Below are 48,213 nucleotides of genomic sequence, written 5' to 3'. Positions count from 1 at the left end.
GATGAGCCGGCCGGTCACGTCAACACCCCCACCACCATCGTAGTCTCCATTGACGCGCATATCGCCAAGTATCTCACCACCACCTCGTTCTGTTAGTCCATCTCCGACGTAGACACTCCCCGAATCTCCTTTCGTATCTGCGTATGACCCTTTCGAAGAGTCATAGCTGTCGACGGCTCCAGACCCTTTCACGGATAAGGGCTGTCCATCGGTTGCGATGCCGTCGGCAATTTCTCGACCTTTGTTTGGAATCGTGAGCACTGCAGTAACGGTCTGGGCGTCTTCATCGACATCGACGGTCTCAGCACTGGTCCGGTCTCTGAAGTAGGTCTCCCAGCCTTGGTAGAATACACTCTCGATAGTGACCTTGATGCTCCCTGATGACAGGGGGTTTCGCAGGTTTGCTGCCTCGTTGGGGAACAGCGATGTCGAACTCCCCTTGGTCAATTGGGCCTGCCCCGAGATATCCTCCGAGCCACTGACTGTGACAACGGGGAATGTCAGCGTTGGATTTGTCGAGGGGTCTTTGCCCCACGTGTAGTGAAACTCAGGGGGCGATGTCATCGTCGTGTGGTCACCGTTCGTTCGCCAGACTCCACCACCTTGGAAAGCGACAGTTGTCGACCCGGTAGTGTACCGGACTTCGCCGAGAGACGTCTGAAGGATTTCATTCGGGCATGACCCACAGCCGATTTGGCTGATTGTGATCGTGCCTGCCGTCTCATCGACGGATGCGGTTCCCTCGCCACTGAACTGAAACTGCTTACGCTCGGAGTTGCCCAGTGAGACTTCACTCACTTCGGAATCGAACTGTGACATCAGTATCTCGGCGTTCTCAGCGTTACTTGCTTCTGTGAGACTATCCAGTGCCCCACCGCCGACGATGAGTAATGTCGTCACCGAGAGCACGACCATCCCGATGAGCAAGACGAACCCGAGAACCTCGCTTTGACCGCGGGAAGGGGGACCAATAAATCGCATTGCCTATTTGTTCACAACTTCGGGTAAATCAATGTTTCTGGTGGGTTCGGAATCTGGTTTTGCGACCGGCCTTCACTGAATGACCTCCACTTTCGCCCGAAAGTTCGGGGATTCGATCGCAGCATGTGTCATTCTATGGTTAGATTGGCTGTCGACTGTTACTGATTTGTGCGTCTGTGACTACTGGTTCTGCGGAGCGTCGTAGATGTTTTTGGCGTTGTTCGATGATGCCGCGAGCAGAACGGAAGCATTCGATGCGAGGCGGCCTCAGTGCACTGCAGTGTGCAACTGTTCTCGGATCGCGGTTTCGAGTTCGTCTGGGCGCTCACTGCCGACCAGGATATCACGGTCGCCGTCTCTCGAGACGAAGACGCCACGCGAGCCACTGACGCTGTACGCGACCGTGCCCGGTCGCCAGCGAATTCCCCACCCGCCGTACTCACGGAGCGGCCGATAGCGCACTGCTTCGGCCGATTCGATAGCTGTCCACGGAACTCGCTGGAACGACCGCTGAAGCGGCCAGAGCTGGATGTAGAGCCCGTCGTTCCGGACCTCGGTCGTCAGACTCAGCGACCAGACGAAGACGACGATACCCCCGGCGACGAGGATACCGATAGGGCCGCCCGAGACGACCGAGACCAGACCGACGACGCCGAGAATCGCCCAGAGCCACCACTGTCGGAATCGTTGTACCTCCCGGAAGTGAGTGGTGGACGCCACGGTAGTTCACTCTCGGAGACACGCGCGGATGGCAGTTACGCACGACTGCTGGCGTGACACCGCTGTGAACCTCTGTCGGTCACTCGGTCCGATTGCCCATCATCGCTGGTGGTGGCTCACCTGTTTACTCGGTCATCTCGAACCGATAACCGATCGCTCTCTCCCCGAGGCCCCAGTAGACGAAACGGTACGTTCCGGTGGCGAGGGGCTCACAGACGGCGTACGGGACGTTGAACTGTGTCGCGTGGGCCAGTCCGTCTCGTGTTGCGGTGAACGACCACTCGAACCACGTGAGTGGTGGGGTCTCGTCCGATTGAGCGATGTGTGCGAGACTGGTCCAGCCCGCGTCCGGTGGGTCTCGGATACTGTATATCGACTGCCAGCCGTCATCGGTCCGCCGGTCGATAGTGAACAGCTCCTCGTTGCCCGTCTCCGGAGCTTCGCCAGTCGATTCGACCCACCTGAGCGCGAACGTGATGTCCGCGCCGTGAGCCACCGTCTCTGCACTCGCCGTCAGTTCGAATTCGTCGACCGGGTCGTACGATACTGGTTCAGTCGGGCGATTCAGCCGAACGAGGTCCTCATCACACGCAGGCGGTGATATCACCGAGACCTCCTCGGCGGTGGGCGAGGACGTGGCCGTCGGAGTCCGCGTCGGTGAGGTGGAAGGAGGTGTCGTCGACGTCGTCTGCGGAGGTGTAGAGTCGGTGCTGGAGAGGGTCTCGTGCGGTTGGTCACCGGCACAACCTGTGAGAACCGCAACTCCCATCCCACTGAGTCGGAGGACGTCACGCCGGGACCACGGTTTCGCCATCTTTCAGCACAACTGAGAGGTTTTCGTATAAGCTTTCGGTTCACGTCGATGGAGGCGGCACGATACGCATGCGACACGTCGCTTCCTGCCGAACCACACTGTATCGGGGCGGAAGAGAGCCGTGGTACGAACCGCCGATGTCGGCAGGCAGAGCGCGTGAGTCGCCCAGCCCGATTCTACGGTGGATTGCGTCTCAGAGACGGTCGAAGACCACGACTGCACGCCGCAACATGATGGGTCAGAGGTGGGACTCGACCGAGTAGAAGGCGAATCGATAGCCGACGCTTCCGTAGGGACGGATCTAATCGTTGCCGGGAGAAGCCGTCTCTCGGACTATCACCCACCAAGAGCGTCCGACGAGTGAGAGCCCACCAGCGACGGCACCACCGAAGAACGTGTGTACCAACACCCACTGCGTCAGAAACGTCCGATTCCAGTCGGCAACGAACCCTGCAGAGGCGTGTGCGATAGTCGAGAGGGGGAGACTTCCAATCCATCCAAGCACGCCGAGTGTCGTCGGCACCACCACGACCAGAGCGAAGCTGCTCGCCAGCGGAACTACGACACAGTAGAGGAGTCCCGTGAGGGCGGTCGTCGACGATAGTAGCGGGTGATCTTCGAACGTGTGCTGACGACGCTGTGCCCACAGTAGCACGACCACGAGGACGACGACTGGGAGAAGTCCCGCATCGGATTCTTCCCAGTACAGGAATGTGAGATAGGAGAGAGTGAGCAGAAACGACTCGACGAACACGACGAAAGAGAGGAGGCCTGGAGACAGTGCGGAGACCATCGTCCATCGAGTAGTGATAGTGTGCATAAATTTTTCTGAATTTATGACACCAAGGCTGTTAGAGGCACATCAGGTGCCTATCAGCCGAGCCTCCGGTATTGATAGATAGTGGGCGTGAGTCTATCACAGAGTGTTGTCTAGCACTGAACCATTTTACAGCAGACCTCACAGACGCGATTCCGTTTGAACAAGAGTCGCCATCGGACAGCGTCGATGGACTGTCAGAGGCACCACGCCTGCTGCCCGATGACCGGACACACTCGCAGGACGTGCCGGAACTCTTCCACCTTCACGGCATTCATCAATTTCGAAGTAGGTAGGTCGACCACACTTCGCACACAAGGTGAGTGCGTCCATCACCGTCTGCGCCACTATGAAGTGTTAACCACCTGCCTTGTGTGCCATGTAGATGGACCCGGACATTTCTTGCCTCGTGATAGACTCATGATACGGGCCAATTATCTCCGGGAATCCGTAGACAGACAGCCTCTGCCTCGCATTCGTGGTTCTTATTCGTCTCTCTCGGGCGGGAGCTGCCAACGCCCGTGGTTCAGCACCTTCGCCATCGCGCGTCGGAGGTGTTCGGTAACCTCACGGTCGGAGACGCCGACCTCTTCGGCGAGCGCGACTATCGAGATGCGGCGCGGCACCTCGAAGTACCCTCGATCGAGTGCTGTCAGCAACACCTCACGCTCGTGGGGAGTCAGCGGTACCCCATTCAACTGGTCGTCTTTTCCCATCGTAGTTGGTTTGAATGACAGCTTTTTTTTATCTATGGGCGACATCGGTCACAATCCGTTTAACAGGTGAGTCACTAGGAGATGGCTGTCACTGAGGGATGAGAACAAACGGTATACCTCTGGCACTCGTGAGTTGATGTGAACGATTGACTCACGGTTCCTGTCGACCGTGGCATTCCCCTGTGGAGACCGACTTCTCTGTGAACTGCCCCTGAATCCTGGTTTGCTCGTTCACAGAGAGTTCTATGTCCGAAATACCAGTCACCATCGAAACCAGAGGCCAGTTCCACGACCGACTCAGCGACCTCGTCGACGCTGCCGAAGCGGGCGACATCGACATCCGAGGCGGATACGTCATCGAGACCACTCGCGACCACAACCACTACGACGTCGAAGTGATCGCTGTCGACCCCGACCACGTTTGAGACACACGCGGCACAACACTACCAGCCGAATCAGCGTCCTCCCAGTGTGAAACGAACTCGCCCACTGGTCGCTGCTTTCGATGGACGGAGAGCGTGAGACTGTGATTCACTTGTCGTTTCGGCTGGCGAATACTCCCAAGTTGTCGGTACTCGAAACCTGCCACGACGACCTCCCAGAATCCGTGATGACGCCTTCGAGGACGTTTCCGTGGTCCCTGTCGGGCGGTGCTGGATGGTACGCCGTCCGTCCGTTTTCGGTCGAGCCATCGAACGAGAACTCGACGTCGTACCACACCGGCTCGCTGAAGATGGTCTCGAAGGGTGTCGTTTCACCGGGGCCGACAGTCGTCGTTGTCGTGGCGCCCACTCGCTGCGTCCTGCCAGAGACATCTCCCGTGACTCGCGTGCCGTTCTCGTACGCACCCGACGACGCGAGAGACGAGCCAGCATCGAGAACGGTGAGCGAAACGAGATGCGGGAGGTCGTGCCGGTTGATGAACCGGAGACTACCAGCCGGGAGCCCCTCCTCGCTGGTCGATGAACAGCCTGCAAGGGTGGTCGCCCCGAGAGCGCCGAGCGACGAGAGGAGGGTTCGCCGATACATACACGCAACCAGTTCATGTCTGATAAATATCTTTTGTCGCTGGACACTCTGGTATTTAAGGAACCACTCGCGGCACGGGTCCAGGGTGTGTCGTTGAGAACCGGCGTGAAAGCCACTATTCGCTTCGATAGCCGGATTTGGTAGACAGAGAGTGTGGGTCTGTTAGCAGGGGCATGTGTCTCCGACAAAATATTTTAGAGTAAATCCATGACTATCTGGTATGAATCGACGGTCCGCGCTGGCGACTGGCAGTGCGATGCTCTCTACTGCGCTTGCTGGATGTGCGGCACTCGGGAGCGACACCAACTCTGGCCCAGCGCCGTTCCGGCTGGGGCACATTCAACTCGAAAACACGCTTCAGACTGCCCAGAGTATCGGTCTGCGGGTAACTCGTGGCGACGAGCGGGTTCACGAACAGACGTATCAGCTTGAGGCGGCACCAGACGATGGAGTCACAACGATGTACGCCCCAACTGACGATTTCGGCTGTCAACAGGGCTCATATACGGTATCTACTCGTCTCAACGAGGGTAATAGGACACAGGTAGAGATTCCAGCCCAATATCACGGCCATCTAATCGAGTTGGCCGTCGAAGAGCATGGAGACGGGCCAGCACTGTCGCACAAAGTCGAGACGAAGGAACCTCGTCAGCGTTGCGAGGAGCCGACCGCACAGAGCTGATTCAGTACCCGCTCTGTTAGACTCGCGGCACGCGTCCGACAGCTGAGTCGTTCCGAACTGACTCCGAAGTGAACTTGTTCGTCGATTCTCAGCGATGGAAGACGGAGAGCGTGAGTCGACTAGTGGGTCGTTTTCGATCGTCGAATCGGTGTCTTCCGGCTGCTCGTGAGCCGTGTGCGTGATTAGACTGGGGGACCTCCAGGCATCGTGCGTCAGAATACGGCCTCCGTGTGTTCGATGAGTCCGTCGCGGTCGATACACTGGTCGCGTTCAGTCGTCGCCGACGGAGAACTCCGCGACCGTCGAGTCCGGGCTGGAGGACGTGGACTTGGCCGGAAACAGCCGTTCGCGGATGCCCGAGCGGAGGTAGGCGAGCAGCGCCCACATCAGACAGCCCAGGCTCGCGCCGACTGCCGGCGACGTCATCCCCATCGACCCGAACATCAGCGTCTTCACGAAGAGCCCCACCGTCGTCAACCCGGACGTCGCGAGTGGGACGTGTGCGTTCTGGTCACGAATCGTCGGGATAACCGAGACCGTCAAGACGAGCGTCACTGCCGTTATGATGTACTCTTGCCACATTGATGTCGAACCTCGCCGAAACCCAGAGACCACCGTACCGAGAGGAAGCGAAACCGGGCCGCGATATCTTTGCTCGGCATCGAATGAATATAACGCTTAACTTATACAACCGTGAACGATAGCCCGTCTCACGAGAGACTGAGGCACGGGCCACGCGAATCTGACGGAGACACTTCGTGAGAGGGTATGGGCCTACCAGCCGATTCAGAACGTGGTGACACGAGAGCGGTGGTCACACCGGCAGTCGGCGTAGTGAGAGCGCGCGAGGCTCCCACTGTCCCTCACTGTCGGGCGGGGTCGAACGCGACCTGCTGCATCCGATTGCAGCCACCGAGGACTGCGACCTGGGACATCTCACGGCGCGGGAGGCGAGGACAGTCGATGCCCGAAACCACGAAACGGACCGTACACGAGTCGGACCGTGCTATCCGAGACCCTCCGTGGAGGGCCTCACTCCGGTTGGGCGACGGTCACGACCGGGACGGGAGCAGAGCGGACCGTCTTCTCGGCGACACTGCCGAGCAGGATGCGGTCCGTGCCGCGTTTCCCCGTCGTCCCCATCCCGACTGCGTGGACGTCGTTCGATTCGATGCTCTCGAGGATTACCTCCACGGGCGAACCGTGTTCGACGTGACGGACGGTGTTCGACACCCCGTGGTCCTCGGCCATCGTGGCGACGGTCTCGACGGCGTCGGTGGCGGCCCGTTCGTTCTCCTCACGGGCGGCCGTCGACCCGACGTCGAGTCCGAGTGTCGTGTCGTCGACGACCGACAGGACGTGAACGGTCGCGTCGAGCGACGCCGCGAGTTCGACGAGTCGTTCGGCGGCGTTCATCGCGGCGTCGCTTCCGTCGGTCGGGACGAGGATGTTCTCGTAGGGAAACTCGAGCGTCTCGTCGGGCTGCATGCGGACGGTGAGCACCGGCACCGAAGAGAGCCGGACGACCTTCTCCGAGACGCTCCCCACGAGGTATCGCGAGATGCCATCGCGGCCGTGGGTCGGCATGACGACGAGGTCTTGCTCGTACCGCTCGGCGTACTCGACGATCGTCGGGGCGGGATTTCCCTGGACGACGTCGGTGTCGTACGAGACGCCTAGCGTGTCGAGCGTCTCTGCGGCTTCCTCGACGACGTCCTCTCCCTGCTCTGCGAGCGCGTCGACCGTGTGGCCCTCGACGACGGTGACGCTGTCACGCGACGTGTCGGCGACGTAGAGCACCTGGATGGTCGCATCGGCCCAGTGAGCGATTTCGCTGGCGTGATGGAGGACCGCTGCTGCGCCATCGCTACCGTCGTACGGGAGGAGGATGTTGTCGTACATCGTTCGAAGACACCGAGCATCTTCTCTGGCCTCCCTAATGGATTTCACCCATCCCTCGAAGCCGAGGTGTCCCACTCCGGGAGGCCGCTCCCGACCACACGCCCTCGTGGTCGTGCAGGCCGGGAGCGAGGTGCCCGCTAAGCAGTCAGTCGGTTCCGGCCCCGTCGGCCGGTGGGTCTCCTCCGGCCGGGCCGGTGGGGCCGCGGTCGACGGTCACTCGTACCTTCTGGATGCGGGTGTCGTCTACCCGCTCGGCTTGCAGCGTCACGTCCTCGTAGTCGAACTGTTCGCCCTGTTCGACGAGGCGGCCCGCGCGGTTGAAGATGAACCCGGCGATGGTCTCGAACTCCTCGCCCTCCGGGAGGTCGATGCCGAGTTCTTCGTTGACCGCATCGACGTTGACGTCGCCGTGGACCACCACCTCCGTCTCGTCGACGGTCTCGATGGGGTGGTCCTCGTCTCCGACCAAGATTTCACCGACGATCTCTTCGAGCACGTCCTCCATCGTGATGAGCCCCTCGGTGGCTCCGAACTCGTCGATGACGAGGACCATGTGCAGCCGCTCTTCGCGCATCTCCGTGAGGAGTTCGTCGACGTTCTTCGACTCGGGGACGTGGAGCGTCGGACTGACCACGTCCTCGACGTCGATGTCCGAGGAGCTGTCGTAGTCGGTGCCCCGAAGGTCTCGGATGTCGAAGACGCCGACGACGTTGTCCAGCGAGTTCTCGTAGACCGGCAGGCGGGCGTGCCCCGACTGGATACACGCGTCGATGGCCTCCTCGACGGTCGCGTCGGTGGCAATCGCCTCCATGTCGAGGCGAGGGGTCATCACCTCCTTCGCGGTCGCGTCGGTGAACCGCAGCGCACGCTGGAGCATCCGACGCTCCTCCTCTTCGAGGATGCCTTCGCGCTCGCCCGTCTTGATCATGTTCCGAAGCTCGTCGCGAGTGACGTACGACGACTCGATGGAGGCGTTACCGCCCGTGAGTTTGTTGATGAACGTCGTCAGATAGTAGAACAGGGTGATGAGCGGCCACATCACCTTCCCGAACAGTTTCAGACCCGGAGCGACGGTCCGTGCCCAGGAGTCTGTGTTCTCGACGGCGTAGGACTTGGGCGCGCTCTCACCGAACAACAGGACCATCGACGTGATGCCCAGCGAGGAGACGATGACGGCCGTCCCCGCGTCGAAGTAGATGCCGACGATGGTCGTCGAGATGGAGGACATCGTGATGTTGACCATGTTGTTTCCGACGAGAATCGTCACGAGCAAGCGGTGTGGGTCGTCTTTGAGCGACTTGACGAGATGTGCACCGCGCTTGCCCTCCTCGACCATCGCGTCGACCCGGTGGGTCGGCAGGGAGAACAGGGCGATCTCAGACGACGAGAAGAACCCCGACCCCATGATGAGAAACAGAATCAGGACGAGACCGACGATGGTTACTCCCCGATCCCCCAGTTCGATGCCAACGAACAGCACGGAGTGCAGCGTGTCGCTGGCCTCGAACGCCGCCGCAAGCGCGGGTGACCACATTGTACGGGGCTTTCTCGGGGTGGAAAAGTAGTCCTTGTGGAACGACGCGGCGATTTCTCACCGTGGCTCCTGCATCTCGCCGTCGGCACTGTGCTATCGTCCAACTCGTCTACGAAAGGCTGCCCAATTTTCAAATTCTGACGGGTCGGTCCGGACCGTCAGTCGCTACGACTCGGAGGCGAACCCCCCAATACGGGCGCACCAACGTGAACGGACTCTCGACTGGGCGTCCGACCTCTCCAAGTTGGAGACGAATCCGATACAGTCTGTTCGACAGTTCATCGATTCGAGTAGTGCGTTCGCCGAATGGACCAGAACCCGTAATCGAGCACTCTCTGTACCGACAGTCGCAACATGGCCCGAGATACGTCGTCGAACCCGGAACCGTCCAGTTCGTCCAGCCTCGACCGCCGTCGATTCCTCGGCAGAGCGGCGGGGGTTGGTGCAGGAATCGTCGCTATCCCCGCCCTCAGCGGCGTTGCAGCGGCGCACTTCCCGGTCGAGTTGGACATCGACGTTCATACCGGGAAACGAGGAGAACTTCGTCGAGGTCGACGAACACGACCAGGTCTCCGTCGCGGTACGTCCTTCGGAGTTCCTGAACTCGGACGGTGAACGAGAGACGTTCGACCCCACCGAGCGCGACGTGCGGTATCGTCTCGGCTCTTGAACCGCGCTCGACGACGGTGCGGGGGCCCGCCCCACTGACGACGGTGAGATCACGGAGGAGACGACGGGCCACGGAGACCACGAGCGCACGACGGAGGTACTCACACTGACGTTCCCCGTCGAACAGACGGGTCTCGAACGAGGGGACGACACGGTCTGGCTCTACTGGGAGCGCGACGACTCCGGCGAGCATGGCTACTCGGGTGTCGATACGGTCTCTGTGTACGGTGGGGCACCCTCGTCTCGAGACCTCAGACAGCTCATTCGATGGTTGTTGAGCCGCGGACGCGGCTACTGAACGGCGAGGTGACGCCACCGCTCACCAGAGTCACAGTACGCGGCTGACAGCCCCGCCACTCCTGGGTGACGCGGAGCTCCTCGGTAGGTGGTCTGTCGAGGTTCGGATAGAGTGTGGACCTCCTTGGCCCTCTTCGAGTGCCGGTTCGACACGAGAACGAGCGACAGCGTGCCCACGGCGAGGAGCACGATTCGGAGGGCGTCGTTCGTCGACTGACGGTCTGATACGGTCATAGCGTAGCCTGGCATCTCTCTGCTGAACCGTTGCAGAGTGCCACGCGAGGTCGCTCGGTGTTTCGCCGAACCCGTGGTATCGGAGGGACTGCTTCGGTCCGCACGTCACGATGCACCCCTCGAAGGGACTTCCCAGGTGGTCCCCTTCCGTACCAGAAACGCGTCTCTCTCGGTCTCGAGATGTGGACAAGACACCCCATGAGGTCCCTCCGCCAGCGTACGATTAATAGATTGACAAGAAAGGCCCCTTGTATCGTGAGTGGCCGAACTACCAAGTCGCTCTGGCAGTCACCGGTGAGTCGCGGCCCACTCACGATTGTCTACATCGTCTCACACGCAGTACGGGACTGGCAGGTGCGTCGGTGCGAATCGAAGTGGCCGTCCCCCCGTTGATTGCCACTTCCACGAGTTGGAAAGCGTGCATCTGGCAACCACATCGCTCTAAACCCCGAAGACCCCACAGAGACAGTTCGGCGAACGGCGTTCGGTGGTTCGGGGTCGTTTCGTTCGAACTGGCAGTCTCGGCACGTTGAATTGTTCTTACGGTAGAATATCGGCCGATTTGCATCCCGATTGGAAGCGTTAGTTGTAGAAAGATATTTCCGGACATTCAATGAAGCGGGGGTATGTCAGGGGTTAGTCAGCGGCGGGCTGTCGACTGGTTGAAACGCTTCGGCCTGTACGGTGCGGCGACGTCCGTCTTGAGACTCCGCGGTCAACTCCAGTTCCGTCTCGCCGACGACGTCGGGACCATCACTATCGGGGACGCACACGCCGATTTCCACATGACGACGCCGAACGAGTTCAGCGCGGTGCGGGACTCACCCGAAGAGGTCGTCCTCGCGGACGTCCTCGCGGCACTGCGACCCGGAGACGTGTTCTACGACGTCGGTGCCAACATCGGTGTCTTCTCGTGTCTCGCGGCGTCGGCCGTCGACTCGGAGGTCGTCGCGTTCGAGCCGGAACCGAAGAACGCCGCTCGACTCCGCGAGAACGCACAGCTCAACGACGCCGACGTCGGCGTCCACGGGGTCGCGCTCTCCGACACGAACGAGACCCGTGAGCTGGGAATCACCCACTTCAACGGGACGCACCAGACCGGTCCGGCGGGACACTCCTTCGTCGAGGACGGGGACGCTGTCGACGCCACCATCAGCGTCGACTCCGTCGTCGGTGACGAGTACGTCGAACAACAGGAGTTGCCGATCCCGAATGTCGTCAAGATCGACGTGGAGGGGGCGGAGGGGGCTGTCCTGTCGGGTCTCGAATCGACGCTGTCGCACCCGGATTGTCGGACGGTCTACTGTGAGGTCCACGAGGACCGACTCCAAGCACAGGGCAGTTCGGTGGCGGACATCGAGGACGAACTGGCCAGTATGGGGTTCGCCGTCGACGTCCCGTTCGAGCCGTACGGGGAACCGTTCCTCCGGGGGCGAAAGTCGGGAGGCGACGCGTCTTCGTGAGGAGGACGATGGCCGGCGCTCAACAACACGGGTCCGCGTCGGTCTCCGGTGGGGATGCCGACCCACCGTAGACCTGGTCGGTCATTCGGGCCCAGAGAGCGTAGTGGTCGTCTCTGTAGGCGAGATACGATTCGTCTCCCGCTAATCGATTGGAGAACGACCACATGGCGCTGGTCGCTTCGTCCTCGTCGTCCAAGCACGCCCGGACGACGCCGTCCTCGACTCCCGTCCGAAGAATCGACTGCTCGGAGGCGGGTAACTGGGAGAATCGGATGATCGTCGCTCGTTCGGGCACGGAGTCGGTGCGTTCGACCGCGATTGCTCCGTCGTGTGGCATCGAGGTGCCGAACAGTCCCTGACTGCAACTTCCCGAACAGCCAGCGAGCATCGAGACAGGGGCGAGACTGAGAGACGCGAGGAGGGACCGGCGGTTCACGTTCGGTTCTCGACATCGACTCGGCAAGTGTCTTCTGTTGAATCGAAAGTCAGCGGTATATCCGCGACACTGGTCGGCTCCGCGAGCACCTCGAATCACGGGGCGACAGACTCTCGCCCGCCGTAGAAATGCTAAGCTCCTCGCCCCCCTACGTGGCACATGACCGTCGATATCACCACGATTCAGTTCCTCGCCCTGTCGGCCCACCGCGTCGGGGTCCTCGAAGCGTTGGCCGACGGGACGACCGACCGTCGAGCGCTCTGTGAGGCCACCGGTGCCTCCTCGCCGACCGTCGGGCGGGTGTTGGCCGACTTCCAGGAGCGAAAGTGGCTCGTCAGGGATGGCCCCACCTACGGGCTGACTCACCTCGGCGAGTACGTCGCCGACCAGTTCCTCGCCTTTCGGGACGCGATGGAGATCGAGGAGAAGCTTCGAGACGTCTGGTTGTGGCTGCCACGCGAGATGCCGGGGTTCTCCGTCGACCTCTTCGCCGACGCGGTGGTGTCGTACCCCGGCCCCGCCTACCCCTACGAACCGGTCGAGCGCCTCGGTCGACTCATCGCGTCGACCTCGTCGTTACGCGGGTTCGACAACATCGTCTTCAAGTCGAGTAACCTCGAGACGGCCTGTGGCGCGGTCCTCGAGGGGATGGCGTTCGAGTACGTGTTCACGCCCGAGGCACTCGAGGGGACGTTCGCCTGGAATCCGGAGCGCATCATCGAGGTCGCTGGCTGTGAGAACGCAACCGTACTCGTCCACGAGAACTTACCCGACGGTAACCGGTGTGGCCTCGGCATCGTCGACGACCGCGTCGGCATCTGCTGTCACGACGCGTCGACGGGAGCGCTGGTGGCGGTCGTCGACACGGACGCGCCGGAGGCCCGCGAGTGGGCCGTCTCGGTCTTCGAGCAGGTCCGCGAGGGGGCGACGCCGGTCGACCCCACCGCCTTCGAGTCCCGAGCACCGTCGTGACGTGCCACAAACGACCGTCGTCGTGAGAGTGGCCCCCCGGTCGACCGAAGTCACGGACAGAGCGAGACTCGGGCCATCCCCGAGATTTCACCCCCTGAAATCCTGCACGCGACATCATCACTTCCCGTCGGTGCCTACACTCGCCGAGGAGTCAGGGTATGACCGAACGACACGACACCATCGTCATCGGCGGCGGGCAGGCTGGATTGGTGACCGGGTACTACCTCAAGCAGCACGACGACGACTTCGTCATCCTCGACGCGGGCGACCGCGTCGGCGACCCGTGGCGGTCCCGCTGGGACTCCCTCCGGGTGTTCACACCAGCACGCTACTCGTGCCTGCCGGGGATGGACTTCCCCGGGTCGCCCGACGCCTTCCCCACGAAAGACGAGGTGGCCGACTACCTGGAGACGTACGCCGACCGGTTCGACCTCCCCGTCGAACTCGGCGTCCGGGTGGACCGGTTGGAACGGACCGGCGACGGGTTCCTCGTGCGTGCCGGCGACCGCCGATTCGAAGCGGACAACGTCGTCGTGGCGATGGCGAGCTACCAGGTCCCGACGATTCCAGCGTTCGCGTCCGAACTCTCCGAGGACGTCGTTCAATTGCATTCGAGTGACTACCGCAACCCCGAGCAGCTACGAGACGGCCCCGTACTCGTCGTCGGAGCGGGGAACTCGGGAGCGGAGATCGCCCTCGACGTCGCCGACGGACACGAGACGTTGCTGTCGGGCCGGGACGTTGGTCACGTGCCGTTCCACATCGACTCCTGGGTCGGCCGACACCTCGGAGTCCCGTTCGTGATGCGCGTGCTCTTCCACCGGATACTCACGACGAGTACACCGGTGGGCCGCCGGGTCCGCCCGACGATACTGTCACAGGGTGGCCTGCTGGTCCGGGTCAAGCCGAGTGATATCGACGCGGCTGGCGTCGAGCGGGTGCCTCGCACGACCGGCGTCCGCGACGGTCGCCCGGTCGTCGGTGAAGACAACGTTCGCGACGTCGCGAACGTCGTCTGGTGTACTGGCTTCCGTCCCGAGTTCTCGTGGATCGACCTCCCGATCTTCGGTGGAGAGGAGAAGCCGAAAGAGCCCGTCCACAGGCGCGGTCTGGTCCCGGACCAGCCAGGCCTGTACTTCGTCGGGCTGTTCTTCCAGTACGCGATGACGTCGGGGCTGTTCACCGGTGTCAGCAGGGACGCGAACTACGTCGTCGACCACCTCTCAGCGAGGACACGCCACCAGCCCCGTCCGAACGACACGACGGCAGTGGACGGCGTTCCACAGCAGCCGTAGTCGAAGACGAGCCACTCGCGGGACGACGCTGCCGACCGAGTCGGTCGGGGGTGTGGTCGTCGACGACTCGACGCCGGTGTATCGAGGAGTCACAGGGCTGGGGTTCTTCTACCGTGGTCACGTCTGCTGGCCCAGCCACGCGGGCTGTGGCGACCGCGCCGAGTGCTCCAATGAATCGACACGACATCGACTTCGACAGAACCGTTCACGCGACAGAGGACCTCGGCTGGGACGCAGACGGCGAGAAGCCCATCGACGTCCCGACCGACGACGGTCTGCTCGTCGAGGTCCCACCTGGCGAGTACGCCTTCCCGCTCGACGACGGCGACGAACCGGCGTGCGTTCGAGGCGACCTCACCGACTGGGGTATCCGAGGCCTCGGCGAGAAACCACAGGACGTCACCTTCCGCACTGTCAGCGGCGAGTCGGGCTACTTCGTCCGCGGCGGGTACAACTCGGAGGGGATACTCCTGGAGAACCTCGCGTTCGACAACACCGACGCCCGCGAGGGCGGCGACGTCGGCAACTGGCTACGCGCGAAGGACAACGTCGAGGTCCACGACGTCGACCACGTCGGCTTCTCCGGGCGCGAACCGTACTGCCGGTGGTCCATTCTCCCGGCCATCACTTCCGAACACGGCGAGGCGACCATCGTCCGCTATCGCAAGACCGGCCCGTCGGTGTTCGCCGGCCACGGCGCGAGCGACGGCGGTGGTGGCGTGTTCGACCACGAGGGCCACGCCACGTTTCGGGACTGTGAAATCGCGAACCAGGGCGGCGACGGTGGCCTCTACACCGGCAAGCACGACGGCTCGGTCCGCTTCGAGGACTGCGTCTTCCGGAACAACGACATGGCCGCGATTCGGATGGGTGCGGGCTCGGAACTCCGCAACTGCGAGATCGTCGTCGACTGGGAGAACGCCCACCCCGAGAACGTCGTCGACGACGCCGAACCGCCGACGGGGACCGCAGGTGTCTACGTCTCCAGCGCACAGTACGGCAAGTCCGGCGGCGGCATCTACGGCTGTACGATTCGCCTGCGTTCGACGTACGGCCGTGGGATGGCGGGTATCCTCGTCAACCCCTCCGACGGAGCCATCGACCTCCACGACACCACCGTCGAGTGTGCGTTCGACATGCGCCCGGTCTGGTTCATGGACCCACGCGAGCAACGCTTCGACGGCCACACGACGCCCGACGAGCCGTGGGGAGTCGACATCCGGAACCTGACCGTGACGGGGTCGAGTCCCTGTCGCGGGCAGGCGGCGGTCGTCCTCGAGGGCCGCCACGGTTCGACCATCGACGGACTGACCATCGACGTGCCGAACGCCCCCGCCGGACTCGACGTCCGCGAGAGCGAGGGCGTCCGGTTGGGCGCACACGACGTCCGCGTCGACGGCCCGACCGTCCGAGGCGAGGTCCACGTCGACGGTGGCGGCGATAGCGATGCCCGTCCCGATAGCGCCGTGGAAGGTGGCGAGACGGTCGGTGGGGAGCGTCGCTCGCTGCGTGACCGTCTCACGTCGTTGTTCGGACGATAGTCACGAGTTTTCAGGCGAAACGCGGTGTGGGTCCACCCGAGTAGTCGATGAGTCTCCACGGAGGGAGTGGTCGAACCTCGCCATCACGGACCGGTCTCGGGGGCAGCTCGCGGTCCCTGCCTGCTCGTGGGGCGTGCTACTGAACAGTTATCGTGAATCTCTCGACAGTAGTCGTATGGCCCAGCCCACAGCAGAAGACGGTTCGTCGACCACGCGTGGTGCCGGCATCGGCGTCGGCATCGCGATCGGCGTCGCGACCGACAACATCGCCACGGGAATCGCCCTCGGTGTGGTACTCGGGGTCGGGGTGGACCACTACTCGGAACACGGCTCTGTGAATTGGGAGAAACAGCGCCGTGTTGTGGCCGAGCGGCACGCCGACCTGAAGCAGAAGCGTCGTGACTTCTTGCACAAACTCTCGAACTACTACGCCCGAGAATACGACCTCGTAGCCGTGGAGGATTTGGACGCGAAGGGCTTGGTGGAACTACCGGGCAACTCGCGGAACCGCGCAGGAGCGGCGTGGGGAACGTTCCTGCGGATGCTCGAATACAAGTGCAAGCGGGGGGACGCACTTCGTGGCGGTCAATCCAAGAGGGACGACCAAGGAGTGTGCGTCGTGCGGCGTTTCGACGGAGAAGCCATTGTGGGTCCGTGAACACGCCTGTCCGGCGTGTGGGTTTGAGGCGGAGAGAGACGCGAACGCGGCGTGGAACATTCTGTCTCGTTGTATCGAGAGGCGGTTAGGAGCGGGACACTCCGAAGCAATGCCTGTGGAGACCGCGCTCCCTGTGGACACTGTTGTGTCTGCAAAGCGCGTCGTGGAAACAGGAAGCCCCACCCTCAAGCGCGAGCCGTCAGGCGAGCGCTTGAGGGTGGGGTAGTTCACAGAGGGAGACAGGAATCTAGGCGACACAGACGTTTCTGGCGTTCGGGTGCGGTACAGTTCGGCACCTCCCTGGAGTTCAGTTGCGTGGCCAGATTGAAAGAACTCCCCGTAGGGCGGTTCGAGAGAGTACGTTTCGTCTGTTCGTTCTGGACAGTGGAGGTTGTGAGAGCGGGAATTCGGGACATCTCGGTGTTCAGAACAAGCGGTATCGAGAGTCGACGAACTCGTTCGTCTCAGCGAAGTGCGTTCGTGTCGACGAGTGCATCGAGGGTGGTGCGGTCGACCGACAGAAAGCGACCGCCACTGAATCCTGCGTTGTGCATTCTGAGCACTACCGCATCGTCGTCCCCATCGATCGATGGGCCAGCTGTTGTGAGTCCACGACAGCGAGCTGCATCTGTTCGGGAATCAAACACTTCGACGTCTGTTGCAGACCGCATCGCACCAGGAATCGTTTCGGACACCTTCTGTGGATTGGCGATAGAATGGGTTTCGAAGGCCATACGAGGCAGTTTGACTGATTCATAATAATGGTTCTAGACTCGGCCGAGTACATGTCAGAATCAATTGAATGACGACGCACACTGTAAGCGAGTGGGGCAGTGAGAGAGTACGTTTCGTCTGTTCATCTCCTACACTGCGGGGGCCAATCAGTCGCCGACTATACTTCGAACCTACAGTCCTTGACATCGGGAATGTGGACGAGGAGGTGTTGATTACCGGGTCGACCGTTCAGAAGCAGAAAAATGTTCGTCGCTTTTCAATCCCACTGTCGAAGAGAGAGAGTACGTTTCGTCTGTTCGATCCAACAGTGAACACTGGATGAGCGCCGAGTGGTTCGTTCTTCATCGACAGTTCACTCTATTGACTAACAGACGAAACAGACGAAGGAATGAATTATATACCTGCCTACTGGACTCGGAGATAGAATTGATGTCCGGCCCATTCAGTGATATTACGGACACAGTCTTCGCCGATAAGAGCGTTCTGCGAGAGGAACACCAACCCAACGAGATACTCGAACGGGATGAGGAAATCGACGAGTACCGCCACGCACTTCGTGACGTCCTGTTCGGCAACGACCCCGAGAACGTGATGATATACGGGAAGGCCGGACTCGGGAAGACCGCGGTGACGATGTACATGATGGATGCACTCCTCGCGGAAGTCGAAACGCGCGAGGCCGCAGACGACCTTTCGGTCCACACCGTCAACTGCAACGGCAAGTCGCTGTTCATCGTCGTCCGGACGCTCGTGAACGAACTGCTCCCAGCAGATGCGAGTCCGTTCCCGCGCCGAGGACTCGGGACGGGTGACGCGTTCGAGACGCTGTACGACCAACTCGACCGCATCGGTGGGACACACCTGTTCGTCTTCGACGAAATCGACCACATCGACGACGCGAACACCCTGCTGTACGAACTTCCACGTGCGCGTTCGAACGGGCACATCGAGAAAGCACGACTCGGACTCATCGGCATCAGCAACAACTACACGTTCCGGAAGTCGCTCTCACCGAAGGTCAAAGACACGCTGATGGAAGTCGAAATCGCCTTCAGCCCCTACAACGCGACGGAGCTCCAGACTATCCTTCAGGACCGGGCTGAAGACGCATTTGTCGAGGGGGGATACGACCAGTCTGCGATTCGTGCGGCCGCTGCAATCGCTGCCCAAGACGTCGGCAACGCAAGACAGTCCATCGACCTGCTCCGGGTCGGTGCAGAGGTCGCAGAGAAAAACGGTGACTCGAAGGTCACCGATACACACGTCTCGCGAGCGCGGTCGCTTGTTCAGCGCGGACGGTTGCGCAATCGAATCAGCGACCAGACCAAACACGCACAGTACGTGCTCGAAGCGGTCGCCCGCCTCGAACGCGACGGTCAGACACCTGCCCGGTCGAAGCAGATCATGACGACCTACGAAGGGGTCGCCCGCTCGTGGGGCACGGACCCGTTGACCACGCTCAAGAGTATCCAGGGCCACCTATCAGAGCTTCACATGCTCGGCTTTTTCAGTCAACACGAGCGAAACGAAGGCCGCAGCGGTGGACACTACTTCGAGTACGAACTCGACCTCGATGCTGCAATCGTTCTCGAAACACGCGAGTCACTCGAGCTAGGTGAAGACCCAACAGCGAAGCCACTCGAGTGATCAGTGGCAATCGTTCTGGTCGGCACTCGTCACCACTTATGTGGGGTTCACTGGGATGAATCCGTCCTGAAAGCAGTGCGACCGTTCTCAGCAGTCACCCACGCTCAGGAACCGAATAACAGACGAAACGTACTCTCACTCACGGCCCCGCTCGAGACGCGCTGTTCGACGTGCCTTCTCCACGAAGTCCGAGCGACCGCCAAGCGAGTCGGCCACTTCAGCCCACTCTACCAGTAGTCACCTATCCACGGGCCCAACCTCCTCTCCTCGCCACGAACAGACGAAACGTACTCTCTCCCACTGGGAATTGGGGGTGACCGAGGAAGAGTACATTTCGTCTGTTTACCGCCACCACACCCTTCAGACTGCCCTAATGGACTGTCTCGAGAATCTCAAACAGGAGCCAACGGAGGCAGCCGTGTGCGACGGCGTCGTGGCCGCGAAGGCGACTCCGGACTGTGGCTGTGGCTTCGTCGTCAGTCTCCCACCCCCGACCGCTCACGGGGCTTCCGTCGTGGATGGACTCGTCGGTGGCGCGTCCGTCGGTGGCGGGGTTTCGGTCGGCGTCGGTGATGGTGTGGGGGTCGGCGTCGGCGTATCGGTCGTGGGCGACGGGGTGTCGGTCGTGGTCGCCGTCTCGGTGGTACCCGGCGTTTCCGTGTCGGTCCCGGGGTCGGTCGGCGTCTCTGTCGTCTCGTCGTCGGGAGCGTCAACACCGCTGCCACCGCCACCGCCAGGACCGGCGACCGGTTGGCCGTCGTCGATGCTCCACAGCCCCAGTGCGAACGCTGCGACGACGAGAATCAGCAGTACGAGCAGTGTCGCGAGGACGCCCTCCCAGAATCGAGCCATCGTCTCACCGGTCGCCCTCGACCGTCCGCGCGGTTAGTTAGTCGCAGTTGTCACGAGTAAAGCTGGGCGTCGGCTGAGAGTCCGCTCGGTGGAGTCGACGGTCGCCGAGACTGCCGGGGCGGTGCTCCCACGATGCATCAGTTGACCGGAACGACACCGGTATCTCCTGAGCGCGCGTCTCTACGTGTGGCTTGGTGTGACGGGTGAGGAGACGTCGCACACGGAGGTCGAGAGCAATGAGAGCGGTGCGATTCCATCCACGGGGGGTCCGGCGGCCGGTGGTCCGACCACCGGCGGTGTACGGCGACAGCGACAGCCCACGACACGCGACGTGGCTCGAACTGTTCTTCGACCTCGTCTTCGTCGTCGCGCTCGCGGAGCTGGGGCTGTTCCTCCACCACCACTTGACGCCGATGGGGTTGGTCCAGTTCGCGGGACTGTTCGCCATCGTCTGGTGGGTGTGGCTCGCCATCAGCTACTACTGTGACACCTACGACACCGACGACGGCCTCTCGAACGTCGTGCTGGTCGTCGCGATGTTCGCCGTCATCTTCCTCTCGGCGACCATCGAGGACTCGCTCAGCGGCGGGTCGTTCGCGTTCGCCGCCGCGGTGTTGGCACTCCGGGGTATCACCACGGGCCTCCACCTCCGCGCGCAGTATCTCGACACCGAGGCTCGGCCGTTCGTGCTCTCGTGGATCGGCCTGGAAGTGCTGGTGACCTCGGTCTGGGCGCTGTCGTTACTGGTGCCCGAACCCGGACGGTTCGGCCTCTGGATCGCTTCGTACGTCATCAGCCTCGCGGGTATCTCGGTGGTGTACCTCGGGTTCGAGACCATCGTCGTCCAGATATCGCACTTCCCCGAGCGACTGGGGCTGTTCACTATCCTCGTCCTCGGCGAGACCATCCTGGCGGTCGCCGTCGGCACCTCCGTCCCCGAGTGGGGGCCGCGCATCCTCGTGCTCTGTGCGAGCGGGTTCGCCATCGCCGTCGCCGTCTGGTGGCTCTACTTCGAACACTTCGACGACGAGGTCATCGACCGGGTGCTCACCGACGACGGCGACTGGCGACTGGCGAGACAGGAGGGCCTGTCGTACATCTTCGCGCACTACCCCGTCCACGCGGGCATCATCGCCATCGGCGTCGGCGTCGAGGCGGCCATCGAAGCCACACTCGGCGGGACGACGATGGGCCTCAGCGAGCGCGTCGCCATCTGTGCGGGCGTCGGTGCGTTCTTGCTCGGGAGCAGTGTCGCCCAGCGGGTCATCGAACCGCCGCTGGGACTCGACGACCGGTCGCTCGCGGCACGACTGGGCGTCGTCGTCTTCCTCGTCTTGCTCGGCGTCCTCGGCGAGGGACTGGTGTCGCTCGTCGTCGTCGGTCTCGTTGCTGCCTCACTGGCCGGCCTGATGACCCTCGAACGCACCGGCGGCCGCGCCGAGCAGTCGCCCGCTCGGGTGGAGATATGAACGCGACGAGAGCCGTACGAATGTCGAGCGCGGTGCGGGCCACGAGAGCGGTACGAGCGCCCGGAACGGTGCGAGCGACGGGAGCGACGCGGGAGGCGGAGCGATGAGAGAGGTCGTCGCGATGTGGCGGAACGCCCAGATGGTCGCCATCACCGTCGTCATCGCGGCGCTGTACATGACGGCGCTCATCCCGTCGAGCGGGCTGGTCATCGTCCCGGGGTTCACGACGGTCCGTCCAGCGACGGCCCTGCCCATCGTGTTCAGCCTCATCGTCGGCCCGGCGGCGGCGTGGGGAGCGGCGTTCGGTAACCTGCTGAGCGACGCGTTCAGCGGCCAACTCACCAGCGGCAGCGTGTTCGGGTTCGTCGGGAACTTCTTCCTGGGGTTCGCCGCGTACAAACTCTGGGGCAACCTCGGCCCGCTGTCGAGCGGCGAGGAACCCGACATGCGCTCGCCGCACCAACTCCTCGAGTACCTCGTCGCCGCCTTCGTCGCCGCCGCGGGCACTGCCGCCATCATCGCGTGGGGCCTCGACGTGCTCGGCCTGTTCGCGTTCTCGGTGTTCGCGACCGTCATCACGGTCAACGACTTCGTCGCCGCCGCATTCCTCGGCCCGCCCATCCTCTATCTCGTCTACCCGCGGGTCGCCCGCGCCGGCTTTCGCTACACCGACATCATGGACCGGGGCCACCTCCCGCGGCGTTCGCGGCGTCACCAGCGACTCGCCGCGTTCGGTATCGCTACCGTGACCGTGACGTGGCTCGTCGTCGGCGTCGCGTTCGATGTCGTCGTCGAGGGCGTCGCGTTCGGCGAGATTCCGACGGGCCCGAACGCCGCGACCGGCGGGTCGCTCGTTCAGGCCGTGCTGGGGACGGTCGCCTTCGTCGCACTGTGCGGGCTGGCGGCGATGGCCGGCGAGCACCTCTCCTCGCTGTGCGAGGAGCGCTCGCGGTGGGCCGAACGACACGACGCCGGCGGCGAGGGACTCGAACTCTGACCGCGGCCTCTGACCGACCGCGCCTGACCGGCCGCCTCACGCCTCCGGCAGCGCCTCGAGACTCCGAATCACCTTGTCGATTCCGTCGAGTTCGTCGTGACGCTCGCCCACCGCCGTCGACAGCGCGCGGAGTTCGTCCCGGGGGTCGCCCTCGGGGTCGAACCGGTAGAACCCGAACGGTGGCCCGGCGTGCTTGCCGGTCCCATCACCGAGTGGCTGTCGGGTCAGGTAGCGTGCGAGCGGTCGGAGCACCTGTGCCATCACGCCGTACAGTGACCAGACGAGGCCGTCACGGGTGGCCTGGTCGAGCGGCGAGTAGATGGCGTCCATGAGGACGAACAGGTAGCTGTAACTCGCGTCGAACAGGTCGGCGACGGGCCGGAGCGACGGCGGGAACGACGCCGGGTCCGGGTTCGTCACGACGGGCCGGGTCGCTCCGAGGTCGTACGTGCCGTCGACCAGCCGCTTGAACTTGTAGTAGTGGGTCATCTCCTCGTGGGCCGGGTCGGCGTACATGTGGTCCGGCCGGAACCCCTCGCCCTGGTCGATGATGATGTCGATAGCCTCGCAGGCGGAGTCGACGTCGACGACCGGGAACAGCCCACCGCTGTCTTCGGCGTCGTACTCGACGGGTGCGTAGTACCGCGGGTCGGCGAGCTGCCGGGTCGCACTCTCGGGGTCGAATCTCGCTGGTCCGCCCGGGCGTTCGATGGCCTCCTCGATGGCGAGGTAGAACTGCTCGATGGTCGCGTAGCCGTCGTCCTGGGGCAGCGCTTCGGCCGACTTCGGCTTCTCGATCTCGACGAACACCCGCTCGACGACGTCGGTCGTACACTCCTCGAGTTGGAGGACGATTTCGGGCTCGTGGTGAGGCAATGCCATCGGATACGACGGAACCACCGACTCGTCGTAGAACCGCGGGCGACCACCGACGGCGGTCAGGACGTTCGCCACCAGCGCAGCGTGGAGCATCTCCTCGACGGCGACGCTCCGGACGAGACCGTAGGGCACACCGTGGGCGTCCTCGATGGAGTACATCGAGTACAGGTACGTCGGAATCGTCGCGAGTTCGACCTGGATGGCCCACTGGAGGTGCTCGCGGAGGTCCTCGATACTGTCGATGGTCATGTGACACACAGCCGCCACGACGGCTTAGCTGTAGTCGCCGTCACGGCGTGCGGACCGTCCGCTCGGGAGGAGAGACGTCGAGAGAGAACTACAGCGGAGCGTTCAGCCGAACCTCGAAAGCCACAGTGGAGCAGTCTGTGTGATACGGTGGGTCGCGAGTGGAGGGGACGGTGTGGTACCAAACGACGAACCTGACATATGGGGCAGGGGAACTATTGTGTCGTGTGTCCTACCTGTTACTGCGAGGCAAAAGGCTGTCAGAGGCCGTCTCCGACTTGGGCACGGGAACCAACGTCGACCGGTGGCTTCCACCTGTTTTGCGTCATCGTTCGGGACGACGTCGCGGTGTTCACGACGACCAGCGCACGCTACCGATAGTCCTGTCGGCCTTTCTCTCCCGCCTACTCGCGGGTTCGGTCGTTCCACCTCGAACGATTTCGCTCTCGTAGAGACGTCGTATCCACGCCGTTCTCCCTAACCGTTATACCGGCTGCCTCAAATCTCACCTATTGATGTCGGGTGAAGTCAACTCCGGAGGTCCCGTAATCGTCGAGTACACGTTCCAGCAGCCGACGTTGATGACCGCAGTGCAGCAGTTCCCCGACGTACGCATCGAGTGGGAGGCGTCGAGCACCACCCCCAACAACGAACTCTTGATGTTGTTCTGGGTCACCGCCGACGACTTCGACGCCTTCGAAGCGGCGATGCACGACGATTCGACGGTCACCGCACCGAGTTGCCTCACCGAGTTCGCAGACCGCAGGCTGTACCAGGTCGAGCAGATCGAAGAGGGACGAGCGAAGTCGATCTACGACACCCTCGTCGCCGTCGGTGGTATCGTCGACGAGTGTGTCGGGACCCACCGTGGCTGGAGGATGGAGGTCGAGTTCCCGAGCAACGATGCCCTCCAGCACTTCCACGAGACGTGTCGCGAGTTGGACCTCGAGTTCGACCTCATCAGGAAGTACGAACCGGCACCGGACAACGAGGTCTCGAACCACTACGGCCTGACGCCGAAACAACGCGACGCCCTGGTCTACGCCGCGGAGATGGGCTACTTCGAAGTGCCACGCGCGGTCGACCTGGACACCATCAGCGAGAAGATGAACATCTCCCACCAGGCTGCGTCGGAGCGTATTCGCCGGGCGATGGACATCCTCATCGACCACACCGTTGCCCCTGCACGGACGGACGACGGCTGAGTGCTCGGTGACGTGCTCCTATCGCTCACACAGCGTCGACCGCGGAGACGAGGACCTCGAAGTCGTAGCGGTCGACGTCAAGCCGACACGACCATGCCCCCTCCACGTCGACGCCGTTGCTGCGAGCCGAGGCGACGAGTTCGTCAAGCTGGTCTTTGAACTGTTCTTCGCTCGTTACCGCAGAGCCTTGTCGTGACATACGATTACACCCTCAGCAGCAGGTATCCGACTGCTACCGCACGGCTGTTACGGGGTCGCTGTGGGTATCGTCACGGCCTGCTCACTCATGTATCGTGTTCGTCAATCGGGACTCTCGCGAGTCCGTCGGTGACACTCCTGATCTCCTCGGTCGTATCGGGCTTCTGCGAGGACGGACGCCAGTGGGTCGGAGGGCCACTCCTCGTCTCCCTCGAAGGCGGTCGGTTCGCCCGCACGACTATCTCGTCGTTCGGGAGAAATCCTTCGTCTCCGGGCGTGATTCGACGGGGTAAGAAGAGCCGGTGGGGGGCATAGAACCTCGGGTGCAAATCCTTGAACTTATAGTATATACGTGAGTGGCAAACCCATGGCTGCCCCAAGCGAGGCGATTGAGCGACTCCGAGAACGTGCTGAAACCAGCGCGGATCTCGTCGAGGCCGACCGCGACGTCCTGATTCGGTTCTCCGATGAGCTGTTCGTTCGGTCCGTAAATTACTCTGACCATCGACATGAGAAGTTGCTTCGACACTGTGTCCGCATCGCCGAGGAGACCGACGGACTGGCTGCCGTCCTCGAAGATGAGGCTGCGGCCAAGCGCGTCGTCACCTGGATCAACCGGACGTACGACAACGAGGAGACGAATCGCGACTATCGCGTCGCGCTGCGCGTGTTCGCCAAGCACGTCACCGACGGCGAGGACGTCCCCGAGTCCGTCGCGTGGGTGAGCGGCCAGACCTCGCGGAACTACGACCCGAAGCCCGACCCCAGAGAGATGCTCCACTGGGAGGAACACGTCCTCCCGATGATCGAGACCTGCCACAACAACCGCGACAAGGCGATGCTCGCCGTCGCGTGGGACGCCGGTACGCGCTCGGGGGAGTTCCGCGACTTGCAGGTCCGTGACGTCACCGACCACACGCATGGCCTGCAGATCACCGTCGACGGCAAGACCGGCCAGCGGTCGGTGACGCTCATCCCGAGCGTTCCGTTCCTCCAGCGTTGGCTCGCCGACCACCCCGGTGACGAGTCCTCGGACCTCTGGTCGAAACTCCACCAGGACGACGACCTCAGCTACAACGCCGTCAAGAAGGTCTTCGTCAGCGCCGCCGAGCGTGCGGGCGTGACCCGACCGGTGACGCTGACGAACTTCCGGAAGAGCAGTGCGAGCCACCTCGCCAGTCAGGGAATGAACCAGGCCCATATCGAGGACCATCACGGCTGGACGCGTGGCTCGACAGTCGCAGCTCGCTACGTGGCCGTCTTCTCCGGGGACTCCGACCGCGAGCTCGCGAAGGTCCACGGTCTCGACGTCGAGGAAGACGAGCCCGACCCCATCGCACCGGTCGCGTGTCCGCGCTGTGATCGGGACAACCCCCACGACGTCGACGCGTGCGTCTGGTGTGGCCAGGCGCTCGAAGCCGGCGCGGTCGAACGTATCCGTCGCGAAGAGCGGGAGGTCCGCCGGGACACCCTGAAACTCGCCAAGGAGAATCCCGAACTTCTGGAAGACGTCGACACCCGCCAGGAGATCATCGGAATGCTCGAGGACAACCCCGAACTCCTCCAGCACGCAAAACGCTTTGCCGACGCCCTCGAAGCCGAGGACTGAGGCAGCGCACGGCGTGGGGGCAGCCACTTCCATCGTCACGCGACTGCCTCACCTGCCTTGATGCGGCGGAGTTCCTCTTCGATCTGTTCGAACGCGACGTCATCACAGTACTCGTCGAGTAGCGTCCACGCGCAGGCGCGGGCAAACTCGTCACTTCCGTGACGGAGAACCCGCACCAGCTTCTCACGGTTCTCGCGGACGTATCGTTCTGGATTGGTGGTCGAGTCGTAGACGTTCATGACGTGAGAGTGGCAACAATCTCCCCGGTCTCCTCCGGGGTAGTTAGCGGGTGAGACTCCTCACGACCGAACAACCGAATGCCCTGACGACGGAGGTCGTCACCGGTCGGTCGGTGTCGGGTCGGCTCGTCACAGTGGGGACAACCGATGCGGATGACCTGGCCGACGAACTTGTAGGCAAGCGGGAGCGAGCGGAGGGCTCGACAGCCCATACACTCCAGTTGGAACGCGACGTCAACGAGGTCTCCCGACCGCCGGGTCGGAAATCGGATTTGGTGAGACGTGTCGGTGAGGTCGTGGCCGCAGTCGTCGCAGCGCCAGGTGCATCGCGAGTCCCGGCCGCAGGCACGGCAGTAGCGGACGCGGGTCACTGGTTGACCCCTGGTCGGTCGAACTGGTCGCGAACGATGCGGTGGACCGTCGCGTTCAGGTTCTCGTCGACGGCGAGTGCGCCGGTGACGGTGAGCCCCCGACGGACGAACACGACATCCGCACCGACGTGGTAGCGGACCTCGTCAGCACAGAGTTCGCGTTCGAGCGCGGTGACGCGACAGGCGCTTTGCCATCCGACCTGTGGTGAGCAGGACACGGCTGAGCGCTCCCACCATCGCACCTTGGCGTGGGGTGCGATACGAGGGGCGTTGACGGGGGAGGTGCTCACTGGACAACGCCCTCGCCCCAGCGGCGGTCGTCGCGTGCGCTCGCGAAGCGCTCCTCGACGTCACCGAACAGCTGCCACTCAGACTCGTGGCGTTCGAACAGCGCCTTGACGCCGAAGCGACCGTGGTTCGTCCGGGCGTACTCACCGTCGTCGTCTGGCGCGAGGAGTTCGAACCCGGAGTGCGGTGGACAGCGACGGATGAACACAGGCTGGTCATCGACGTCGAAGCTGGCGACGAGCCAGCCGTCGGTGTGGGTGATCGTCGAGAGGTGGTCGCTCGCGGTCGGGACTGCCCGCATCCCCATCGCCTCGCGGGCGACGCGTTCGATGCTTGGGTGTTCGGTCTCGTGAGCGAGTTGGGCGAGTCGGTCGGCGAGTGGGTCGTCACTGCTCGGGGGCAGGCGGACACCAGTACTCATCGGAGGTCCTCCACGTCGACGATGACGTTCGTCGCGATGCCCTCCAACAGCGGAATCTGGAGGTCAGTGACGTTGTCGTTCGCGCGGAGTTGTTCGACCGCATCGGCGCGTTCCTGTGAGAGGAAGACGACCGAGCCGTCGTCACAGTTGACGGTGACGTACTCGACGTCGTTGGTGGTCGCAGGGGCACGCCCACGCGTGGTCATCTGTGGTCGGAGGGTGTTCACAGCGCGGGCTGCTCGGCGCTCGATATCACGCATCGGCGGCCTCCGTCTGCTGGTGGTCTGAGTCGATACTGCTAACTGCTGTGTTGGTGTTTTGCGTCATGGCTCTCGGTTTCATCAAACTGCGAGAGAGCCCGCGACCGAGCGCCGGACGCACTTTGGCGAGTGAGGGTCCGGCGCTGCAGTCGCGAGGTGTTCTGCGGGCGATTCCTTGGTGAGCGCCGCGAGGGTCCAGTCGAAGTCAGGGGGTCGAAACGTCGGGTTTCGGTCGAATCCCAGTCTATTCGGGCCGTGAAACTATGCCCGCAAGGGCCAACCATCGAACCGAGCGTCGTGGACATCATGACTACGAACCACCACGGCGCTCCACTCCTGCCACGATAGCACGAGCGAGCACCTGCTCAATTCTCTGTGCTCACCTCCAGCTCCTGAACGAGTTCTTCCCACTCGTCAGAATCTTCGAGGTAGAGACGCGCTTCGACAGCCTCCCTAATCCACTCACTACGAGGTTTCGTGCTAGAGCGGCGCTGGTCGATAACCTCGACCATCTCGGGAGGCATCGTCACGCCGAGGTTCTGAGTCCCTACCATCATTGGTATCATACCAATAGCATCTACTTAATATTGCTGGTACCATACCAGCACTGGCAGCTTGTCAACCTCACAGCTTCCTAGACACTTATGATACCAGCATACCAGCATACCAACATGGCCAACACGAGCATCGTCATTCCCGACGAACTTCTCGATAAGTTCGAGGACAAGATGATTCAGATGAAGGCTCGTGGCGAACTGGACCGGGATATTACCCGCAGCGAGATGATTCGTCGCCTCATGCGAGATTGGGCCGAGGAACCAATCGACAGCGCTGATGAGGGAAACCCGAGTCCGGCGGTTCAAGCGGCTGACTGAATCGCCGATAGCCCTCCACCCAGCCATCTCTAATCCCACTGCTCCTCGATATCCACGTATCTCAGCACCGCCCGGAGCCAGCAGCGGGTCCGTTCGGACGAGCGCTCACAATCTCGTTCAGATAGTTCGGCCACGCCGTCCTCGACGCTGAATCGGAACACCTCGACTGCTGAGCGAATCTGGAGGTTTACCTCGAACGGACCGCGCCGGAGGTCGACAGAGACGCGATCTGGCGCGAATCGGTCGGTGACGCCGAGTTCGGTGAGTGGCACTTCGAACGTGGTACCCCCACGAAGTGGCGTGCCGGCGAATCGACCTCCTGCGATGTATCGACGCTGCGCCATCCCTGTTTCGTAACGCATACTCTGACAATCGAATCACCGTGTAATGGGGCTGGAGGGGTGGTGTCCGAGATGTCCGAGAGAGCTAATTGTTTGGAAATTGCCTCAGAACACAACGGAAGAACCGAAATATCTCGGACATAGTTGTTTCCGAGAGCTAATCTGGATGTGCTCACTGAATCTTTAGCAGGAAATACTATTAGACGTGAGATTACTATTAACATACTAAGATGAGTGACGAGAAAGAGTGCTTCTTTATTGCACCAATTGGCGATGAAGGAAGCGAAGTCCGTGAACGGTCAAATAAGGTTAAAGAGTTCATCGTAGAGGAGGCCGTTTCTGAATTCGGATACTCTGTTACAAGAGCCGACGAACTGGAAGAGCCAGGAAGTATCACTAATCAAATTATCGATAAAACTGTTGAGAGCGAACTGGTAGTTGCGGACCTGACAGACCACAATCCAAACGTCTTCTATGAACTCGCGGTGAGACACGCTACAGGAGAACCGTATATTTCTCTAATCACATCAGGTGAATCAATCCCATTTGATATTTCCGACTTTCGAGCTATCTATTATGGGTTGGATGTCGCAGATGCCGCTCGTGCAAGAGATGAGATCAAAGGCCATCTGTTGTCAATAAAGGAGGGGGATTCAATATCTGAAAACCCAATATCTCAATCGGCCGAATTGAAATCACTGCGGGAAAGTGGAGATCCGACAGACAAGGGGCTTGCAGAGATGCTTGAGTCTGTCGGAAGGCTAACCACGAAGGTAGACCGATTGGAGCAGAGCATAGAACACATAAAGGAAAATACAGGCATTGACGAACGTAATAGCACTGAAGCAAGGACCCCAGAGGATAGTGAGAATATCAAAATTTCTCGGGGGTTTGGAGATGAAGACTATGAGGGAATTCTAGAAAAGGTAAAACTCATCAAAAAGAGTAACGGCAGAGATTCAGAACATGACGGCAAACTGGTGAAAGCACAATATGACGGTTAGAGGCGTATTCAAAACGGATACATCTGTACAAGGAGCCAACGCTCACTCTTTCACCTGGTAGGTCCGCCAACGGTTTTCTCCCCCAGACTCGATAAATCCGTACTCTTCGAGCTTCTGCATGTACCGCCGTACCTGTCGATTGCTCATGGGCTCGTTCACCCGTGCTTCGTAGCGCTCATAGACGTCGGTCGCTGCGACCTCCGTCCCGGCGTTCACGACGATGTCGAACAACACTCGGTGGTGACCAGACAACCGATCCATCGCTCGCTCGCGCAACTCACCATCCACGTCACGCAGCGCTGCGTCGATGTCTTCGTCATGGATCGAGGCGTGGTCGTGCAGGTTCGCCTGTGAGAACGCCATCGCGAGCGTCCCGATGGCCGACCGCGCGTTTCCATCTGCCGCGCGAGCGACACGTTCGATCTGCTCAACGCTCACCGAGCCGGGGACGAACCCCTGGTTGACCCGTGCGTCAAGGATGTCCACCAGTTGCTCTGTGGAGTAGCGAGACAACTGCACCTCTTCGTAGGGCGTGAGTCGCGACTGGATGCGGTCGGGGAGATCGGCGAGAATGTCCTGGCGGTGGTTGCCCACCAGCGACAGCCCGATGCCCGGCATCTCATACAGCACCTGTAGGAGGATGTCGTCAGGGACTTGGTCGGCCTCGTCGATGATGACCAGGTGCGGATGGTCACGGTCGACGCGGTCCCGGATGAATCGCTCTAAGTCCCCAGCCGACCGCGACGTCGTCTCGACGGCGGGAGCGAGTGACCGACAGATCTGCTGGAGGACTTCTCGACGAGATTCCCATCCCATCACCCGAGTGAAAAACGGGTGGTCGACCTGCTCGCCAGCCCGCTCAGCGACGAACAGCGAGAGACACGTCTTGCCCGCTCCAGAGGGACCGGTGACGAGACTCGCCGGTGCGCGCTGGCCGTGGAGGACCGGCCGGACAGCGTGGGAGAGCTTCTCGAGCTCGTCGTGACGATGGGCGATCTCGGAGGGAACGAAGTCCTCTTCGAGGACGCGAGGGTCCGTAATCATGTCACAGCGGATGGCTGGTTCACTGATAGCTCTCAGGGGGTCGCTTCCGAAACCACCAGAAGCAGTCACACGATCCCGCGGAGAGACGCGCTTGACAGTGTGATTCGTAGCGAGAGCCGGTTTCCGATTCCGTTTCCGATTCTTCCGGGTTAGTTCCTAACCAATCAATTAGATTTCTAACCTGCATCCTTGGTTAGCACGAGAGTGATTAAGGAGAGGGTGTGCCCACAGAACTTATTACAGACAATTAAATTCAATATAGTATGCCAATCGACACCGGTTCCGAGGAATGGAGGAATGCTCGCCTGGAAGACTGGACCGAAGTGTTCCTTCTCCAGTTCTTCGACCAAAATCCAGACTGTGCGTTCACCGTCAAAGAAATCGCCGAGCGACTGGCAGAAGAGACCCCCGAGGTGTTCCCGCAGACCATCCGCGGCGACGAGAGCCTACAAATCTCGTACATCGCCGCTGGCTTAGATCGGATGGACTGGAAGAGCCAGGTTGAGATGAGGACAATCGAAAAGGAGGGCATGGTGGAGTCGTACTACTCAAAGAAAGAAGGTGCGAGCTACCCGATGGCCCAAATTGAGGACGAATTCCCCAGAAGGCTCGATAGTCTTGAAGAGAAATTGGAGGACGAAGGTGAGGGACTAGAAGATCGTGTCGACAGTCTCGAGTACCGTGTCTACGAACTTGAGAACGACTGGTAGCTAGGTCCACCACGGACAATTTTCCACGAATCCAGTCTCATGGTAGTGCCGACTATTAGCGTACAGATGAGTCGGTCTTCGTTTGCCTCCGGCTCTTGAAGGGTTTCGACATCCGTCAGTCGAAATCCCCGAAACCCAACTGATCTGAGTCGAACTCATCAACAGCCCGCTGGAATGCTAGTTCGCCCATCTCTTGGGGAGCTTTTGATTTGAAAAATTTCCTCTTCACCATCTTCTTGATGTCTCCTGCTTCGTCAGATTCCCATTGTATGCGGTATTCTCTCTCTTTCAGGTCATCAGGATTGTCCGTGACAATCCCATACTCAAGCGCAGTGTCAAGGAGGTTGCCTGTCTTCGTGTCGATTATATCGTCCAGCCCGTCCCGGTCCTCTCCAAAGTACACGTGCTCTCGATATTCCTCTTCGAACGCACCCTCAAAGAATTCCTTCGGTTCTTCTTTGCCCGTGTTGTCCAGATATATGCCTAGACAAACCTCACCAATTGGAATTATGGGATGAGTGTTCAAGCAATACTTGAGGTCGTAATTTACAGCACCCATTGTATCAATCCCCTCACGACCTATGTCTGCTAAGTCTGAGTGTTCAATGTGGCCTTCTCTGTGCCGAATTGTACGCTCAACTTCTTCATCAGACCCCTCATCTCCAACCTCTGGTGGGACGACAGATTCAATTAGCTCCCAAATTGCATAGAAGTTCGGCGTACCAGTTCTCATTACATCCATGTCAATGTCAAAGACGTCCTCTGCTCTCGTCAATGTCAAATGCTGAACTGTACGAATTCTTAGGTCAGAACATTCGATTTGCCGTTTGAGCTCTTCTCTGTGGTCATCCGGTTGGATGAGGGCTTCGGTTCTGGCCACCTCCTGTCGCCACTCTTCGTATCGCTCACCGCTGACTCTACATGAAACAAAGCAGAGGTGAACTCCAGTAGGCGCACTCATCGCCAGTAAGACATCCGCCCCACTGTCTCCAAACTCTGCTAAGGGGTTAGCGATTGTAGCTTCGAAACCAGAATTGCTACCGTGTGCAGACTGGTTTGGCGAGAATGCGTTTACAACGTCGCGAAAGAGCCTGTACTGCTGTTCGGATGTCGACTCCCAATTTGTCTTATAGCTGTTTATTGCAAACTCCTCGTCGATAGCTCGATATTTCTCAGCGAACAGTTTATCAAACTTTTTTCGCTGATTTTTCGCGATCTGGTCAAGGACGCCGTCCTTATCAAAGGGCTCCAGATCTCTCATACAATCTTAACAGGGGTACAGTCCGATTCAAAGTGATCGCTCACGAAATTGAAGAGTCGAATAGACTGGTCGATGTCTGTGAGTTCACGGGGGAAAATTCTAATCTGGTTCCCACGAGTCTTCATCGTCGTTCGTTCTCTTGTGGTATCATCAATCAACTCGGCATCAAAAATATCACTCTCTGGATTGACATAGTATTCAGAAAGGCTGAATTCCCAGAAGTCATCTTCAAGTTGCTCTGGGAGCGTCTCGATGTGACTGGCGTCGATTCCCTTTTCGACTTGTATTCCCCATGGTGTGCTAATAGAGAATCCTTCCTCACGGAATCGAGAGGTCTGGTTTGCAGTGAACCCTCCTGTGTTTGCACACTCTTTCATCGCATTGACTCTCTCAATTTGATTTTGGAAAGCATCCCACACTTGGTGGAATGTTCCGTGCTGGTGGACAAAGGTCCCATCTGATTTGACCCTGAATTTAAACATCCCGGGGAGTTTAAACGTCATTATCTGAGGGAGAATGCCGTAGTTGTACCGCATTTCTCGATAAGTTGCCAATCCATCAATTGCACGGTACTGAATTGAGCGATCAACGTTTGGCCGGCGCTGAGCACCAATCAGTGAATCTCTGGATCGTCGAGCGCTGAAATATGGGACTACCAGATTATCAAACCTACTCGACAGCGATTTCCGTATTCCATCCACTTCACGCTTCGAAAGCATGAGGCGTCCAACCCCGTGTTTAGTGTGGAGAAATCGCTGGATTGTCTGAGGAATCTGATCTGTCTTGTTTGCAGTCGTTAGGAAGATCGGGGCGTCCGAATCTGCCCAGACGTAGCTGTACATTGGGTCATCATCAACGGTTGTGAATATCCGGTATAAATCGCCAGACGAGTGGAGCATCTGGAACTCATCCGCAAGCAAGTCCATGAAATGTTGCTTGCTGTCTTCTACCCCATCGGTATGTCCGAGGTTGTTGATCGCACCGATGATATTAAACTCGCCTTTTATGGAACCACTAGTGTACTTCTGATTAATGTGATTTGCCAACTGTTGGTGGTTCTCAAAGTGCTTTTCACCAACTTCGAGGAAGTCAGATACATCGTCAACCATTTTCTACCCCCTCAATACGACACGGGGATGTTCGCTACGATGCGGACGAGGGACTATCATAGTGATTGTCCGACGCTACTTCCAATAATTCTTACGTCTACATTATACCAGTACAGAGTTGCGGCGCTATAATGCTACTCGCCATCCTCCTCCGAATCATCATCGGAGTCGTGGTCAATTAATGGGGCTTCAAACTCTTCGTTTTCGACGATTCTATAGCGGACTTCTGAAATAGTCTCGATATGATCGTACAAATCCTCCTGGTTGGTGTTAGATACTTCTTCCCCCTCGCCAATACGCTGAATGATGGACTTGTATCTTAAGACTTCAGAGTAGAACGAGACAACATCCGAGAGTTCAGCAGGATTACGCCAGGTCTTAAGTAGGCCAACGTTCCCCGCATTGTTTTCGTAGATGACTGTTGGGATCGTCCCCGTAGCCGGCATATCTTCTGGTTTCAAATCGCGCGATGCAGGTTCCGAAACCCGGTTCATCTGGTTAGCGCACTGCTTGAGGCCATCCATCTGACTGACTTCAGTAACAAGGGCTTCATGCAGCTTTGCTGCCTCCCAATATTGCCTTGCGGTATAGACGATGATAGCTGAAAATGCTGAAACGATAACTCCAGTGACTGTTGAGTCAGGTAACGTTGATGAACTAGGCTCAGGCGTTGGAGTCCACCACGTTGGTGTTCCCGCCTGGGCGCACAGATTGGCAAGTGTCTGCAGCAAGGGGTCTACAACGTGAGCGAATAGCATCAAGTCAATAGGTAGATGAAATCATTTCCCCAGACTTGTTAGTATCGTTTTTGGTGAATGAGATACACCGAAGACTCCAGCTCAACCCAGCCGATCATTAAGTAGTTCTCCGCCTTCAATGATTGAGAAACTCAGGGCAGTCGTGCTCTTCGATGCGTTCAGGAGTGCCTATTGCTTGACAGACAGGACGAATTCTAAACTCTGGCCATAGTCTTCACCCATCTATCAGAGCCACCCGCGCTCGTGAGCGACGTAGGCGTCCCACTCCGCGACGGTTCGTCCCTGGGCAGCGAGTTCCTCGACACGCTCAACCGAGCCATCCATCGCGACGACGGTGACCGTCTTCGTGTGCGCGTCAAAGTGGTGAGTCGAACCCTCGATGTCGATGCCGAGCGTCCGCGAGAGCGAGTTCTCGAACGCCTCGGCGGCGTCCTCGTAGATGACCGTGTGGCGGGTCGTGCGGAGGTTGCGCTGCTGTACTTCCGAAAGGCTTTCTGGGTTGGTGACTTTCGTTGCCATTGGTTCTTGCTCCAATGAGAACCACGAGGTTCGGTGCTCCAACACCGCCCTCACTTCCTGCGAGGCGTCCCGTGTTCCTCATCAGTAGTTACTACCTATAGTCACATAAGTGTTACTGGGTGCAGTAACTACTTGGTAGATGCGACTGAATACAGTCATGTATGAGCCACGGGAAAGCCAATTCAGGAATGGTCGATGACCAGTACCGAGGTATTCTCACTGAGCGCGAACGCGAAATCCTCTCAGGGGATGCGGACGTGTCGGATAACTACCGCTACCGAGTCGTGAGTCGAGTCCGAAACAAGATCGAAGCGCTGGAATCTGACCTCGAGCTTCTCGACGACGTCCACTCTGGGCTTGCGGATGAACTACGAGACGCAGTCTGCGAGACCGATGAGTAGTCTGGAGTAGCCCGCTGGATTCAAGCGGACACCCGCTGGTGAGCGCGAGCGCAACAACAAGTTCCAGACGACACTCGGACAGACAACCAGCGATCTCGAAACCGAACTGGACCGCCTCGAACCCGACGAGTGGCGGTCAAGCATCGGTAACCAGCACACCAAGTCGAGGGGCCTCCCACTTCACAACGCGAATCCCGACGACCCAGGCTTCGTCCTTCGGTGGAGCAAGGACGGCGAGCAGTTCGCTGTCGCGTGTGACCGCTACGACCGACTCCACGACAACGTCCGGACGGTCTATCTCTGGGTCCACGAGACTCGGATGCGTAGCCAACGGCCAGTCGTCACTGGTGACTCAAAGTTTGCGGCTGCCCGCCTCCCGAGTGGGAACGAGGACGTCGTCGTTGCTGGATCGGGTGGACAACGCGCTCCGCACGAAGTCCTCGGTGTCGCACCGGACGCGAACGACGGCGTAGTCCGTGCCGCTGCTCGCGGACTGAAAAAGCAACGACACCCCGATTCCGGTGGAACTACTGCTGAGTTCCAGCAAGTAGTCAAAGCCGAAAATGCGTTATTGAGATGACTTGAGCTACAGAATATCGTCGATAACGATATCTACGAGAATCAACATCCCCATGACGATGAGGGCATATCCAGCGGTCCCAAAGACTAGCAGTGCGAGTACTGTTGATACTGCGATTTTGCCGGTCGGTCCGAGTCCCATGAAAGTATCGAGAGCTTTCATATCCGCCCTCGCTGCTGCCCGATAATAAAAGCTTGTCAGACGAACCATAGGTTGGGATTCAGTGGGTATTGTTGGGATTCAGTGGGAAATATATGGAAATACTGATTGCCACACTGGTAGACTGACCAACACACTCATGTGCCAATAGGTCTCGGTCGTTGATAGATGAGCGAGGTTCACGACGACAGTGATCGCCCGCAGCAGTATCGGACTGAGTGTCCGGAGTGTGGTCGACCCGCGAGCGACCAACTTCGGATGCATTCGCACCTCCAAACACGCCACCTCCAACTCCTCGGGTGGGACGAGGGAGAGATCGAGGGCGTCTCCTCGAAGACGATGGTCCAGTGCAACCAGTGTGGCAACGTCAAGGAGTTCCCCGGATGATTGACGAGTCGACGAAGCTTGTCTGTCTGTTCAGTAGCGTCGCAACGTTGGCGGCGACAGTCGCAGTCGCGACTGGTGGCCACACACCAATCCGAACTGGTTTCGCGGCTATCGCTGTTGGTCTCTTCTCAATATGGGTGGTTTCCACAGCAATCCGAGTGGAACAGCGCCCATCCAAAGGCCGGTAGACCGCGGCGCTACCACGAAACGGCTTCGCCAACCGAATCCGCAATGGGCCCCAGGGAATCTGCAGGGATATCACCTTGAGCAACAAGTAAAATCGCTACCAGCAGTACGAACAGACCGAAAAATTTCACTGCACTTTTCACCGTCTCTTTGTCGGGTCCGTCATTCCCCATAGCGCCCTTCGTAACTGCATATTGAAAAGTCTCTCGCTGACGTATATTTTCATAATTATTAATGGCACTATCTGGACTCATTTGGTGCTGTTCAGTGTCGGAGATGCCCGTTGATTACGACCATTCTGGCTCAATACGGACGCCACGGTTGGCAAATCGACTTCGCGTCATTTGCACACCCTTCTTCGCGTTGAACCCTACGTTGTCCAGATGCTTCCAGGGATGTCGACGCCGCGATCGCTCCCAGTGTGCATACACGTCGACACCACCCTCGCCGCTGTAGAGCGTGAGGTGAAGTTGCCACGAAGCAAAGAACGACTCGCGGAGCGCCCACGATTCCTCCGAGATATCTCCATTCGCACGGCTCTTCAACGCCGCTACGATGTTCCGCTCGAAGCCCATCGCGACTAACTCTCGCTCCAGTGCTTCCTCGTCGAGGTCGACCGTTCCGACGTACTGGTCCTCCCCGGTGAACGCACACCCGTACCCACCGACCAGTTCGAGATACGGATGCAGCCGAGGCTACCAGGTACGACGGAGCGATTCTATCCAATCATCGTCTGCGTCGCGAAGCTCACGTCGCCACAGGATGATGCCAATAGCGGTGAGCAGCAGCGGAGCGATGTGAATGAGCGATGCGACTCGGGGGATAGTGATGGCGAACATAGGTAGACGTCCAGTGGAACAGCGTGTTCTATGCGCGAGACGACGGAGTCACTGCTCAGGAGACGCAGTGTTCACTCAGTCAACGGTGAGACAGCCCGCTATATCAATCGCAGGAACACTTTCCAGAAGAGGTGGGTTGGCAATTTGAGGGAGTCCCACCTCATTCAATACGAGAATTTACTCTGCCATATATATTGTGGTATGTACAATTGATTTATATATTTCTAGAGATTTTCAAACAAGAATGGTAGTATCTGCCCAATCAGTTTATTTCTACAGCTTCGCCTTGGTTGATTGCGAATCTCTAGAAATTCAGACGGAATAGCCTCGATATCCTGAACGAATGGTCAGTCTCCAGTCCCATCAGAGAATTTGTTCTGGGCTGTCATGAGTGTAACAGTGCGACCTTCAGGTTGGTTGGCCTTAACTCTCGAAGTGATTGGCGAGTGGAACCCCGGCGCAATCATAACAGTTATTCACACTTACTCAAAGAAAACGACTGAGGGCGAGGCTGGTAAGCACACTGCAGGGAGTCCTCGCCCTCATTCTGATTACAGACTCACCACGGTGAGTCCCCACCACCGCTCAGACCCGGCGAGAATTCGTCTGGATGCGGTCACGGAGCTGCTGAACCGCTTCGGAGACCGTTCGGCGTGTCCCGAGCGTCAGCGACGTCTGGCCTGGCACCAACCGAGCCTGGCGAAGATGCAAAGACTCGCCGATGGGCACACCCGGAATCGAGAGCTCGTCGATGACCGACCACCCCGTCGAAGACACGGGCAGCGTCACCTCAGCTTCGACCTGCGGCACAGACAAATCCTCAACGAGGCGTTCGGCCAATTGCTCACACATCCGGTCGTTGGTCGCACCGGGGACGTCCCGAACGATCTCTCGGCCCGTGACACCCTCGGCGGTGTAGCTGCCGCGCGGCTTATAGCTGTAGTCGGCCAATACTAGCTGACCGTCAGCGAGGGTTCCCTCCCCGTGAGCGGTCACGATTCCTTCGCGATACCCGACCGAGTAGTCCAGACCCTCCTCAAACACCTCGTCTGTGTCGGGGTCGTAGACGTTCACCGAGCCCTCCTGGACGAGACCGTGGTCGAGCGCGACCGCCTGACCGACGGCTGCCGTGATTGGCTCGCGGACGATGGCTTGGGCAGCACCATGCACCTCGGCGCTCGCGATGAGGTTCTCGCGACTCCGTTGGACGTCGTAGTTGCTCGGGTCAACGTCCACAGTAGAGGAGCGCTGGCCGATGCGGGTCCAGTGGACCGCCGGGCCGTCATCCCACCGGAACTCGAACGCCGACGAGGAGACGTCGGCGATGTCCCGGAGCGCGTCGAGTAACGAGCCATCGTAGGAACGTTCGACGACAAGCGGCGTCTCGTCGATATCGCCTCGCAGCTCGAAGCCCGCGAGGTGGTTGCCCTGGTAGTTCTCCGTCGGTGTCTGCCCGCCGTTCGTGCCGGTCGCCGTCAACGTTGTGCGGAGTCGCACCTGATTCGACAGCGAGCCGTTCGTCGCTGTGTGGGTCGGCGCTCCACCCGAGGACCACGACACGCCATCGTCAAACGAGAGTTCAAGCGTCTGGCCGGTATCGTCGCCGAGGTCGAGCGTCGCGGTCGCCTCGTCGATGGCCTTCGTGACGACGGCGTCCTCGAACTCCAGTTTCCAGTCGGTTGCGAACAGCGGCGGATCGGCCATGTAGTTGCCGTCCCGGGTGTTGTCGAGGCCGCTGGCGTTCCCGACGTACCGAGCATCGACGATGCCGAGAACGTCGGAGTACCACTCCTGGCCCGAGGAGTAGTCATCGACGAACACCTCAACGGTGTGCTCACCGGGCTGGAGGTCACCACCGGTCCACCCTGGCCCGGAGATGTCTGAAGCGTACCCCCAGTTCAGGTTCTTCCCAATGCCGTCGGCGAACGTGATGTTACCGACCTCCTGACCGTCGAGTCGCCACGAGACGTTCAGCGCGTCGGAGTCAGCTGACCCGGACCGAAACAGCACCCGGACGTGCTCTTCGGGGATGGTGTACTCTGTGGTGAACGTGTGGCGAATCCGTCCGTCGATGCTGTTGAGCCGAGCCGCCCCGTTCGCGCTCCAGTCCTGTGTCTCGTCGATGACCGCACTCGAGGAGTCCAGCGTGTCCGCGTTCTCGGTCTCGACGATGTACGAGACGGGGAGCTGTTCGAGCCGGTCGTTCTGGTACGCGAGCGGGTCGGTCTCGCCAATCGCGTCGACGAGCAGGTCGCGGATGCCGGCTTCGCCGTTGGCGTCCTGAAGAATCTCGTCCTCGCGAACGCCAAGCGCTGGATCGTCGACGACGACGTCGACGTCTGCCCCAACGGTGTCAGTCAGCAGCGACTCGGCGGCGACGTGTGCCTCCTCGACGTCGAACTCGGCGGTGACTCGTTCCAGGAGGTCGAGCCCGCCGCGCCCTTCCAGCACTACTGACTCGGGAGTGATCAACGTCGCCTCCAGGCGCTCGATGGGCTGGCGCTCACCGTCGTACCAGACGCGGAGTTCGGCATCGTCCCACTCGTCGGCGAGCCATTTTTCGTCGCGAGGGACGGGAATGCGGATACGGGGAAGGTCATTGACCGCCGGTTCCCGTTCGGGCTCGCCGACGACGCTCGGCCGGATGATACGGCCCGTCGACGGATGGACAACCTCGACGTGCCACCCCCGCCGGGGCGCTCGGCGCTGCCCCTGGGTTGTCGATGGTGTCGTCGTCTCGGCCCACGTGCTCGTCGATGACCGGTGTTCAGTTTGAGCTTGAACCCGGTACTGATACGTGGTAGAGGGACGGGAGCTGTTGTCTACGTAACTCGTCGTGCCTTGGCCGAGTGTCTCGACGTCTTCCACCAGTCCATAGCTGCCGGCGACCTGTTCGGCTCGCTGGATGACGTAGTGGTCTTCGTTGTCCACACGGTCCGACCAGGACAGCGAGACGCTCGCCTCTTCGGCTGCATCGATAGCGATATTTCCGACGGACGGCATCGCGGTGATGTCGTTGAGCGTCGTCCACGGCCCGGTGACGTGTTCAGTCTCGACCCGGGAGCGAACGTCGTATTTCTCACCGTCTACGAGCCTCCCGAGTGTCACGCTCGTCCCGTTGGTCACCGCGTTGAGCGGCTCAGACACCATCACCGAGGGGTTTGCAATTCGTGTGGTGAACCCGGTCGTCTTGTCGGCGTAGTACAGCCGAAAGAACTCATCACGGGCGTTCTGCGCGTCGTTCCGGAGGACGTAGCGCTGATAGCGGTCGGAGTCCGGCTCGGGGTCGACGACCCACTCCCCCTCTGCCCCCCACTTCGGACGCTGGGGCCACTTCGCGTAGAAGGTCATATACACCGTTGTATCGGCGGGGAGGTTCAGCGAGTCCGTCGTGAACTGACTGGTGAATATGTCGTTGTACGTGCCGCTGGTGGTTGTTATCTCGCCGACGGCGGCGAACCCGTCGGCCGCCCCCAACTCGGTCACGTCGTTGTTCCACCTCCCGCCGAACCGGTTTTCGGTGACGGGGATGAACGTCTGCTCGCCGCTGACGCGGTACTGCACCCGGACGTCGCCGTAGTCCAGCCCCGTCGGAACGTCCCAGCTGTGGCTCAGCTGGTCCTCGGTCGACGAGTCCAGCGTTCGGTCGGTGATATCTCGAAGCTCTGTGGTTGCTGTGATTGGCATTAGTCGCGTCCCTCCTGTCCGTCTGCCGAGTACGTTTCAGCGGTGAACGTGTACCGCTCGCCGTCCAACAGCGGCGGGGTGCTGAACCCTATCGGATACATCGGTGGCACCTGCCGACCGCCGTTCACCGTGAGGCTGTGTCCGTTGCCCGATTGGTCGGGGACCGAATCGCCGTCTCCTTCCCCCATCTCGTACGCCGCTATCAGTCCCGTGGGGTCGACACTGCCGCCGTTGCCTTGGTGAATCATTGTTATCTCGGATGACGAGAGTGCGCGGGAGAACACCCACAGCCGCCCGGTCCTCCCGTTCATGGTCCGCGTGTAGCTACCGTTCGACAGGATGTGAGGAGAGAGGACGCGGGTGGTGCCGCCGTAGCTGTCGTCCGTATCCACCACCTCCCCGTCGAGGTAGCCGGTGACGGAGGGGTTACCGCCGTCAACGTACACTTGCGCCCACCGAACAGGCGTCCCGTATTCGAGTGGGATGTTGAGTATCACTTGGTTGCTACCCCCCGCATCGGCGTTTCCGCCTAACCGGACCATGATTTCGTCCGACTCGGCTTGCGCCCATGACTCGGTGCCCCCCATGGAGAACATCCGGGGGTAGCCGTTGTCGTCGTTCGACGGACCGTCGACCGCGAACTCGTGAACAACGGTGAGCTCGGAGAGTCCCCCGGCGTCGAGGCTGTTGTTGGAGAGGCTGTCGTCGGTCCCGGATTCGTTCAACCGGTATGCTCCAGTGGGCGGAAGGTCCGACCCGACCTGTGTGTAGCCCGCCCCGGTGATACCGCCCGTCCCCGCCGAGTACAGCGAGAGGTCGTTGCCGTAGCCCGACCGGTCTTCGAGGCTGTCGAGCGGGTAGTAGTACCGCCGAGCCTCTTCGGCGGGCGGGGTCGTCCCGATGACCGAGTTGACGAGCGCCTCGCTCTCGGACATGGCACGGTCGTAGATGGCGACGTTACGGATGGTGCCGCGAACCGCCCCCAGATACGACCGCCCGACCGCCAACGGCTCGTCGCCCGTCCCCGGTTCGACGTCCGCTTGGGTGGGGTTGTTCGGGCTCGCCTCGCCGTCGACGTACACCGACCACTCACCATTGGGGGTGTTGTCCATCGACCGGACGAGGACGAAGCGACGGGTCGTCCCCGCCTCCATGACCGCCCACGGAAACTGTGTCGCGTCGTGGACCGGGCTCTCGCCGTCGCGGTTGCCGTGGTACGCCTGCAACCCTCCTGCTGTCCGGATGTTGACCGCGAAGTCGAGGTTGAAGTGCGTCCCCATGATGCCGGTCCGTTCGGGCCCGCTGCCGTCGTCCGGCCCGATGACGTCGGGGGTGACCGTCGCCATGAGCGTGATGTCCCCCGAGAGGTCGAAGCGGTTGGGGTCGTCGGTGAACGCCCCGCCGTCTTCGCCCGGGGCGGACAGCTCGGCGGGGGGCTGCTCGCGCGAGGCGTAGACCCGGTAGCCCGCCTTCTCGGCGGCGTTGTCGATGAACGAGAGGTCCACCACGTCCTGCTGCACGTCCTCGACGGCGAGGTCCGACGGCGACGGGAGATACGTCGTGGTAGTGTCGCTCACCACCCCGGAGTTGAAAAACAGCTTCGAGCCGTCGGCGTTGTACCGGCGGATGTACGCACTGACCCGAACCTCGTAGGTCGCTCCGTCGTCGAGCCCAGTAAATGTCGCCTCGTCGAGGTTGCCGCCAACCTCCTTGGCGAGTTGCTCGCCTCCGCGGTAAAGTAATCCTTGATTCGCACCGCCCGCGTTGAACGTCATGGTGTTCGTCCACTCCGCTTGGACGGTCCCGCGTCCGTCGAGGTATACCGACAGGTCGGCGGGTTTGCTCGGGGTGGTCAACTCGGGACGCTGGGTGGCAACAACGATGTTGTCGAAACAGCCCGAGTCGCCGGCGTAGGCCCGCCCGCGGAGGCGCAACACGCAGTCGGTGCCGAGGTCGGCATCGGGGACGCGACAGGCGAGTTGGACCCATCCCTGTCGGTTGTACTCCCATTGGTTCGACTTAAGCGTCGTCCACGTGCTTCCGCCGTCCGGCGACCACTGGACATGCGCCGACTGCCCGATGTTCTCGGAGTCCATAGAGCCAGTCGCCATACTCGCATACACCAATACGTCGCTGTGACCGGTGAGGTCCCCGAGGGTCCGGGACACGCGGTCGTCGCTCTGAAGCGCGAGGTAGTGCGACCCGTCGTCCGGGCCGGTGATGCCGCAATTCTCCGCCTGTATGAACGAGTCGTCCGTGTAGAGCCCGCTGTCGGGGTCGTTGAACCCGTCGGTCCCGTCGCTGGACTTTGCGGTCCACCCTGAGAGGTCGCCACTGTCGAACGAGTCGTCCATGATGGACCCGGCCCCCCACGGGTCGGGCTCGACGTAGACCCAATCACTCATGAGGTCCGCGTTGGTGGCGTCGTTCGTCCGGCGGACGCTCCGGAGTCGGAACTGATAGCGGGCGTCGCGCTGGAAATAGTCGGTGCCGACGCTGTGATACGGGTGGCCGACGACGCACCGAATCGTCTTTCGCTCGCCCTTGGCCGCGCCGCTGTTCACCCAGTCCTCGTCGAGACCGTCGCCCCACGCCCCGGTATCGTGGCCGAAGTTACCAACGCCGGTCCACGACTCCCAGCCACTCCCGGTGTCACGGCGGGCCTGTAGTTTCACGTAGTCCGGTACGTCCGTCCGGCGCTCCCATGACACCTCAATGGTGTCGCCGTCGGGGCGGGTTATCTGCGGGTCGTGGGGGGCAACCGACGATGTCTTGACCGACCCGCCACCGTTGAGCGCCCACCCGCTGCTCTGTTCATCGCCCGAGCCGTCGGTGTTGTACGCCTTGACGCGGAACCGAAACGAGGAGTCCACACCGACGACCTGCTCGTACGGCTGGTCGGAGCCCGGACCGTACGACTCCGTGTAGGTCGCCGAGCCGTCGTCGGTCACGTCGGCGACCCCTGCCGGCGAGGCACTCATCCACGCCCCACCGTCCCTTCTAATCTCGACGTGGTACCCCTCAACGGGACCCGCCGAGCGGTCGGCGTCGAACGAGAGGTCCAACTGGTCGTCGGCAACGTACGTGAGGTCGACGTTATCGGGGACCGCTGGTGCCTCGGTGTAGGAGATAGTGACCTCCCCGGCACCGCCCGGGGCCGTCCCGCGTTCGTTTGCCGAGACGGTCGTGAGTGCATCGTCATAGTTGGACCCACCACCGCCGGTCGAGGGGTCTTGGAAGTACGACCCACCACCGCCGCCGCCGTAGTATCCACCACCGCCACCACCGCCACCGTGGTTGTCGTATCCTGACGAGTTAGACCCGCCGTCACCACCGTCTCCCAACGAGCCGTCTTCTCCGTTGCCACCGGTGTCGATTCCGCCCTCACCACCGGCACTCTGGGTTCCACCGGTGCCTGGCTCTGGGCCACCCTGTCCCGTCTGCCCGGTGTCCGCCCCACCGTCGCCGCCGTTCCGGGAGTAGTACGTCCTACCGCCACCGCCGCCCGCGACGACCACACGGTCGGCGAGCGCTGTTCCGCCCTGTCGGATGTCGCTCGCCCCACCACCGCCCGCACCGTCCGGGGAGCCGTGACCTTCCCCGCCGTTTCCGCCGCCGTTGTACCCACCGCTCTTCGTCGCCCCCTGTCCACCGACGCGGATGGTGAGCGTCTCGCCGGGGGTGACCGGGAGTGTCCCTGCGACATGCCCTCCGAGGCCACCGCTGGACTTGCCGCCCTGAGCGCCGTACAGGTCAACCTCGACGCTTTCGACGCCCGATGGGACCTGCCACGTGTACTCTCCTAAGGAGCTCCAAGTCTGCTCGACCATTAGGACTCACCTCGTCGGGTGAAGATTGCTCGAAGCTCCGCCTCTGTCGGTGGGCTCGGTCGAACAGACGGGTCGGCCTTGGCCGGTAGTGAGTCAAGGTCGGCGACGATCTTCGGACCACCCTCAACAGTCGAGGTGTCGACGCCGAACGTTGTCTTGAGGAACTCCTGAAACGCCTCGGTGAGCGCCGGTGGCGTATCGGTGTGGTCGAACGAATAGCGGAACTCATGCTCGCTCTCGCCGACGCGTTCGATCACCGCTTGGACGACGACGCGTTCAGTTGCCGGGTCGGTGCTATCGGTTGGGTCGGGAATTGTCCGAGAATTGGACGTCATGTGGCCACCTCATCTCTCGCGACCAGTACGTCGGTTGCACCGGCGTCCATCGCGATAGCCGACGCTGTCGGCACAAGGTAGTCTTTCAGCGAGGTCGGAGTCGGTTTGGTGGCGTTCTCAGGGCGGGTCCAGCGGACAGCGTCTGCGCCTCTGGCGACCGTCGCGTTGAGCGTGTAGAACGAGCCAGCGTCGTCGACGAACTCACAGCGAGCCTCGACGCGGTCAGTACCACAGCGACGAAGATCAGCATCGAACAACGTCCAGCCGTCTGGATTCGGGCCGAGCGCGGCGTCCGACCACGCCGCGCCATCCCAGTGTGCCTCTGACAGGCCAGCACTAGTCTCGTCGAGTTGTAATCTGATTAATCCGTTGTCCACGACAAGACTGCCCTCGAACTCGTGTCCGGTGTCGAACACTCGCGCCCACTGGAGCACGTCCTCATCGGAGAGTTTCGCGACGCCACGGTCGTCCCACGCCGTTGGATCGGTCTTGCCCTCCTCCGCGTAGTCGAGCTCGAAGATGAGCGTCGGGTCCTCGAACGACGACGCCGTCGCGTCGACGACGTCGACGTCGCCGAACTCTCCCGAGCGTGTTTCGAGGATGGTTGCCGGTTCGACCTTGCCCGCCGACTCGTCGAGCCACCGGACCTTCGTGGCGGCCGCCGGGACGCCGACCTCGGCGGTCAAATCGTTGCCCAAGGGATTCACCACCTCGCCGGGATTCGTCTGGGTTGCTCGCCAGTGAGTCTGTGAGGTGCCCTTCTTCGTGATACGGCCGTCGAACGCGACGGCCTCCCCGAAGCGCGGGTCGACGTTGCCGACGCCGAACTCCTCCAGGGCGTAGTACCCCCGGAGACCGTCGGCTGTGTCGGTGTAGATCGGGACGGTCTCGACATCGCCCGCCGAGGAGAGCTCGGCGAGTTCACGGCCCATCTTCTTGGCGAGTGCGCCACGGTACTGACCACGGAGTGTCCGTTCACCGGGTTGTGAACCAACCGATTCGACGGCCGGGGTCGACCCGGAGAGGGCGTTACTGGCGGCGACGGCACGCCGCTGGCGCTGCTCGCCGGCTTGCTGTGCGCTGTTCGGGATGACAAGGGTGTAGACGTACGTGTTGGACATCGTCTGTGTGAAAACCGGTCAGTGCTGTTGCTGTTCGTGGGCGTCGTAGAACTCTCCGAGCGTCATCGCTTCCAAGAACGTTATGGAGCCATCGTAGATCGAGGGCTCTTCGACGTCATAGGTAAACGATGGGTCTTCGATGACGACCTCCAGCGGGCCGTACCGACCTGCATCGGAGTACTCCCCCACGTGGAGGGTGGCCGGCGATTTGCTGTCGACAGTGCAGATCTGGAGATACCGGTCCAACACCTGCATCTGGGTGGTCGGATGCGCGCCGGTCGCTGACGCGGCGGTCTGGACAGCCGGGTCGGGTGAGCTTCCCCATTGGCCATCCGACCCCTCGAAGCCGCGAAACGAGATTTCGGCGTAGTGCTGGCCGGCTCCGAGGTCGAGATACCAGCCCTGGCGCTTCCCATCCCCAGAGAGTTGCTCGCCCTGCTTTTCTTCCCACCAGTCGACGACGATACTGTTAATCGAACCGGTGAGGCCGCCACCGGACTCGACGAGGAAACCCGTTCTTGTTCCTTGCTCGATGCGCAACCCGACGTTGCCCTCGAACACGCCATACTCGTCGACACCGTCGTTGTCGACGTCTCCGCTAGGCATCTCTAATCGGAATCCTTCTAACATGATTTGATAACAGGAGCCTCGCCCAACGGGGTCATCAGCGAGAGAATTAGTCAGGAACCTCGGTTGCCGGTATTGTTAGACCCGTGCCGCGTGTGTATCGCGTGAGTTGGCGGGGATTGCCTCTGGGCGTGTGATACTCTCTATGTCAAAATAAAGGTATAAGTGAGGCTGAGTGCGTAGGAAACAGCGACGACCAAACCCCGCCTTGAAGGATGTCAGAGGCCTTTGGCTGAGGCGTCGGTCGTCAGGAACAGGTCGTTC

48 protein-coding genes and 1 pseudogene are annotated in these 48,213 nt (G+C 60.8%); 16 read left to right on the top strand and 33 right to left on the bottom strand.

Annotation, left to right across the window (positions count from 1 at the left end; genetic code table 11):
* From M1L36_RS04365 to M1L36_RS04345, 5 genes are all read right to left on the bottom strand, one after another.
* Window positions 1-981 (bottom strand): DUF7289 family protein (locus M1L36_RS04365; protein WP_439954810.1); only part of this gene is annotated, 981 nt, incomplete at its 3' end.
* A 267-nt stretch (window positions 982-1,248) separates the two neighbouring features.
* Entirely contained in the window at window positions 1,249-1,701 is a 453-nt protein-coding gene (locus M1L36_RS04360; protein ID WP_250872489.1) for a hypothetical protein, read from the bottom strand.
* Between the two features lie 124 nt (window positions 1,702-1,825).
* On the bottom strand, window positions 1,826-2,308 hold the full coding sequence (locus M1L36_RS04355) for a hypothetical protein (protein ID WP_250872488.1): 483 nt from the start codon (window positions 2,306-2,308) through the stop codon (window positions 1,826-1,828).
* A 508-nt stretch (window positions 2,309-2,816) separates the two neighbouring features.
* Window positions 2,817-3,308, bottom strand: coding sequence for a hypothetical protein (locus tag M1L36_RS04350; RefSeq protein ID WP_250872487.1), 492 nt, complete (start codon window positions 3,306-3,308; stop codon window positions 2,817-2,819).
* A 509-nt stretch (window positions 3,309-3,817) separates the two neighbouring features.
* On the bottom strand, window positions 3,818-4,048 hold the full coding sequence (locus M1L36_RS04345) for a helix-turn-helix domain-containing protein (RefSeq protein ID WP_250872486.1): 231 nt from the start codon (window positions 4,046-4,048) through the stop codon (window positions 3,818-3,820).
* A gap of 245 nt (window positions 4,049-4,293) precedes the next feature.
* On the opposite strand from M1L36_RS04345, the gene M1L36_RS04340 reads away from it, so the two are divergent.
* The gene (locus M1L36_RS04340) at window positions 4,294-4,473 is read left to right on the top strand and encodes a hypothetical protein (RefSeq protein WP_250872485.1); all 180 of its coding nucleotides are present in this window, start codon (window positions 4,294-4,296) and stop codon (window positions 4,471-4,473) included.
* A 106-nt stretch (window positions 4,474-4,579) separates the two neighbouring features.
* Here the strand turns inward: M1L36_RS04340 and M1L36_RS04335 are convergent, their stop codons facing one another.
* From M1L36_RS04335 to M1L36_RS04315, 5 genes are all read right to left on the bottom strand, one after another.
* On the bottom strand, window positions 4,580-5,077 hold the full coding sequence (locus M1L36_RS04335) for a hypothetical protein (RefSeq protein WP_250872484.1): 498 nt from the start codon (window positions 5,075-5,077) through the stop codon (window positions 4,580-4,582).
* A 952-nt stretch (window positions 5,078-6,029) separates the two neighbouring features.
* Window positions 6,030-6,341, bottom strand: coding sequence for a hypothetical protein (locus M1L36_RS04330; RefSeq protein WP_250872483.1), 312 nt, complete (start codon window positions 6,339-6,341; stop codon window positions 6,030-6,032).
* Between the two features lie 450 nt (window positions 6,342-6,791).
* Entirely contained in the window at window positions 6,792-7,661 is an 870-nt protein-coding gene (locus tag M1L36_RS04325; protein WP_250872482.1) for a universal stress protein, read from the bottom strand.
* Between the two features lie 145 nt (window positions 7,662-7,806).
* Complete coding sequence (locus M1L36_RS04320; protein WP_250872481.1) at window positions 7,807-9,195, bottom strand: hemolysin family protein; 1,389 nt, start codon at window positions 9,193-9,195, stop codon at window positions 7,807-7,809.
* Between the two features lie 469 nt (window positions 9,196-9,664).
* Window positions 9,665-10,057 carry a hypothetical protein gene (locus M1L36_RS04315; RefSeq protein WP_250872480.1) on the bottom strand — a complete coding sequence of 131 codons (393 nt, stop codon included), beginning with the start codon at window positions 10,055-10,057 and terminating at the stop codon, window positions 9,665-9,667.
* Between the two features lie 964 nt (window positions 10,058-11,021).
* On the opposite strand from M1L36_RS04315, the gene M1L36_RS04310 reads away from it, so the two are divergent.
* Window positions 11,022-11,858 carry an FkbM family methyltransferase gene (locus M1L36_RS04310; RefSeq protein ID WP_250872479.1) on the top strand — a complete coding sequence of 279 codons (837 nt, stop codon included), beginning with the start codon at window positions 11,022-11,024 and terminating at the stop codon, window positions 11,856-11,858.
* A gap of 19 nt (window positions 11,859-11,877) precedes the next feature.
* Here M1L36_RS04310 and M1L36_RS04305 read toward each other — a convergent pair whose 3' ends face one another.
* Window positions 11,878-12,294, bottom strand: a complete 417-nt coding sequence (locus tag M1L36_RS04305) for a hypothetical protein (protein ID WP_250872478.1) — start codon at window positions 12,292-12,294, stop codon at window positions 11,878-11,880.
* Between the two features lie 159 nt (window positions 12,295-12,453).
* Between M1L36_RS04305 and M1L36_RS04300 the strand changes: the two genes are divergently transcribed.
* The 4 genes and pseudogenes from M1L36_RS04300 to M1L36_RS04285 all read left to right on the top strand — a co-directional run.
* Entirely contained in the window at window positions 12,454-13,266 is an 813-nt protein-coding gene (locus M1L36_RS04300) for a helix-turn-helix transcriptional regulator (protein ID WP_250872477.1), read from the top strand.
* 158 nt (window positions 13,267-13,424) lie between these two features.
* Window positions 13,425-14,561: a flavin-containing monooxygenase gene (locus M1L36_RS04295; RefSeq protein WP_250872476.1), complete on the top strand. Its 1,137-nt coding sequence runs from the start codon at window positions 13,425-13,427 to the stop codon at window positions 14,559-14,561.
* Window positions 14,562-14,731: 170 nt separating this feature from the next.
* Entirely contained in the window at window positions 14,732-16,102 is a 1,371-nt protein-coding gene (locus tag M1L36_RS04290; protein WP_250872475.1) for a right-handed parallel beta-helix repeat-containing protein, read from the top strand.
* Window positions 16,103-16,424: 322 nt separating this feature from the next.
* Window positions 16,425-16,986, top strand: a pseudogene (locus M1L36_RS04285) (RNA-guided endonuclease InsQ/TnpB family protein); the annotation flags it as partial.
* A 238-nt stretch (window positions 16,987-17,224) separates the two neighbouring features.
* Here the strand turns inward: M1L36_RS04285 and M1L36_RS04280 are convergent.
* Window positions 17,225-17,494: a hypothetical protein gene (locus M1L36_RS04280; RefSeq protein ID WP_250872474.1), complete on the bottom strand. Its 270-nt coding sequence runs from the start codon at window positions 17,492-17,494 to the stop codon at window positions 17,225-17,227.
* Between the two features lie 430 nt (window positions 17,495-17,924).
* On the opposite strand from M1L36_RS04280, the gene M1L36_RS04275 reads away from it, so the two are divergent.
* Window positions 17,925-19,142, top strand: a complete 1,218-nt coding sequence (locus M1L36_RS04275) for an orc1/cdc6 family replication initiation protein (protein ID WP_250872473.1) — start codon at window positions 17,925-17,927, stop codon at window positions 19,140-19,142.
* Between the two features lie 498 nt (window positions 19,143-19,640).
* On the opposite strand, the gene M1L36_RS04270 is transcribed toward M1L36_RS04275, so the two are convergent.
* Window positions 19,641-19,994 (bottom strand): hypothetical protein, encoded by a 354-nt coding sequence (locus tag M1L36_RS04270; RefSeq protein WP_250872472.1) that lies wholly within the window; start codon window positions 19,992-19,994, stop codon window positions 19,641-19,643.
* A 236-nt stretch (window positions 19,995-20,230) separates the two neighbouring features.
* Between M1L36_RS04270 and M1L36_RS04265 the strand changes: the two genes are divergently transcribed.
* Entirely contained in the window at window positions 20,231-21,463 is a 1,233-nt protein-coding gene (locus M1L36_RS04265) for a low temperature requirement protein A (RefSeq protein WP_250872471.1), read from the top strand.
* 103 nt (window positions 21,464-21,566) lie between these two features.
* The gene (locus M1L36_RS04260) at window positions 21,567-22,460 is read left to right on the top strand and encodes a QueT transporter family protein (protein WP_250872470.1); all 894 of its coding nucleotides are present in this window, start codon (window positions 21,567-21,569) and stop codon (window positions 22,458-22,460) included.
* A gap of 36 nt (window positions 22,461-22,496) precedes the next feature.
* Here M1L36_RS04260 and M1L36_RS04255 read toward each other — a convergent pair whose 3' ends face one another.
* Window positions 22,497-23,588, bottom strand: a complete 1,092-nt coding sequence (locus tag M1L36_RS04255; protein WP_250872469.1) for a ferritin-like domain-containing protein — start codon at window positions 23,586-23,588, stop codon at window positions 22,497-22,499.
* 512 nt (window positions 23,589-24,100) lie between these two features.
* Here M1L36_RS04255 and M1L36_RS04250 point away from each other — a divergent pair.
* Window positions 24,101-24,790, top strand: a complete 690-nt coding sequence (locus M1L36_RS04250) for a helix-turn-helix domain-containing protein (protein WP_250872468.1) — start codon at window positions 24,101-24,103, stop codon at window positions 24,788-24,790.
* A gap of 25 nt (window positions 24,791-24,815) precedes the next feature.
* On the opposite strand, the gene M1L36_RS04245 is transcribed toward M1L36_RS04250, so the two are convergent.
* A complete protein-coding gene (locus tag M1L36_RS04245) occupies window positions 24,816-24,989 on the bottom strand; it encodes a hypothetical protein (RefSeq protein WP_250872467.1) in 174 nt (57 codons plus the stop codon).
* A 366-nt stretch (window positions 24,990-25,355) separates the two neighbouring features.
* On the opposite strand from M1L36_RS04245, the gene M1L36_RS04240 reads away from it, so the two are divergent.
* Window positions 25,356-26,597: a tyrosine-type recombinase/integrase gene (locus M1L36_RS04240; RefSeq protein ID WP_250872466.1), complete on the top strand. Its 1,242-nt coding sequence runs from the start codon at window positions 25,356-25,358 to the stop codon at window positions 26,595-26,597.
* 35 nt (window positions 26,598-26,632) lie between these two features.
* Here the strand turns inward: M1L36_RS04240 and M1L36_RS04235 are convergent, their stop codons facing one another.
* From M1L36_RS04235 to M1L36_RS04215, 5 genes are all read right to left on the bottom strand, one after another.
* Complete coding sequence (locus M1L36_RS04235; protein ID WP_250872465.1) at window positions 26,633-26,836, bottom strand: hypothetical protein; 204 nt, start codon at window positions 26,834-26,836, stop codon at window positions 26,633-26,635.
* Window positions 26,837-27,203: 367 nt separating this feature from the next.
* On the bottom strand, window positions 27,204-27,497 hold the full coding sequence (locus M1L36_RS04230; protein ID WP_465262085.1) for a hypothetical protein: 294 nt from the start codon (window positions 27,495-27,497) through the stop codon (window positions 27,204-27,206).
* Window positions 27,494-27,916 carry a hypothetical protein gene (locus tag M1L36_RS04225; RefSeq protein WP_250872463.1) on the bottom strand — a complete coding sequence of 141 codons (423 nt, stop codon included), beginning with the start codon at window positions 27,914-27,916 and terminating at the stop codon, window positions 27,494-27,496. Before M1L36_RS04225 ends, M1L36_RS04230 begins: the two co-directional genes overlap by 4 nt.
* Window positions 27,913-28,176: a hypothetical protein gene (locus tag M1L36_RS04220; RefSeq protein WP_250872462.1), complete on the bottom strand. Its 264-nt coding sequence runs from the start codon at window positions 28,174-28,176 to the stop codon at window positions 27,913-27,915. Before M1L36_RS04220 ends, M1L36_RS04225 begins: the two co-directional genes overlap by 4 nt.
* A gap of 365 nt (window positions 28,177-28,541) precedes the next feature.
* Window positions 28,542-28,733, bottom strand: coding sequence for a hypothetical protein (locus M1L36_RS04215; RefSeq protein ID WP_250872461.1), 192 nt, complete (start codon window positions 28,731-28,733; stop codon window positions 28,542-28,544).
* Window positions 28,734-28,847: 114 nt separating this feature from the next.
* Here M1L36_RS04215 and M1L36_RS04210 point away from each other — a divergent pair, with 114 nt between their 5' ends.
* Entirely contained in the window at window positions 28,848-29,051 is a 204-nt protein-coding gene (locus M1L36_RS04210) for a hypothetical protein (RefSeq protein WP_250872460.1), read from the top strand.
* Between the two features lie 29 nt (window positions 29,052-29,080).
* Here the strand turns inward: M1L36_RS04210 and M1L36_RS04205 are convergent, their stop codons facing one another.
* The gene (locus M1L36_RS04205) at window positions 29,081-29,323 is read right to left on the bottom strand and encodes a hypothetical protein (RefSeq protein WP_250872459.1); all 243 of its coding nucleotides are present in this window, start codon (window positions 29,321-29,323) and stop codon (window positions 29,081-29,083) included.
* Window positions 29,324-29,622: 299 nt separating this feature from the next.
* On the opposite strand from M1L36_RS04205, the gene M1L36_RS04200 reads away from it, so the two are divergent.
* Window positions 29,623-30,396: a hypothetical protein gene (locus M1L36_RS04200; protein ID WP_250872458.1), complete on the top strand. Its 774-nt coding sequence runs from the start codon at window positions 29,623-29,625 to the stop codon at window positions 30,394-30,396.
* Between the two features lie 42 nt (window positions 30,397-30,438).
* On the opposite strand, the gene M1L36_RS04195 is transcribed toward M1L36_RS04200, so the two are convergent.
* Complete coding sequence (locus M1L36_RS04195; RefSeq protein WP_250872457.1) at window positions 30,439-31,440, bottom strand: Cdc6/Cdc18 family protein; 1,002 nt, start codon at window positions 31,438-31,440, stop codon at window positions 30,439-30,441.
* 263 nt (window positions 31,441-31,703) lie between these two features.
* Here M1L36_RS04195 and M1L36_RS04190 point away from each other — a divergent pair, with 263 nt between their 5' ends.
* Entirely contained in the window at window positions 31,704-32,150 is a 447-nt protein-coding gene (locus tag M1L36_RS04190; protein WP_250872456.1) for a hypothetical protein, read from the top strand.
* 115 nt (window positions 32,151-32,265) lie between these two features.
* On the opposite strand, the gene M1L36_RS04185 is transcribed toward M1L36_RS04190, so the two are convergent.
* The 4 genes from M1L36_RS04185 to M1L36_RS04170 form a co-directional block, all read right to left on the bottom strand.
* The gene (locus M1L36_RS04185; protein WP_250872455.1) at window positions 32,266-33,411 is read right to left on the bottom strand and encodes a hypothetical protein; all 1,146 of its coding nucleotides are present in this window, start codon (window positions 33,409-33,411) and stop codon (window positions 32,266-32,268) included.
* Window positions 33,408-34,520 carry a hypothetical protein gene (locus tag M1L36_RS04180; protein WP_250872454.1) on the bottom strand — a complete coding sequence of 371 codons (1,113 nt, stop codon included), beginning with the start codon at window positions 34,518-34,520 and terminating at the stop codon, window positions 33,408-33,410. The genes M1L36_RS04185 and M1L36_RS04180 overlap by 4 nt, the downstream gene beginning before the upstream one ends.
* Before the next feature lie 134 nt (window positions 34,521-34,654).
* The gene (locus M1L36_RS04175) at window positions 34,655-35,251 is read right to left on the bottom strand and encodes a hypothetical protein (protein ID WP_250872453.1); all 597 of its coding nucleotides are present in this window, start codon (window positions 35,249-35,251) and stop codon (window positions 34,655-34,657) included.
* A gap of 252 nt (window positions 35,252-35,503) precedes the next feature.
* Window positions 35,504-35,797 (bottom strand): hypothetical protein, encoded by a 294-nt coding sequence (locus M1L36_RS04170; protein ID WP_250872452.1) that lies wholly within the window; start codon window positions 35,795-35,797, stop codon window positions 35,504-35,506.
* Between the two features lie 188 nt (window positions 35,798-35,985).
* On the opposite strand from M1L36_RS04170, the gene M1L36_RS04165 reads away from it, so the two are divergent.
* Window positions 35,986-36,198 (top strand): hypothetical protein, encoded by a 213-nt coding sequence (locus tag M1L36_RS04165; RefSeq protein WP_250872451.1) that lies wholly within the window; start codon window positions 35,986-35,988, stop codon window positions 36,196-36,198.
* A 586-nt stretch (window positions 36,199-36,784) separates the two neighbouring features.
* On the opposite strand, the gene M1L36_RS04160 is transcribed toward M1L36_RS04165, so the two are convergent.
* A complete protein-coding gene (locus tag M1L36_RS04160) occupies window positions 36,785-36,940 on the bottom strand; it encodes a hypothetical protein (protein ID WP_250872450.1) in 156 nt (51 codons plus the stop codon).
* Between the two features lie 165 nt (window positions 36,941-37,105).
* Here M1L36_RS04160 and M1L36_RS04155 point away from each other — a divergent pair, with 165 nt between their 5' ends.
* Window positions 37,106-37,324 (top strand): hypothetical protein, encoded by a 219-nt coding sequence (locus M1L36_RS04155; RefSeq protein ID WP_250872449.1) that lies wholly within the window; start codon window positions 37,106-37,108, stop codon window positions 37,322-37,324.
* Between the two features lie 473 nt (window positions 37,325-37,797).
* Here the strand turns inward: M1L36_RS04155 and M1L36_RS04150 are convergent, their stop codons facing one another.
* From M1L36_RS04150 to M1L36_RS04125, 6 genes are all read right to left on the bottom strand, one after another.
* The gene (locus M1L36_RS04150) at window positions 37,798-38,085 is read right to left on the bottom strand and encodes a hypothetical protein (protein ID WP_250872448.1); all 288 of its coding nucleotides are present in this window, start codon (window positions 38,083-38,085) and stop codon (window positions 37,798-37,800) included.
* Between the two features lie 849 nt (window positions 38,086-38,934).
* Window positions 38,935-42,036 carry a fibronectin type III domain-containing protein gene (locus tag M1L36_RS04145; protein WP_250872447.1) on the bottom strand — a complete coding sequence of 1,034 codons (3,102 nt, stop codon included), beginning with the start codon at window positions 42,034-42,036 and terminating at the stop codon, window positions 38,935-38,937.
* A complete protein-coding gene (locus M1L36_RS04140) occupies window positions 42,036-45,866 on the bottom strand; it encodes a glycine-rich protein (RefSeq protein ID WP_250872446.1) in 3,831 nt (1,276 codons plus the stop codon). Before M1L36_RS04140 ends, M1L36_RS04145 begins: the two co-directional genes overlap by 1 nt.
* Window positions 45,866-46,123, bottom strand: a complete 258-nt coding sequence (locus M1L36_RS04135; protein ID WP_250872445.1) for a hypothetical protein — start codon at window positions 46,121-46,123, stop codon at window positions 45,866-45,868. Before M1L36_RS04135 ends, M1L36_RS04140 begins: the two co-directional genes overlap by 1 nt.
* 74 nt (window positions 46,124-46,197) lie before the next feature.
* Entirely contained in the window at window positions 46,198-47,322 is a 1,125-nt protein-coding gene (locus M1L36_RS04130) for a hypothetical protein (RefSeq protein WP_250872444.1), read from the bottom strand.
* A gap of 18 nt (window positions 47,323-47,340) precedes the next feature.
* On the bottom strand, window positions 47,341-47,952 hold the full coding sequence (locus tag M1L36_RS04125) for a hypothetical protein (protein ID WP_250872443.1): 612 nt from the start codon (window positions 47,950-47,952) through the stop codon (window positions 47,341-47,343).
* Window positions 47,953-48,213 lie beyond the last annotated feature (261 nt).

It is taken from the genome of Halomarina rubra (genome assembly GCF_023699475.1).
Taxonomy (GTDB): domain Archaea; phylum Halobacteriota; class Halobacteria; order Halobacteriales; family Haloarculaceae; genus Halomarina; species Halomarina rubra.
Note: the sequence above shows the minus strand (reverse complement) of the source record. Positions and strands in the feature narration are given on the sequence as shown.

What these genes read in the sequence shown, in the direction of transcription:
- M1L36_RS04350 (WP_250872487.1), bottom strand. Translation starts at nt 3,308, where the DNA reads ATGGTCTCCGCACTGTCTCCAGGCCTCCTCTCTTTCGTCGTGTTCGTC.
- M1L36_RS04345 (WP_250872486.1), bottom strand. Translation starts at nt 4,048, where the DNA reads ATGGGAAAAGACGACCAGTTGAATGGGGTACCGCTGACTCCCCACGAG.
- M1L36_RS04340 (WP_250872485.1), top strand. Translation starts at nt 4,294, where the DNA reads ATGTCCGAAATACCAGTCACCATCGAAACCAGAGGCCAGTTCCACGAC.
- M1L36_RS04335 (WP_250872484.1), bottom strand. Translation starts at nt 5,077, where the DNA reads ATGTATCGGCGAACCCTCCTCTCGTCGCTCGGCGCTCTCGGGGCGACC.
- M1L36_RS04330 (WP_250872483.1), bottom strand. Translation starts at nt 6,341, where the DNA reads ATGTGGCAAGAGTACATCATAACGGCAGTGACGCTCGTCTTGACGGTC.
- M1L36_RS04325 (WP_250872482.1), bottom strand. Translation starts at nt 7,661, where the DNA reads ATGTACGACAACATCCTCCTCCCGTACGACGGTAGCGATGGCGCAGCA.
- M1L36_RS04320 (WP_250872481.1), bottom strand. Translation starts at nt 9,195, where the DNA reads ATGTGGTCACCCGCGCTTGCGGCGGCGTTCGAGGCCAGCGACACGCTG.
- M1L36_RS04315 (WP_250872480.1), bottom strand. Translation starts at nt 10,057, where the DNA reads ATGCTCGCCGGAGTCGTCGCGCTCCCAGTAGAGCCAGACCGTGTCGTC.
- M1L36_RS04310 (WP_250872479.1), top strand. Translation starts at nt 11,022, where the DNA reads ATGTCAGGGGTTAGTCAGCGGCGGGCTGTCGACTGGTTGAAACGCTTC.
- M1L36_RS04300 (WP_250872477.1), top strand. Translation starts at nt 12,454, where the DNA reads ATGACCGTCGATATCACCACGATTCAGTTCCTCGCCCTGTCGGCCCAC.
- M1L36_RS04295 (WP_250872476.1), top strand. Translation starts at nt 13,425, where the DNA reads ATGACCGAACGACACGACACCATCGTCATCGGCGGCGGGCAGGCTGGA.
- M1L36_RS04290 (WP_250872475.1), top strand. Translation starts at nt 14,732, where the DNA reads ATGAATCGACACGACATCGACTTCGACAGAACCGTTCACGCGACAGAG.
- M1L36_RS04280 (WP_250872474.1), bottom strand. Translation starts at nt 17,494, where the DNA reads ATGGCCTTCGAAACCCATTCTATCGCCAATCCACAGAAGGTGTCCGAA.
- M1L36_RS04275 (WP_250872473.1), top strand. Translation starts at nt 17,925, where the DNA reads ATGTCCGGCCCATTCAGTGATATTACGGACACAGTCTTCGCCGATAAG.
- M1L36_RS04270 (WP_250872472.1), bottom strand. Translation starts at nt 19,994, where the DNA reads ATGGCTCGATTCTGGGAGGGCGTCCTCGCGACACTGCTCGTACTGCTG.
- M1L36_RS04265 (WP_250872471.1), top strand. Translation starts at nt 20,231, where the DNA reads ATGAGAGCGGTGCGATTCCATCCACGGGGGGTCCGGCGGCCGGTGGTC.
- M1L36_RS04260 (WP_250872470.1), top strand. Translation starts at nt 21,567, where the DNA reads ATGAGAGAGGTCGTCGCGATGTGGCGGAACGCCCAGATGGTCGCCATC.
- M1L36_RS04255 (WP_250872469.1), bottom strand. Translation starts at nt 23,588, where the DNA reads ATGACCATCGACAGTATCGAGGACCTCCGCGAGCACCTCCAGTGGGCC.
- M1L36_RS04250 (WP_250872468.1), top strand. Translation starts at nt 24,101, where the DNA reads ATGTCGGGTGAAGTCAACTCCGGAGGTCCCGTAATCGTCGAGTACACG.
- M1L36_RS04245 (WP_250872467.1), bottom strand. Translation starts at nt 24,989, where the DNA reads ATGTCACGACAAGGCTCTGCGGTAACGAGCGAAGAACAGTTCAAAGAC.
- M1L36_RS04240 (WP_250872466.1), top strand. Translation starts at nt 25,356, where the DNA reads ATGGCTGCCCCAAGCGAGGCGATTGAGCGACTCCGAGAACGTGCTGAA.
- M1L36_RS04235 (WP_250872465.1), bottom strand. Translation starts at nt 26,836, where the DNA reads ATGAACGTCTACGACTCGACCACCAATCCAGAACGATACGTCCGCGAG.
- M1L36_RS04225 (WP_250872463.1), bottom strand. Translation starts at nt 27,916, where the DNA reads ATGAGTACTGGTGTCCGCCTGCCCCCGAGCAGTGACGACCCACTCGCC.
- M1L36_RS04220 (WP_250872462.1), bottom strand. Translation starts at nt 28,176, where the DNA reads ATGCGTGATATCGAGCGCCGAGCAGCCCGCGCTGTGAACACCCTCCGA.
- M1L36_RS04215 (WP_250872461.1), bottom strand. Translation starts at nt 28,733, where the DNA reads ATGATGGTAGGGACTCAGAACCTCGGCGTGACGATGCCTCCCGAGATG.
- M1L36_RS04210 (WP_250872460.1), top strand. Translation starts at nt 28,848, where the DNA reads ATGGCCAACACGAGCATCGTCATTCCCGACGAACTTCTCGATAAGTTC.
- M1L36_RS04200 (WP_250872458.1), top strand. Translation starts at nt 29,623, where the DNA reads ATGAGTGACGAGAAAGAGTGCTTCTTTATTGCACCAATTGGCGATGAA.
- M1L36_RS04195 (WP_250872457.1), bottom strand. Translation starts at nt 31,440, where the DNA reads ATGATTACGGACCCTCGCGTCCTCGAAGAGGACTTCGTTCCCTCCGAG.
- M1L36_RS04190 (WP_250872456.1), top strand. Translation starts at nt 31,704, where the DNA reads ATGCCAATCGACACCGGTTCCGAGGAATGGAGGAATGCTCGCCTGGAA.
- M1L36_RS04185 (WP_250872455.1), bottom strand. Translation starts at nt 33,411, where the DNA reads ATGAGAGATCTGGAGCCCTTTGATAAGGACGGCGTCCTTGACCAGATC.
- M1L36_RS04180 (WP_250872454.1), bottom strand. Translation starts at nt 34,520, where the DNA reads ATGGTTGACGATGTATCTGACTTCCTCGAAGTTGGTGAAAAGCACTTT.
- M1L36_RS04170 (WP_250872452.1), bottom strand. Translation starts at nt 35,797, where the DNA reads ATGGCAACGAAAGTCACCAACCCAGAAAGCCTTTCGGAAGTACAGCAG.
- M1L36_RS04165 (WP_250872451.1), top strand. Translation starts at nt 35,986, where the DNA reads ATGGTCGATGACCAGTACCGAGGTATTCTCACTGAGCGCGAACGCGAA.
- M1L36_RS04160 (WP_250872450.1), bottom strand. Translation starts at nt 36,940, where the DNA reads ATGAAAGCTCTCGATACTTTCATGGGACTCGGACCGACCGGCAAAATC.
- M1L36_RS04155 (WP_250872449.1), top strand. Translation starts at nt 37,106, where the DNA reads ATGAGCGAGGTTCACGACGACAGTGATCGCCCGCAGCAGTATCGGACT.
- M1L36_RS04150 (WP_250872448.1), bottom strand. Translation starts at nt 38,085, where the DNA reads ATGGGCTTCGAGCGGAACATCGTAGCGGCGTTGAAGAGCCGTGCGAAT.
- M1L36_RS04145 (WP_250872447.1), bottom strand. Translation starts at nt 42,036, where the DNA reads ATGCCAATCACAGCAACCACAGAGCTTCGAGATATCACCGACCGAACG.
- M1L36_RS04140 (WP_250872446.1), bottom strand. Translation starts at nt 45,866, where the DNA reads ATGGTCGAGCAGACTTGGAGCTCCTTAGGAGAGTACACGTGGCAGGTC.
- M1L36_RS04130 (WP_250872444.1), bottom strand. Translation starts at nt 47,322, where the DNA reads ATGTCCAACACGTACGTCTACACCCTTGTCATCCCGAACAGCGCACAG.
- M1L36_RS04125 (WP_250872443.1), bottom strand. Translation starts at nt 47,952, where the DNA reads ATGTTAGAAGGATTCCGATTAGAGATGCCTAGCGGAGACGTCGACAAC.